This window comes from Streptomyces parvus (assembly GCF_014648875.1).
In the GTDB taxonomy this organism is placed as follows: Bacteria; Actinomycetota; Actinomycetes; order Streptomycetales; family Streptomycetaceae; genus Streptomyces; species Streptomyces parvus.
In genome coordinates, this window is sequence record NZ_BMRY01000005.1 from 456,727 (window position 1) to 512,958 (window position 56,232).

The 56,232-nt window shown below is 71.1% G+C and carries 55 protein-coding genes and 2 pseudogenes (2 of these 57 cut by a window edge); 23 read left to right on the forward strand and 34 right to left on the reverse strand.

From position 1 onward, the window contains the following. From IE140_RS18865 to IE140_RS18890, 6 genes and pseudogenes are all read right to left on the reverse strand, one after another. Nucleotides 1–1,083 (reverse strand): annotated as a pseudogene (locus IE140_RS18865) (amino acid adenylation domain-containing protein) (its annotated part extends 2,205 nt beyond the left edge of the window); the annotation flags it as partial. A gap of 425 nt (nt 1,084–1,508) precedes the next feature. Further along, nucleotides 1,509–2,897: a dicarboxylate/amino acid:cation symporter gene (locus IE140_RS18870; protein WP_093439183.1), complete on the reverse strand. Its 1,389-nt coding sequence runs from the start codon at nt 2,895–2,897 to the stop codon at nt 1,509–1,511. Nucleotides 2,898–3,302: 405 nt separating this feature from the next. Next, nucleotides 3,303–3,596, reverse strand: a complete 294-nt coding sequence (locus tag IE140_RS18875) for a DUF4229 domain-containing protein (RefSeq protein WP_010071144.1) — start codon at nt 3,594–3,596, stop codon at nt 3,303–3,305. Between the two features lie 93 nt (nt 3,597–3,689). Next, nucleotides 3,690–4,211, reverse strand: coding sequence for a GNAT family N-acetyltransferase (locus IE140_RS18880; protein ID WP_150193787.1), 522 nt, complete (start codon nt 4,209–4,211; stop codon nt 3,690–3,692). Nucleotides 4,212–4,314: 103 nt separating this feature from the next. Further along, the gene (gene mqnE, locus IE140_RS18885; protein WP_032766906.1) at nt 4,315–5,478 is read right to left on the reverse strand and encodes an aminofutalosine synthase MqnE; all 1,164 of its coding nucleotides are present in this window, start codon (nt 5,476–5,478) and stop codon (nt 4,315–4,317) included. A 92-nt stretch (nt 5,479–5,570) separates the two neighbouring features. Then, a complete protein-coding gene (locus IE140_RS18890; protein WP_030803885.1) occupies nt 5,571–6,026 on the reverse strand; it encodes an Lrp/AsnC family transcriptional regulator in 456 nt (151 codons plus the stop codon). 121 nt (nt 6,027–6,147) lie between these two features. Here IE140_RS18890 and IE140_RS18895 point away from each other — a divergent pair, with 121 nt between their 5' ends. Beyond that, the gene (locus IE140_RS18895; RefSeq protein ID WP_010063936.1) at nt 6,148–6,294 is read left to right on the forward strand and encodes a hypothetical protein; all 147 of its coding nucleotides are present in this window, start codon (nt 6,148–6,150) and stop codon (nt 6,292–6,294) included. A 10-nt stretch (nt 6,295–6,304) separates the two neighbouring features. Here IE140_RS18895 and IE140_RS18900 read toward each other — a convergent pair whose 3' ends face one another. Continuing rightward, nucleotides 6,305–6,988 (reverse strand): UbiX family flavin prenyltransferase, encoded by a 684-nt coding sequence (locus tag IE140_RS18900; RefSeq protein ID WP_032782927.1) that lies wholly within the window; start codon nt 6,986–6,988, stop codon nt 6,305–6,307. Between the two features lie 121 nt (nt 6,989–7,109). On the opposite strand from IE140_RS18900, the gene IE140_RS18905 reads away from it, so the two are divergent. Further along, entirely contained in the window at nt 7,110–7,742 is a 633-nt protein-coding gene (locus IE140_RS18905; protein ID WP_093809426.1) for a rhomboid family intramembrane serine protease, read from the forward strand. Nucleotides 7,743–7,776: 34 nt separating this feature from the next. Here IE140_RS18905 and mqnP read toward each other — a convergent pair whose 3' ends face one another. After that, entirely contained in the window at nt 7,777–8,697 is a 921-nt protein-coding gene (gene mqnP, locus IE140_RS18910) for a menaquinone biosynthesis prenyltransferase MqnP (protein ID WP_150193786.1), read from the reverse strand. Next, nucleotides 8,694–10,151 carry a menaquinone biosynthesis decarboxylase gene (locus tag IE140_RS18915; RefSeq protein WP_093439263.1) on the reverse strand — a complete coding sequence of 486 codons (1,458 nt, stop codon included), beginning with the start codon at nt 10,149–10,151 and terminating at the stop codon, nt 8,694–8,696. The genes mqnP and IE140_RS18915 overlap by 4 nt, the downstream gene beginning before the upstream one ends. 155 nt (nt 10,152–10,306) lie before the next feature. Between IE140_RS18915 and IE140_RS18920 the strand changes: the two genes are divergently transcribed. Then, nucleotides 10,307–10,672, forward strand: coding sequence for a PLD nuclease N-terminal domain-containing protein (locus IE140_RS18920; protein ID WP_093439193.1), 366 nt, complete (start codon nt 10,307–10,309; stop codon nt 10,670–10,672). Nucleotides 10,673–10,754: 82 nt separating this feature from the next. Here the strand turns inward: IE140_RS18920 and ccsB are convergent, their stop codons facing one another. The 8 genes from ccsB to hemL form a co-directional block, all read right to left on the reverse strand. After that, nucleotides 10,755–11,834 carry a c-type cytochrome biogenesis protein CcsB gene (gene ccsB / locus IE140_RS18925; RefSeq protein ID WP_150193785.1) on the reverse strand — a complete coding sequence of 360 codons (1,080 nt, stop codon included), beginning with the start codon at nt 11,832–11,834 and terminating at the stop codon, nt 10,755–10,757. Continuing rightward, on the reverse strand, nt 11,831–13,630 hold the full coding sequence (gene resB, locus IE140_RS18930; protein WP_150193784.1) for a cytochrome c biogenesis protein ResB: 1,800 nt from the start codon (nt 13,628–13,630) through the stop codon (nt 11,831–11,833). The genes ccsB and resB overlap by 4 nt, the downstream gene beginning before the upstream one ends. 5 nt (nt 13,631–13,635) lie before the next feature. Further along, nucleotides 13,636–14,418: a cytochrome c biogenesis CcdA family protein gene (locus IE140_RS18935; protein WP_030710851.1), complete on the reverse strand. Its 783-nt coding sequence runs from the start codon at nt 14,416–14,418 to the stop codon at nt 13,636–13,638. 4 nt (nt 14,419–14,422) lie between these two features. After that, complete coding sequence (locus IE140_RS18940) at nt 14,423–15,025, reverse strand: TlpA family protein disulfide reductase (RefSeq protein WP_032782961.1); 603 nt, start codon at nt 15,023–15,025, stop codon at nt 14,423–14,425. Between the two features lie 67 nt (nt 15,026–15,092). Then, nucleotides 15,093–16,349, reverse strand: coding sequence for a polysaccharide deacetylase family protein (locus IE140_RS18945; protein ID WP_098898272.1), 1,257 nt, complete (start codon nt 16,347–16,349; stop codon nt 15,093–15,095). A gap of 263 nt (nt 16,350–16,612) precedes the next feature. After that, nucleotides 16,613–17,911: an enterochelin esterase domain-containing protein gene (locus IE140_RS18950; RefSeq protein ID WP_150193783.1), complete on the reverse strand. Its 1,299-nt coding sequence runs from the start codon at nt 17,909–17,911 to the stop codon at nt 16,613–16,615. Between the two features lie 237 nt (nt 17,912–18,148). Further along, complete coding sequence (locus IE140_RS18955; protein ID WP_093439208.1) at nt 18,149–18,886, reverse strand: histidine phosphatase family protein; 738 nt, start codon at nt 18,884–18,886, stop codon at nt 18,149–18,151. Beyond that, nucleotides 18,883–20,190, reverse strand: a complete 1,308-nt coding sequence (gene hemL, locus IE140_RS18960; RefSeq protein WP_175468758.1) for a glutamate-1-semialdehyde 2,1-aminomutase — start codon at nt 20,188–20,190, stop codon at nt 18,883–18,885. The genes IE140_RS18955 and hemL overlap by 4 nt, the downstream gene beginning before the upstream one ends. Before the next feature lie 296 nt (nt 20,191–20,486). On the opposite strand from hemL, the gene IE140_RS18965 reads away from it, so the two are divergent. Beyond that, nucleotides 20,487–21,071, forward strand: a complete 585-nt coding sequence (locus IE140_RS18965) for a hypothetical protein (protein ID WP_078489316.1) — start codon at nt 20,487–20,489, stop codon at nt 21,069–21,071. 52 nt (nt 21,072–21,123) lie between these two features. On the opposite strand, the pseudogene IE140_RS18970 reads toward IE140_RS18965, so the two are convergent. Continuing rightward, nucleotides 21,124–21,939, reverse strand: a pseudogene (locus IE140_RS18970) (carboxylesterase family protein); the annotation flags it as partial. A gap of 233 nt (nt 21,940–22,172) precedes the next feature. On the opposite strand from IE140_RS18970, the gene IE140_RS18975 reads away from it, so the two are divergent. Together IE140_RS18975 and IE140_RS18980 are read left to right on the forward strand one after the other, a co-directional pair. Beyond that, a complete protein-coding gene (locus IE140_RS18975; protein WP_150193782.1) occupies nt 22,173–22,733 on the forward strand; it encodes a TetR/AcrR family transcriptional regulator in 561 nt (186 codons plus the stop codon). A 164-nt stretch (nt 22,734–22,897) separates the two neighbouring features. Continuing rightward, nucleotides 22,898–23,224, forward strand: coding sequence for a hypothetical protein (locus tag IE140_RS18980; RefSeq protein WP_150193781.1), 327 nt, complete (start codon nt 22,898–22,900; stop codon nt 23,222–23,224). Here the strand turns inward: IE140_RS18980 and IE140_RS18985 are convergent. Continuing rightward, a complete protein-coding gene (locus IE140_RS18985; protein WP_150193780.1) occupies nt 23,148–23,735 on the reverse strand; it encodes a TIGR03086 family metal-binding protein in 588 nt (195 codons plus the stop codon). The two genes, IE140_RS18980 and IE140_RS18985, sit on opposite strands and share 77 nt — an antisense overlap. Before the next feature lie 96 nt (nt 23,736–23,831). On the opposite strand from IE140_RS18985, the gene IE140_RS18990 reads away from it, so the two are divergent. Beyond that, nucleotides 23,832–24,653 (forward strand): AraC family transcriptional regulator, encoded by an 822-nt coding sequence (locus IE140_RS18990; RefSeq protein ID WP_150193779.1) that lies wholly within the window; start codon nt 23,832–23,834, stop codon nt 24,651–24,653. 76 nt (nt 24,654–24,729) lie between these two features. Continuing rightward, nucleotides 24,730–25,464, forward strand: a complete 735-nt coding sequence (locus IE140_RS18995) for a Mut7-C RNAse domain-containing protein (RefSeq protein WP_093439220.1) — start codon at nt 24,730–24,732, stop codon at nt 25,462–25,464. 19 nt (nt 25,465–25,483) lie between these two features. Here IE140_RS18995 and IE140_RS19000 read toward each other — a convergent pair whose 3' ends face one another. After that, complete coding sequence (locus IE140_RS19000; protein WP_109179042.1) at nt 25,484–26,191, reverse strand: AAA family ATPase; 708 nt, start codon at nt 26,189–26,191, stop codon at nt 25,484–25,486. 91 nt (nt 26,192–26,282) lie between these two features. Between IE140_RS19000 and IE140_RS19005 the strand changes: the two genes are divergently transcribed. Continuing rightward, nucleotides 26,283–27,041, forward strand: a complete 759-nt coding sequence (locus IE140_RS19005) for an SDR family NAD(P)-dependent oxidoreductase (protein ID WP_150193778.1) — start codon at nt 26,283–26,285, stop codon at nt 27,039–27,041. Nucleotides 27,042–27,123: 82 nt separating this feature from the next. Here the strand turns inward: IE140_RS19005 and IE140_RS19010 are convergent, their stop codons facing one another. Genes IE140_RS19010 through IE140_RS19030 form a run of 5 tightly spaced genes read right to left on the reverse strand, consistent with a single transcriptional unit; the run spans nt 27,124 to nt 32,194 of the window. Next, nucleotides 27,124–28,122 (reverse strand): endonuclease/exonuclease/phosphatase family protein, encoded by a 999-nt coding sequence (locus tag IE140_RS19010; protein ID WP_150193777.1) that lies wholly within the window; start codon nt 28,120–28,122, stop codon nt 27,124–27,126. A 19-nt stretch (nt 28,123–28,141) separates the two neighbouring features. Beyond that, on the reverse strand, nt 28,142–29,215 hold the full coding sequence (locus tag IE140_RS19015) for an ABC transporter ATP-binding protein (protein WP_150193776.1): 1,074 nt from the start codon (nt 29,213–29,215) through the stop codon (nt 28,142–28,144). Beyond that, nucleotides 29,212–30,084, reverse strand: coding sequence for an ABC transporter permease (locus IE140_RS19020; RefSeq protein WP_176741709.1), 873 nt, complete (start codon nt 30,082–30,084; stop codon nt 29,212–29,214). The genes IE140_RS19015 and IE140_RS19020 overlap by 4 nt, the downstream gene beginning before the upstream one ends. Next, the gene (locus tag IE140_RS19025) at nt 30,081–31,043 is read right to left on the reverse strand and encodes an ABC transporter permease (protein ID WP_189460552.1); all 963 of its coding nucleotides are present in this window, start codon (nt 31,041–31,043) and stop codon (nt 30,081–30,083) included. Before IE140_RS19025 ends, IE140_RS19020 begins: the two co-directional genes overlap by 4 nt. A 2-nt stretch (nt 31,044–31,045) precedes the next feature. Then, nucleotides 31,046–32,194, reverse strand: a complete 1,149-nt coding sequence (locus tag IE140_RS19030; RefSeq protein ID WP_150193775.1) for an extracellular solute-binding protein — start codon at nt 32,192–32,194, stop codon at nt 31,046–31,048. A gap of 301 nt (nt 32,195–32,495) precedes the next feature. On the opposite strand from IE140_RS19030, the gene IE140_RS19035 reads away from it, so the two are divergent. Both IE140_RS19035 and IE140_RS19040 read left to right on the forward strand, forming a co-directional pair. After that, nucleotides 32,496–33,236, forward strand: coding sequence for a GntR family transcriptional regulator (locus IE140_RS19035; protein WP_150193774.1), 741 nt, complete (start codon nt 32,496–32,498; stop codon nt 33,234–33,236). Nucleotides 33,237–33,324: 88 nt separating this feature from the next. Beyond that, nucleotides 33,325–34,011, forward strand: coding sequence for an HAD family hydrolase (locus tag IE140_RS19040; protein ID WP_189460554.1), 687 nt, complete (start codon nt 33,325–33,327; stop codon nt 34,009–34,011). A gap of 17 nt (nt 34,012–34,028) precedes the next feature. Here IE140_RS19040 and IE140_RS19045 read toward each other — a convergent pair whose 3' ends face one another. Then, the gene (locus IE140_RS19045) at nt 34,029–35,222 is read right to left on the reverse strand and encodes an RtcB family protein (RefSeq protein ID WP_100562027.1); all 1,194 of its coding nucleotides are present in this window, start codon (nt 35,220–35,222) and stop codon (nt 34,029–34,031) included. A gap of 172 nt (nt 35,223–35,394) precedes the next feature. Here IE140_RS19045 and IE140_RS19050 point away from each other — a divergent pair, with 172 nt between their 5' ends. The 7 genes from IE140_RS19050 (at nt 35,395) to IE140_RS19080 (ending at nt 42,701) form a co-directional block, all read left to right on the forward strand. After that, nucleotides 35,395–36,261: a DUF3558 domain-containing protein gene (locus IE140_RS19050; RefSeq protein ID WP_189460556.1), complete on the forward strand. Its 867-nt coding sequence runs from the start codon at nt 35,395–35,397 to the stop codon at nt 36,259–36,261. A gap of 194 nt (nt 36,262–36,455) precedes the next feature. Then, nucleotides 36,456–37,259 (forward strand): DUF3558 domain-containing protein, encoded by an 804-nt coding sequence (locus IE140_RS19055; RefSeq protein ID WP_150198126.1) that lies wholly within the window; start codon nt 36,456–36,458, stop codon nt 37,257–37,259. Nucleotides 37,260–37,441: 182 nt separating this feature from the next. Beyond that, nucleotides 37,442–38,128 (forward strand): hypothetical protein, encoded by a 687-nt coding sequence (locus IE140_RS19060; RefSeq protein ID WP_150198124.1) that lies wholly within the window; start codon nt 37,442–37,444, stop codon nt 38,126–38,128. 294 nt (nt 38,129–38,422) lie between these two features. Further along, nucleotides 38,423–40,231 carry an asparagine synthase-related protein gene (locus IE140_RS19065; RefSeq protein WP_150198121.1) on the forward strand — a complete coding sequence of 603 codons (1,809 nt, stop codon included), beginning with the start codon at nt 38,423–38,425 and terminating at the stop codon, nt 40,229–40,231. Between the two features lie 60 nt (nt 40,232–40,291). Continuing rightward, nucleotides 40,292–40,549 (forward strand): lasso peptide biosynthesis PqqD family chaperone, encoded by a 258-nt coding sequence (locus IE140_RS19070; protein ID WP_065486978.1) that lies wholly within the window; start codon nt 40,292–40,294, stop codon nt 40,547–40,549. Beyond that, nucleotides 40,546–41,028, forward strand: coding sequence for a lasso peptide biosynthesis B2 protein (locus tag IE140_RS19075; protein ID WP_150198119.1), 483 nt, complete (start codon nt 40,546–40,548; stop codon nt 41,026–41,028). The genes IE140_RS19070 and IE140_RS19075 overlap by 4 nt, the downstream gene beginning before the upstream one ends. 275 nt (nt 41,029–41,303) lie before the next feature. Next, the gene (locus IE140_RS19080) at nt 41,304–42,701 is read left to right on the forward strand and encodes a DUF2637 domain-containing protein (RefSeq protein ID WP_189460558.1); all 1,398 of its coding nucleotides are present in this window, start codon (nt 41,304–41,306) and stop codon (nt 42,699–42,701) included. 80 nt (nt 42,702–42,781) lie between these two features. Here the strand turns inward: IE140_RS19080 and lysS are convergent, their stop codons facing one another. Next, nucleotides 42,782–44,548 carry a lysine--tRNA ligase gene (lysS, locus tag IE140_RS19085; protein WP_150193657.1) on the reverse strand — a complete coding sequence of 589 codons (1,767 nt, stop codon included), beginning with the start codon at nt 44,546–44,548 and terminating at the stop codon, nt 42,782–42,784. 135 nt (nt 44,549–44,683) lie between these two features. On the opposite strand from lysS, the gene argS reads away from it, so the two are divergent. After that, nucleotides 44,684–46,456 (forward strand): arginine--tRNA ligase, encoded by a 1,773-nt coding sequence (argS, locus tag IE140_RS19090; protein ID WP_150193658.1) that lies wholly within the window; start codon nt 44,684–44,686, stop codon nt 46,454–46,456. 78 nt (nt 46,457–46,534) lie between these two features. Here the strand turns inward: argS and IE140_RS19095 are convergent, their stop codons facing one another. From IE140_RS19095 to IE140_RS19110, 4 genes are all read right to left on the reverse strand, one after another. Next, nucleotides 46,535–46,882 carry an antibiotic biosynthesis monooxygenase family protein gene (locus IE140_RS19095; protein WP_088576849.1) on the reverse strand — a complete coding sequence of 116 codons (348 nt, stop codon included), beginning with the start codon at nt 46,880–46,882 and terminating at the stop codon, nt 46,535–46,537. Between the two features lie 28 nt (nt 46,883–46,910). Next, nucleotides 46,911–47,351, reverse strand: a complete 441-nt coding sequence (locus tag IE140_RS19100; protein WP_032766635.1) for a GvpU-like protein — start codon at nt 47,349–47,351, stop codon at nt 46,911–46,913. Nucleotides 47,352–47,446: 95 nt separating this feature from the next. After that, on the reverse strand, nt 47,447–48,658 hold the full coding sequence (locus IE140_RS19105) for a phospholipase D-like domain-containing protein (RefSeq protein WP_093438984.1): 1,212 nt from the start codon (nt 48,656–48,658) through the stop codon (nt 47,447–47,449). 179 nt (nt 48,659–48,837) lie between these two features. Then, nucleotides 48,838–49,692 (reverse strand): GntR family transcriptional regulator, encoded by an 855-nt coding sequence (locus IE140_RS19110; RefSeq protein ID WP_093438981.1) that lies wholly within the window; start codon nt 49,690–49,692, stop codon nt 48,838–48,840. A 109-nt stretch (nt 49,693–49,801) separates the two neighbouring features. On the opposite strand from IE140_RS19110, the gene IE140_RS19115 reads away from it, so the two are divergent. Then, the gene (locus tag IE140_RS19115; protein WP_150196744.1) at nt 49,802–50,962 is read left to right on the forward strand and encodes an acyl-CoA dehydrogenase family protein; all 1,161 of its coding nucleotides are present in this window, start codon (nt 49,802–49,804) and stop codon (nt 50,960–50,962) included. Then, nucleotides 50,959–51,465: a flavin reductase family protein gene (locus IE140_RS19120; protein ID WP_150196745.1), complete on the forward strand. Its 507-nt coding sequence runs from the start codon at nt 50,959–50,961 to the stop codon at nt 51,463–51,465. The genes IE140_RS19115 and IE140_RS19120 overlap by 4 nt, the downstream gene beginning before the upstream one ends. Before the next feature lie 28 nt (nt 51,466–51,493). Here IE140_RS19120 and IE140_RS19125 read toward each other — a convergent pair whose 3' ends face one another. Next, complete coding sequence (locus IE140_RS19125; RefSeq protein ID WP_150196746.1) at nt 51,494–52,948, reverse strand: helix-turn-helix domain-containing protein; 1,455 nt, start codon at nt 52,946–52,948, stop codon at nt 51,494–51,496. Between the two features lie 228 nt (nt 52,949–53,176). Here IE140_RS19125 and IE140_RS19130 point away from each other — a divergent pair, with 228 nt between their 5' ends. Next, nucleotides 53,177–53,884 carry a DUF4232 domain-containing protein gene (locus IE140_RS19130; RefSeq protein WP_150196747.1) on the forward strand — a complete coding sequence of 236 codons (708 nt, stop codon included), beginning with the start codon at nt 53,177–53,179 and terminating at the stop codon, nt 53,882–53,884. A 28-nt stretch (nt 53,885–53,912) separates the two neighbouring features. Here the strand turns inward: IE140_RS19130 and IE140_RS19135 are convergent, their stop codons facing one another. Then, a complete protein-coding gene (locus IE140_RS19135) occupies nt 53,913–54,479 on the reverse strand; it encodes a dihydrofolate reductase family protein (protein ID WP_150196748.1) in 567 nt (188 codons plus the stop codon). A gap of 84 nt (nt 54,480–54,563) precedes the next feature. Then, nucleotides 54,564–55,424 (reverse strand): NAD(P)H-binding protein, encoded by an 861-nt coding sequence (locus tag IE140_RS19140; RefSeq protein WP_189460560.1) that lies wholly within the window; start codon nt 55,422–55,424, stop codon nt 54,564–54,566. Nucleotides 55,425–55,597: 173 nt separating this feature from the next. Between IE140_RS19140 and IE140_RS19145 the strand changes: the two genes are divergently transcribed. Beyond that, a protein-coding gene (locus tag IE140_RS19145; protein WP_150196749.1) for a DUF4253 domain-containing protein crosses the window boundary here: on the forward strand, nt 55,598–56,232 show its 5' portion. Its footprint extends 199 nt past the window's final position; 635 of the gene's 834 nt are visible here — the first part of the coding sequence; the start codon lies at nt 55,598–55,600; the stop codon falls past the right edge of the window.

Below are 56,232 nucleotides of genomic sequence, written 5' to 3' on the forward strand. Positions count from 1 at the left end.
GCCACCGAGCCGGCGCTCGACGCCCAGTTCGTCGATGAGCCGCTCGAAGGGGACCCGGTCATGGGCGAATCCGGCCAGCACGGAGCGGCGCAACCGGCGCAGCAGCTCCGCGAAGGACGGGGCTCCCGCGAGTTCGGCGCGCAGGACGAGGGTGGAGGAGAAGTAGCCGATCACCGGCTCCAGTTCCGGCTCGCTCCGGCCGGCCGCGGGGACTCCGACACAGAAGTCGTCCTGGCGCGTCCAGCGGTGCAGCAGCACCTGGTAGGCGGCGAGCAGCACCATGAACGGGGTGCACCGCTTCTGGCGGGCCAAGGCGTCCACCGCCTGGCCCGCACCGGTGAGCCGCCGGGTGTGGAAGGCCCCGCCGGGACCTTCGCCCGACGGCGTGACGGTGGGGCGCAGGTCGAGCACGGGCGCGCCCGCCAGCCGCTCCCGCCAGTGGGCCACCGCCGCGTCCGCCTCGGGGCCTGCCGCGAACTCCCTCTCCCTGCAAGCGTATTCGGTGTACGGGAGCAGTTCGGGCAGCTCGACCGTGCGGCCGTCCAGATGGGCGGCATACCGGGTGGCCAGCTCGGCGCGCAGCAGGTTCAGCGACCAGCCGTCGGCGACGATGTGGTGCAGGACGAGGCACAGCAGGTGCTCGTCGTCGTCGGTGCGCAGCAGGGTCACCCGCAGCAGCGGACCGCGGGCGAGGTCGAAGGCGGCATTGGTCCGCTCGGCGAGCAGCCGGGTCGCGCCCCCGGGGCGTCGGCGCAGGTCGACGCTCTCGACCGGGACAGGAGCGGGGGGTTCCACGAGGGCGACCGGACGGCCGTCCCGGTCGGGGAAGCGGGTGCGCAGGGCCTCGTGCCGGGCGGCGGTGGCGTCGAACGCGGAGCGCAGGGCCGGTTCGTGGAGCGCACCGGTCAGGCGGAGGACGAGCGGGATGTTGTAGGAAGCGTCGTCGGGGTCCAACTGGTGCAGGAACCAGAGGCGTTCCTGCGCCGGGCTCAGGGGGAGGCCGACGCCTTCCCCTCCTGGCGCCATCGCCGGTTCGAGGGCGTCGTCCGTGCCCGCCGTGGCCCCACCTGACGTACCGATCATGTGCGGTGCTCCCCTGTGTGCCGAACGTCGGCGACCGCATCACCGAGGACGGCGGGCAGCACCGGACGCTTGTGCCGACGGGTCGTCAGAAAGCAGCGCAGGGGGCCGCAGTAGCGTGTTCCGGCCTCCCCGCGATCTCGGCCCCGGGCAACGGTCACGCTAGGAGGAGAACCCAGGTCAAGTCAATGGTCTGGACCAAAAGGAGATGGCTGGTACCGACCACACAGGAAGGGACATTAGTGAGGGAAAGGTATGCCAACCCCTCTCCAGCTGGCTGAAATCGCCGTTCCGTCGGGCTCCCGAGGTGCTTTTCCGGCGGCCCTGACCGCAGGAGGTCGTACGGGGAAACAGGACAGCGCCCCCGTGCCGTCCACGTACGGATACGTGGGGCAGGGGGCGCTGTCGGGTCTTGCCGGTCGCCGTCGCTACGCGGTTGCGGGCACCGCGGTCTTCGGCTCCGCGTCGCGGATCTCGTCGCGGTCGGCGTCGTCGCCGAAGGAGTCGATCGGGGAGGGCGAGGCGGAGTTGTACGCGTCGTGGTCGAGGATCTTCTCGCGGGCCGCGACGATCACCGGGACCAGCGCCTGGCCGGCCACGTTGGTGGCGGTGCGCATCATGTCCAGGATCGGGTCGATGGCCATGAGCAGGCCGACGCCCTCCAGCGGGAGGCCCAGCGTGGACAGGGTGAGAGTCAGCATGACCGTCGCGCCGGTGAGACCGGCGGTGGCCGCCGAGCCGATCACCGAGACGAAGGCGATCAGGAGGTAGTCACCGATGCCGAGCTGCACGTCGAAGATCTGCGCGATGAAGATCGCCGCCAGCGCCGGGTAGATCGCGGCGCAGCCGTCCATCTTCGTGGTCGCGCCGAACGGCACGGCGAAGGAGGCGTACTCCTTCGGGACGCCGAGGCGCTCGGTGACCCGCTGGGTGACCGGCATGGTGCCGACCGAGGAGCGGGAGACGAACGCCAGCTGGATCGCGGGCCAGGCACCCTTGAAGAACTGGAGCGGGCTGACCTTGGCGACGGTGGCCAGGAGCAGCGGGTAGACGCCGAACATCACCAGGGCGCAGCCGATGTAGACGTCGGCGGTGAAGGTCGCGTACTTGCCGATGAGGTCCCAGCCGTAGTCGGCGATGGCGTAGCCGATGAGGCCGACGGTGCCGATCGGGGCGAGGCGGATGACCCACCACAGGGCCTTCTGGAGCAGCTCCAGGATCGACTGGCTGAGGGTGAGGATCGGCTTCGCCTTCTCGCCGAGCTTGAGGGCGGCGATACCGGCGACGGCGGCCATGAAGACGATCTGGAGCACGTTCAGCTCGGTGAACGGCGTGATCACGTCACCGGGGACGATGCCGGTCAGGAAGTCGATCCAGCTGCCCTTGGTCTCGGAGAGCGCGCCGTCCTTCGGCGTGAGGCCGGTGCCGGAGCCCGGGTTGGTGACCAGGCCGATCGCGAGGCCGATGGCGACCGCGATCAGCGAGGTGACCATGAACCAGAGCAGGGTGCGGGTGGCCAGCCGGGCGGCGTTGTTGACCTGGCGCAGGTTGGTGATCGACACGAGGATCGCGAAGAAGACCAGCGGGGCGACGGCCAGCTTCAGCAGCTGGACGAAGAGCGAGCCGATCTCGTCGAGGGTGGTGACGAGCCAGCCGAGGTCCTGGCTGCGGGCCAGCCAGCCGAGCAGCACACCGAGGACCAGACCGGCGACGATCTGGGCCCAGAACGGGACCTTGGGTATACGGGGACGGGACCCGGAGCCGGAGCCTGTGGGCTGCTCGGCCTCGGGGGCGGTGGACGCGGGGTTCGCGGACACGGACACACTCCAGTGAGGACGCATCGGGACACACGGAAGCCATCCGTGCGGTCGTGCGGTGGAACGGGGACGGGGTCGCGGCGCCCGCGTCGAGGGGCGGCGCCGCTGCATGATGCCGTATTCAGACTTCGCGGCAACAGACCGCGGACATACAGCGGCAGAGATCGACATGCAGGCGCGCCACGAGCGGGATGCTCGCGGCATGGCGGAGGCGCACAGCTGTCTTCACGTCGAATACGTTAACACTTGAACTTTGAGAAGCTCAAAGTCTTTCTTTGGCTCAGGTGCGGTGCTCCCGCCTCGCATCTGTCCGGAAAACGCCCCGGACCCCGCATCGGAGCGGGTTGCTCCGGTAAGGGGTCCGGCGGAAGGGAGGGGTCGCGCGCGGCGCGCGTGTGAGGAACCTTACTGAACGGCGTCCTCACGGGTGCGGTTCGCGTCCAGGCGCGCCTTGGTGCGGTCGACGCCGGCGACGATCTGCTGGGACATCTCGTCGCGCTGCTTGCGCAGCAGCACATAGCTGAGCGGGGCGGAGAGCACGAGGCCGAGGAGGATCACCCAGATCATGTTGGAGCCGCCGAGCCCCGAGGGGATCAGTCCGAAGTGGACGGCGACACCGGCGACGAAGAAGCAGCCGACGAAGATCAGCAGGCGCAACGCCGTGTAACGGATCATCGCGCTCGGCTTGGCAGCGGACACGGCTGGCCCTCTCTTCCCATGGACTGTCGGCACACTTCTGCCCGTCCAGTGAAGCATGGCCCGAATTCTCTCGGTTCAGGGGGTTGCCGGGCGTCAGAGCGGCAGCAGCATGATGATGTCGTCGCGGTCGTCGCCCGGGGCGACGCGGATGGCGTCCGGGACCCGGCCGACCTCCTTGTAGCCGCAGGCGGCGTAGAAGCGGTCGTTGCCGGTGCCGCCCCGGCAGGTGAGCCGGATGGCCTCGATGCCCTCGATGGAGCGCGCGGCGTCGGCGGCGGCCGCCATGAGGTCGCGGCCGCACCCCTGGCCCTGGAGCCGGGGGTGGACCATGACCGTGTAGAGCCACAGCCAGTGCTTCATCAGCCGGTGGTCGTTGAGCGTGAGGAAGGCCGTGGCGGCGACCGCGCCGTCCTCGTCCCGGCCGACCAGCAGCCTGACCGTCCCCTTCTCCATGGCGGTGAGGTGCTTGAGCAGATCGGGCCGGATCTCCTCGGGGGTGACGGGCGGGACGAAGCCGACGGCCCCGCCCGCGTTGGTGACGTCGGCCCACAGGGCGGTGATGCCGTCCCGGAGGTCCGGGGTGAACGAGGGGTCCAGCTCAAAAGTAAGGGCCATACAGCAAGAGTAACTATTACCGCCAGAGAGGTCCAACCCCGTCCGGGACATACGAAAGCCCCGGCCGGGGACGGCGGCCGGGGCTTTCATCACGGGATACGTGTCAGACGCGCATCGGCTGCGGCGACTCGCGCAGACCGGCGTCCGGGCCCGGGTACTCGCGCAGGATCTCGTACCGGGTGTTCCGCTCGACCGGCCGGAAACCGGCGTCACGGATCAGGTCGAGCAGGTCGTCGCGGCCGAGCTTGTTCGGCGTGCCGAAGTCATCGGCGTCATGCGTGATCTTGTACTCGACGACCGAGCCGTCCATGTCGTCCGCGCCGTGCTGGAGCGCGAGCTGGGCGGTCTGCACACCGTGCATCACCCAGAACACCTTGACGTGCGGCACGTTGTCGAAGAGCAGACGGGAGACCGCGAAGGTCTTCAGCGCCTCCGCGCCGGTCGCCATCGTCGTGCGCGCCTGGAGCTTGTTGCGGACCTTGCCGTCCTTCATGTCCACGAAGTCGTGCTGGTAGCGCAGCGGGATGAAGACCTGGAAGCCGCCGGTCTCGTCCTGCATCTCCCGCAGCCGCAGCACGTGGTCGACGCGGTGACGGTGCTCCTCGATGTGCCCGTACAGCATCGTCGCGGGGGTCTTGAGCCCCTTCTCGTGCGCCAGGCGGTGGATGCGCGACCAGTCCTCCCAGTGGGTGCGGTGGTCGACGATGTGCTGGCGGACCTCCCAGTCGAAGATCTCCGCGCCGCCGCCGGTCAGCGATTCGAGACCGGCCTCGATCAGCTCGTCGAGGATCTCGGAGGCCGAGAGCCCGGAGATCGTCTCGAAGTGGTGGATCTCCGTCGCCGTGAACGCCTTCAGCGCCACGTTCGGCAGGGCTTCCTTCAGCGCGCTGAGCGAACGCGGGTAGTAGCGCCACGGGAGGGTCGGGTGGAGGCCGTTGACGATGTGGAGCTCGGTCAGGTTCTCGTTCTCCATCGCCTTGGCGAGGCGGACGGCCTCCTCGATGCGCATCGTGTACGCGTCCTTCTCGCCCGGCTTGCGCTGGAACGAGCAGTACGCGCACGAGGCGGTGCACACGTTCGTCATGTTGAGGTGACGGTTTACGTTGAAGTGCACCACGTCGCCGTTCTTGCGCGTACGCACCTCGTGCGCCAGCCCGCCGAGCCACGCCAGGTCGTCGGACGCGTAGAGGGCGATCCCGTCCTCGCGGGTCAGCCGCTCGCCGGCCCGGACCTTCTCCTCCAGCTCGCGCTTGAGTCCCGCGTCCACCCGTCGCCTCCCAAATCTCCGTGTATCAGGCTCCGACCACGGTACTCCCCCACCCTTCGGGCGGGAGGAGCCCCCTGTGCGGCGCTCCGCGCCTACGACTCCTCGGGGAGTTCCCCGACCCGGTTCTCCCACTTGGTGGAGAGCACGATCGTCGTACGCGTCCGCGAGACGCCCTTCGTTCCGCTGAGGCGGCGGATCGTCTTCTCCAGGCCGTCCACGTCGCCGACCCGGACCTTGAGCATGTACGAGTCGTCGCCCGCGATGAACCAGCAGTCCTCGATCTCCGCCAGGTCCTTCAGACGGTGCGCCACGTCCTCGTGGTCGGCCGCGTCCGAGAGCGAGATCCCGATCAGCGCGGTGACGCCGAGGCCGAGCGACGCGGAGTCGACGGTGGCGCGGTAGCCGGTGATGACACCGGCGGTTTCCAGCCGGTTGATGCGGTCGGTGACGCTGGGCCCGGAGAGCCCGACGAGCCGTCCCAGCTCGGCGTACGAGGCCCTGCCGTTCTCCCTGAGGGCCTGGATGAGCTGCCTGTCCACCGCGTCCATATGACTGAAACCTTCCATTGTTCAGCAGTACCGCGAGTCTACGTGTAGAATCTAAGGCGTGTAGGGCCGACACCCTGCAAATCTTCTAGAACATCCAAGAAACGCTTTCGAATCTTCAGGAGTGAACTTCACCGTGTACACGATCGAGATGGCCTACGCCCGGATGCGCGAGCTGCAGGACCTGGCCAACCGCTCGCGTGCCCACCAGCCCGCCGCCGCGCACCGCGTCGACAAGACCCGCTCCCCGCGCTCGCCCAAGAAGCGCTGACCCGGGCCTCTCAGCCCTCCGGGCTGCGGGAGCCGCCACCGAGCTCTCCCTCCCAGCGGCGGTACAGCCGGTGTTCCACCCCGGCCGCGTCCAGCACCCGCCCCGCGACGAAATCCACCAGGTCCTGGATGTGCGTCGCGCCCGCGTAGAACGCCGGAGAGGCGGGCAGCACGACCGCGCCCGCCTCGTCCAGGGCCACCATCTGCTTCAGCGTCTGGCCGCTCAGCGGGGTCTCGCGCACCGCGACGACGAGCGGGCGGCGCTCCTTGAGCGTCACGCTCGCGGCCCGCTGGAGCAGGTCCTTCGACAGACCGAGCGCCACTCCGGCCACACAGGCCGTCGAGGCCGGCACGATGAGCATCCCCTTCGCCGGGTACGACCCGGAGGACGGCCCGGCGGCCAGATCACCGGCCGGCCAGTGGCGTACGCGCTCCAGCTCCGCGTCCCCCACCGCGAAGGCGTCCGGCTTCCCGTCGGCGCCGCGATCCAGCCAGACCCGCAGGTCCTCGCGCCAGTGCCCGTCCCGGAACGCGATGCCGGTCTCGTCCAGCAGCGTGAGGCGCGAGGCCCGGCTCACCACCAGGTCGACGCTCTCACCGGCCGCCAGGAGCCCGCGCAGGACGGCGGCCGCGAACGGGGTACCCGAAGCACCGGACACCCCGACAATCCAAGGCCGCCGCTGCTGCTGAGTCACTGAAGTCCTGGATTCCACACCCGCGAGCCTATCCGGCGCGCCTTCGCGGGCGGCACCCGGAACCGGGCGGAGGCCACAGACGTTCTCCGGGTGACGGGCAACCCGGGGGCAGGGGCAGACCATGGGTGATTACTGGACGACCGACCGCACCACGGACCACGGCACCACCGGCAGCGCGCGAGCCCTGACCGCCGGGCTCCTGATGGCGGGCTGGGTGGCCCTGCTGTGGGTCCTCGAAGGGATCGACGTGGCCACGGGCCACGCTCTCGACACGTACGGCATCAGCCCGCGCGAGATGTCCGAACTGCGGGACGTGGTGCCCGCCGCGTTCCTGCACAGCGGCTGGGAGCACGTGGCCTCCAACAGCGTCCCGCTGCTGGTCCTCGGCTTCATAGCCGCCCTCGCGGGGCTCCGCCGGTTCGCCGCCGTCGTCCTCACGATCATCGTGGCCAGCGGCCTCGGCGTCTGGCTGACCGCCCCGGAGAACACGATCACGCTCGGCGCGTCCGGCGTGGTCTTCGGGCTGTTGGGCTATCTGCTGGTCCGCGGCTTCGTGGACCGCCGCCCCTGGGACATCCTCATAGGCGTCGGCGTCGCCGTGGTCTACGGCTCGCTGCTCTGGGGCGTCCTGCCGACCCAGTCGGGCGTCAGCTGGCAGGGGCACCTGTTCGGGCTGATCGGCGGCGTGGCGGCGGCGTTCCTCTTCCGCCGCCCGTCCTCGCGTCGCGGCCCGGACAACCTGGTCACGGTCTGAGCCACGGTTATTACGGCGCAATAGCCGCCAGGCCTTACGGGGTCAGGCCCCGCGCCAGCAGGTCCAGCAGCGCGCAGGCGAACAGCGCGATGCCGATGAAGCCGTTCACCGAGAAGAACGCCCGGTTCAGCCGGGACAGGTCGTGCGGCCGCACGACCCGGTGCTCGTAGACGAACGCCACGGCGACGACCGCCATGCCGATCCAGTAGAAGACCTCCGCGTCCGTGGCCAGCCCGAACCACACCAGCAGCCCGGTCGTGATCACGTGGCAGACCCGCGCGCCCCACAGCGCGGCCGGGATCCCGAAGCGCGCCGGGAAGGAGAGCACCCCGTGGGCCCGGTCCGCCTGGACATCCTGGCAGGCGAAGATCAGGTCGAAGCCGCCGATCCAGATCCCCACCGCGAGCCCGAGGATCACCGCGTCCCACGACCAGCTGCCGGTCACCGCGAGCCAGGCGCCGACCGGGCCGATGGCCTGCGCGAGCCCCAGGATGGCGTGCGGGAAGTTCGTGAACCGCTTGCCGTACGGGTAGACCACCATCGGGACGACGGCCACCGGCGCGAGCACCAGGCAGAGCGGGTTGAGCAGGGCGGCGGCGCCCAGGAAGACGGCCAGCGCGACGATCGCGCCGGTCCACGCCGACTTCACCGACACCGCGCCCGTCACCAGCTCCCGGCCCGCGGTGCGCGGGTTCCGGGCGTCGATCTCCCGGTCGATGATCCGGTTGGCGGCCATCGCGAACGTCCGCAGCCCCACCATCGCCAGGGTGACCAGCAGCAGGACACCCCAGTGGATCGTGCCGTCCAGCCGGAACATCGCGGTCAGCGCGGCGATGTAGGCGAAGGGCAGCGCGAAGACGGAGTGCTCGATCATCACGAGCCGCAGGAACGCCTTCACCTTGCCGCTGGAGGGTGCGGGGCCCTGGACGGACGCCGCTTCTGCCGCACTGCTCACAGCCCGTATTCCTTCCAGCGGCGGTCGACCTTCGCCGCCGTCTCCGGGTCGGAGACGACCATCTCCGGCCAGCCGCCGTCCCGGGTGTAGCCCTCGGTGGGCAGCTTCTTCGTGGCGTCGATGCCCGCCTTGCCGCCCCAGAACTGCTGGTACGAGGCGTGGTCGAGGTGGTCGACCGGCCCTTCGGCGACCGTGAGGTCGCGGGCGTAGTCGGTGTTGCCGAGCGCCCGCCAGGCCACCTCGTGCAGATCGTGGACGTCGCAGTCGGAGTCGACGACCACGATCAGCTTGGTCAGCGACATCATGTGCGCGCCCCAGATCGCGCTCATCACCTTCTGGGCGTGCTTCGGGTACTTCTTGTCGATCGAGACGATCGCGCAGTTGTGGAAGCCGCCCGCCTCGGGCAGGTGGTAGTCCACGATGTCCGGCACGATGATCTTCAGCAGCGGCAGGAAGAACCGCTCCGTGGCCCGGCCCAGCGGCCCGTCCTCGGTCGGCGGCCGGCCCACCACGATGGACTGGAGCAGCGGCCGCCTGCGCATGGTGACGCAGTCGATGGTCAGTGCGGGGAACGGTTCCTGCGGGGTGTAGAAGCCGGTGTGGTCCCCGAACGGGCCCTCGGGCAGCATCTCGCCCGGCTCCAGCCAGCCCTCGATGACGACCTCCGCCTGCGCGGGCACCTGGAGCGGCACGGTCTTGCAGTCGACCATCTCGATCCGCTTGCCCTGGACGAACCCGGCGAAGAGGTACTCGTCGATGTCCCCGGGCAGCGGCGCGGTGGACGCGTACGTGACGGCGGGCGGGCAGCCGAAGGCGATGGCGACGGGCAGCCGCTCACCGCGCCGCGCCGCGACCTGGTAGTGGTTGGCGCTGTCCTTGTGGATCTGCCAGTGCATCCCGATGGTGCGCTTGTCGTGACGCTGGAGCCGGTAGAGGCCCAGGTTGCGGACACCGTTCTCGGGGTGCTTGGTGTGGGTAAGGCCCAGGTTGAAGAACGAGCCGCCGTCCTCGGGCCACGTGAACAGTGCGGGCAGCTTGTCCAGGTCGACGTCGTCGCCGGTCAGCACCACTTCCTGGACGGGCGCGTCGCCGGACTTCACCTTCTTCGGCGGCACGTGCACCATCGAGCCGAGCTTCCCGAAGGCCTCCCGGACGCCGACGAAGCCCTGCGGCAGCTCCGGCTTGAGGAGCCCGCCGATCTTGTCGCTGATGTCGCTGTACGACTTCAGCCCGAGGGCCTTCAGCAGGCGCCGGTCGGTGCCGAAGACGTTCATGGCCAGGGGCATCGAGGACCCCTTGACGTTCTCGAACAGCAGGGCCGGGCCGCCCGCCTTGTTGACCCGGTCGACGATCTCGCCGACCTCCAGGTGGGGGTCGACCTCGACCTTGACGCGCTTGAGATCACCATCGCGCTCAAGAGCCCGGAGCAGGGAGCGAAGATCGTCGTAAGCCATGCGGTCCAGTTTGTCATCCCCGCCCCCGAGGGCCCGCCGGGGCTCCCCCGTCCCGCGCCCCGGATCCTTCATGACGAGCCGGTACCCTGGCCGCGATACGGGGCAATCGTCCCGCCCGCCGCCACTTCCTGGGGGACGCACCCATGAGAGCCCTGATGTTCATCGTCCCGCTGGCTCTGACGATCTACGCGTTCATCGACTGCCTGAACACCTCGGAGGAGGACACCAAGCATCTGCCGAAGATCGCCTGGGTCTTCATCATCCTGCTGTTCTGGATCGTCGGCCCGGTCGTCTGGCTCGCCGCCGGCAAGAACCGCCACAACCGGGCCGCCGGCGCCGGGCCCGCCTCGTGGCAGCCGGGCAGGCGGCGGCAGTGGGTGGCCCCGGACGACAACCCGGACTTCCTGAAGTCCCTCAAGGACGACCGCAAGCAGCCCGAGGCGGAGGCCGAGGCCGAGGAGGAGCCGGGCCGTCGCGACGGCGGCACGAGCCCCGACGACAAGACGCCGCCCACGTCCTGACGGCGCACCACCGGCTGACGACGAAACGGCTCCCCGGACGAGAATCCGTCCGGGGAGCCGTTTCGTGTCCGGTCGGGCTTGCTCAGACCCCCGCGTAGGAGTGCAGGCCGGAGACGAAGATGTTCACGCCGTAGTAGTTGAACAGCCAGCAGGCGAAGGCGAGGAGCGCCAGATAGGCGGCCTTGCGGCCCTTCCACCCCGCGGTGGCGCGGGCGTGCAGATAGGCGGCGTAGGCGACCCAGGTGATGAAGGACCAGACCTCCTTGGGGTCCCAGCCCCAGTACCGGCCCCAGGCGTCGCCCGCCCAGATCGCCCCGGCGATGATCGTGAACGTCCACAGCGGGAAGACGGCCGCGTTGATCCGGTACGAGAACTTGTCCAGCGAGGCCGCCGCGGGCAGCCGCTCCATGACCGAGGACGCGAACTTCCCGGGCGTGCCGCCGGAGGCGAGCTTGTTCTCGTAGCTGTCGCGGAAGAGGTAGAGGATCGTGCCGACCGCGCCGAGGTAGAACACGGCGCCGCAGATGATCGCGGTCGAGACGTGGATCCACAGCCAGTACGAGTGCAGGGCGGGCACCAGCTGGTCGCTGTCGGTGTAGAGCGTGGTGACCGCGATACCGAGGTCCAGCAGGACGGTGGTGACCAGCGGGAGGCCGATCCAGCGAACGTTCTTCTTGAGCGCGAGGAGCACCAGGTAGGAGCCGACCGCCACCGTGGAGAAGGTGATGGAGAACTCGTACATGTTGGCCCAGGGGGCCCGCTGCACGGACAGGGCGCGGGTGATGACCCCGCCCGCCTCGACGAGGAAGGCCACCACGGTCAGCGAGACCGCGATCCGGCCGTACAGGTCGCCCTTGAACGTGCCGCCCGCCGCACCGGGGCCGTCGGGCACGTCACGCGTACCGGCGGCGGAGCGGGTGACGACCTCGGGCCGCTCCAGCACGGCCGTGCCGCCGGCCTGCGCCTTCACCGCGGGGGCGGCGGAGACCTTGGCCGAGGAGGCGGACAGCGCGGCGGCCGTGCGGCCGACCTTGCTGCGGCTGCCGAAGACCCACTCCGCGATGTGCGCGAAGAACGCCAGGGTGTAGACGGCCATCGACGAATAGATCAGCACGTTGCTGGCTTCGGCCAGGCTCTCGTTGGTTGCGGCGGCGAGATTCACTTCTCAGCCCCTTCGGCAGGTGCTTCGGCAGGTTGTACGGGCCGGCTCCCGGCCTCGTTGGTGGCATCGGTCGCGGCGGACCCGTCCGGCGTGTCCGCCGCGTCCGGTTTCTCCGGTGCGGCGGGGGCGACGGGCGCCGTCGTGACGAGGGCGGCCGACAGGTCGCCCAGTTCCTCGGGGAGCTTCGCGGACTCGCTGCGGCCGAGGCCCGCCATCTCCACGACCGTGACGCCGTCGGCACCGCGGACCGCCCGCACCCACACCCGGCGGCGCTGGATGAACAGCGATCCGGCGAGTCCGGCGATGGCGGCGATCGCTCCGCCGAGCGCCCAGCCGTTGCCCGGCTGCTGCGAGATCTGGAAGCTGGCCCACTCCTCGGTGCCCTCGTAGGTGATGGACCCGGCGCCGTCGGGCAGGTCGAGCTTCTCGCCGGGCATCAGCATCTTCTTGAGCAGCTCGCCGTCCTCGTCCTTGAACTCCTTCATCTTGGACGTGTCGAGCTGGTAGACGTTCTGTGCGAGCCCGGAGTCGACGCCGAGCGAACCCTGGTAGGCGCTGAGCGCCAGCACGGGGAAGTCCAGCGCCGGGAACTGCGAAAACATCTGGCCCTTGCCGTGACCGGCGAAGGTCGGCACGAAGAACGCCTTGAAGCCCAGCTGGGTCTTCTTGCCGTTCTTGTCCTTGTAGCCGTCCATCACCTTGATCGCGCCGGACGAGGTGATGTTGTTGTCGATCGGCAGGAGCGGCACGGCGGACTTCGAGACGACCTTGCCCTTGCCGTCCCGGACGGTGACGACGGGTGCGTACCCGTGGGCGATCAGATAGACCTTGGTGCCGTCCACGACGAGTGGTTCGTTGACCTTGATGACGCCCTTGCGCTCCGCGCCGTCGGCCCCCTCGGCGTACGTCACCCGGGCCTCGAAGGTCCGCGGGGTGCCGCGCTGCGGGCCGCTCTTCTCGTACGTACCGACGAACTCGTCGAGGACGAAGCTGAACGGGGCCAGCGAGTCGGCGTCGTAGAGCGAACCCGACTTGAAGTCGTCGTACTGGGTGAGCGTGTTGGAGAAGCCGTCGCCCTCGACGACCAGCTTGCCGCCCTCGGACTTGAAGAGCTGCCCGGAGGCGAAGGCGATGAGCATCACGATCAGGGCGATGTGGAAGACCAGGTTCCCGGCCTCGCGGAGGTAGCCCTTCTCGGCGGCGACCGCGTCGCCCACCTCGTGGCCGCGGAAGCGCCGCCCGCGCAGCATCGCGAGGGCCGCCGCGCGGACCTCCTCGGGCTCGGCCTCCGTGCGCCAGGTGGTGTACGCGGGCAGCCGGGTCAGCCGCTTCGGCGCGCCCGGCGGGCGGCTGCGGAGCTGGCCGACGAACTGGCCGGTGCGCGGCACGATGCAGCCGATGAGCGAGACGAACAGCAGGATGTAGATCGCGGAGAACCACACCGAGCTGTAGACGTCGAAGAGCTGGAGCGCCTCGTAGACCGGGGTGAGCGTGGTGTGCTGCTCCTTGAAGGCCTGCACCTTCATGTCGTCGACGCTGGTCTGCGGGATCAGCGACCCGGGGATCGCCCCGAGGGAGAGCAGGAAGAGCAGGATCAGCGCCACCCGCATCGAGGTGAGCTGGCGCCAGAACCAGCGCACCCAGCCGATCACGCTCATCGCGGGCACGCCGGCCCCGGTGTCGGGGCGCTCCTCGCGGGGCGCGGTGGAGAGCTGTTCCCCGGCCGCGCCGTGGGCGGAGCCCTGCTCGTCCTCCTCCTCGCGCTGCCGCGTCTCTGTGCTGTTCGCCTTGCTCATTGGACTCAGATCCCTACAACGAAGCCGCTGGACCAGCTCTGCATCTGCTGCATGAGCGTGGCCCACACGCCGGTCAGCAGCAGGATTCCGGTCACGATCATCATGCCGCCGCCGATCCGCATCACCCATGCGTAGTGGCGCTTGACCCAGCCGAACGCGCCGAGCGCCTTGCGGAAGGCGACCGCGGCCAGGACGAACGGGACACCGAGTCCGAGACAGTACGCGACGGTCAGTATCGCGCCGCGTCCGGCGGTGGCGCTCTCGGCGGAGAGGAACAGCACCGAGGAGAGCGTCGGGCCGATGCACGGCGTCCAGCCGATCCCGAAGAGGGCGCCGAGCAGGGGTGCGCCGGCCAGTCCGGCCACCGGGCGTTTGTGGAAGCGGAACTCGCGCTGCGTCACGCCCGGCAGGAGCCCCATGAAGAAGACGCCCATGAGGATCATCAGGCCGCCGAGGACCTTGTTGAGCACCTCGGCGTGCATCTGGAGTTCGTTGCCGAAGTAGCCGAAGAGCGCGCCGGTGGAGGCGAACACCACGGTGAAGCCGAGGACGAACAGCGAGGCGCCGGCCACCACCCGGCCCCGGCGTGCGTCGGCGAGGTCGGTGCCGCTGACCCCGGTGACGTAACTCAGATAGCCGGGGACCAGCGGGAGGACGCACGGTGAGAAGAAGGAGACGAGACCGGCCAGCAGGGCGAGCGGCAGAGCGAGCAGCAGAGCCCCGGACACGACGGTGTCGTTGTACGCGGCCAGCGTGACGGTCTCGTGGTGGGCGGCGAGCGGGATCACCGGATCACTTCTCCGCGATGATCGGGTCGATCATCTCGCGCAGCTCGTCCGCGTTCAGCGCCTGGAGTGTGCGGGCCGCGATCTTCCCGTCCCGGTCGATGACCACGGTGGACGGGATGGCCTGCGGGTTCAGGGTGCCCTTGGGGAAGCGGAGGATGAGCTTGCCGATCGGGTCGTAGAAGCTGGGGTACTTCACCCCGTAGTCCTTCTCGAAGTTGACCGCCTTGTCCCGCTCGGGGTCCCGGGTGTTTATCCCGACGAACTGGACGCCCTGGTCCTTCGTCTCCTCGGAGACCTGAGCGAAGTACTTCGCCTCCAGCCGGCAGGGGCCGCACCAGGAGCCCCAGGCGTTGAGCACCACGACCTTGCCCTTGTAGTCCGCGACGTCGAGCGGCTTGCCGTCCAGCCCTTCGCCGTCGAGCTTCGGCGCGGCCACCCGGTCCGCCTTCGCGACGGTGGAGATGCCGCCGCTGCCGGTGATGAAGTTGGTGTTGCCGCCACCCCCGGCCTTGTTGCCGTCGCCGCACGCGGACAGCGTCAGGGCACCGGCCACAGCGGTGGCGGCGAGCAGGGTGAAGCGGCGTCGGGACGCGCGGCCAAAGCTCATGTGAAAAGTTTCGCATGGCAGTTTCCGGGGATCTGCGCGCCCCCCTCGGTGCCCGTAAAGCCCCTTGTCAAGCCTGTTTAAAGAAGGAGTTCCAGCCGCCTGCGGGCGCCTGTCCGACGTCCAGCGTCCGGAGCTTGGCGAGCACGGCGGGATCCTGGGCGTCGAGCCAGTCGACGTACTGCCGGAACGAGACGAGACGTACGTCGTCCTTGTCCGCGACCTTCTTGATCACTTCTTCCACGGCGTCCATATAGATGCCGCCGTTCCACTCCTCGAAGTGGTTGCCGATGTAGAACGGCGCGCGATTCGACTCGTAGGCGCGCTGGAATCCGGCGAGATACGCGTCGGTCGCCTGCTGCCGCCAGCCGGGATAACGCGAGGGCATGCCCTTGGTCGAATTCTTCGACTGGTTGGCGAGGATGTTGTAGTCCATCGAGAGGACCTCGAAGGAGTGGCCGGGGAACGGCATCGCCTGGAGCGGCAGATCCCAGACGCCGCCGCGCTTCACGGGCCAGGTCTGGCGGCCCCCGGGCGAGCTGGCGTCGTAGCGCCAGCCCAGCTTGCGCGCGGTCGGCAGGAGATTGTCCTGGCCGAGCAGGCAGGGGGTGCGGCCGCCGACCAGTTCCTTGCGGTAGTCGAACGGAAGCGGGTCCTCGTTCTCCCAGCCGGTATTGGTCCGCCATTCCGTGACGAACGACACAGCCTGATTGATCTCGCTGTGCCATTGGGCCGGAGTCCAGCGCTCCACGGATCCGGAACCGCCGCAGAAATGCCCGTTGAAGTGGGTGCCGATCTCATGGCCGTCCAGCCAGGCCTGACGTACGTACTTCAGCGTGTCCTTGACGTGGTCGTCGGTGAGATAGCCGATGTCGGAGGCGCCGCGGGGGTTGTTCGGCGGACGGTAGAGGGACTTCTTCGACTCGGGCAGCAGATAGATCCCGGAGAGGAAGAACGTCATCGCCGCGTCGTGTTCCTTGGCGAGTTCGAGAAAGCGCGGGAAGAGCCCGTTGCCGACCTCGCCCGCACCGTCCCAGGAAAAGATCACGAACTGCGGCGGCTTCTGGCCGGGTTCGAGCGGGACGGGGGTCTCGGGCTGATGGGGCTGCTTGCCGGTGTCGGCCGTCGAGCCGTCACCGATCAGCCGGACCTTGTTCTTCGGCGCACCGTTTCCGCTGCCGTTGCCTCCGGTGCCGGAGTCGCCCCTGCCACCCCGGCCGGACCCTCCGTCGCCGGAGGAGCCCGAGGTGCCACAGCCGGCGAGCCCGATCGCGGCTGCGGCCCCGAGCCCTGCGCCGAGCAGGCCCCTTCGATTGATGTCGCGCATACCGTCCCCATCTGCGGTCGTTTTATCTCAAGCCCATACAAACTGCTGAAGGGTTAGATGAGGCGCGTAACACGTCGGTTCCGTGCATTTGTGGACTTTCTTTACGCTTTACCTTTCGATCGCGACGAGACGTCTGTGCGGTTCCCGTACGTCCTCACGAGCCACCCTGGAGAGGGACGCGGGAACGGCCCTCCACAGTTCTGCCGCCGACCGGCGGATCGCGGGCAGCGGATCGACGGGTCGGCTTCCCCACCCTGTCGAACTCATGCGCGGGCGCGGAGACCGTTCGCCGGCCGCTCCTCCCGGAAGGCCTCCACCAGGGCATCGGCGAGCAGCCCCTGCCAGCAGGCGTGGTCGCGGCCGCCGTTGTGGACCCGCTGGTGGACCTGGTGCCCCCGGGCACGCAACGCCGGGACGAGGGCCTCGCCGTGCTCGGTCGCGGCGGCTCCGTCGTGCAGGCCGAGGCCGAGGTGGACGACGGGGGCGCTTCCGTCGCCGGCCTGCCCGTACGTGGTCCCGCCCTCGGGACGCCAGCCGGGCGAGGGCGACTGGGCGAGGACCCGGCCGAAACGGTGGGCCCGGGTGAGGCCGGCGTACAGCGCGGCCGTCCCGCCGGATCCCTGGCCGGAGACGACGGTCCGGTCCGCTTCGGCGGTCAGCGGCCACCGGGCGCGCGCCCAGGGCAGCAGCTCCTCGGCGAGGAAGGCGGCGAACGCCTCCCGCCCGCCCAGGTCCCGCCGCCGGGTCACTGCGTCGACGGCGTCCGGGGAGAGGACGACGAGCGGCGGGAGGACCCCGTCGTCGATCAGGGCGTCCAGGGTGTCCTGGAAGCCGAGCCGCCCGAACCACATGTCGCCGTCGCAGAGCACGAGCACCGGCAGCGGACCGCCGCCGCCGTTGGCATCGTTGTCCGCATCCTCCGGCGGGAGGTACGTCCAGATCTCGCGCTCCCCGCCGAGGGCGTGGCCGGTGACGGTGTGCCGCTCGACGGTCCCCCGCCGTATGCCGTCCCGGCGGCCCGCCCAGGGCTGGGGCGCGGCCTCCGGCAGGGCGAACACCGAACTCTCCACCGCCCTCCAGCGCACCGGCAGGCGGCGGAGGTTGAGCGGGTCGGCCACCCCGTGCGCCATCAGCGCGGTCAGCCGCCGCTGGAGCCGTACGGGATCGGCGGGCGCGGGGCCCGGGGAGATGTCGGCCACCAGCCGGTAGGACCCGCGGTGGTCGGCGCGCAGCCGGTAGCCGAGGTACCAGACGTCGGTGCCCGGGAGGTGGTGGAGGAGCGTGTCGGCCGGCCGGTCGCGGTCGCCGATGCCGGGCGCCATCAGCAGGACCTGGCGGGTCGCGCGGTGGCCGCGCCAGAGGAAGGTGACGGCGCGATGGCCGGGGGCGTCGTCGAGCGTTTCGACGAGCGGCGTGCCGGTGCGGGCGGCCTCGTCCCAGAACGCCTCGGTCAGGGCGGTACGGGTGGCGGCGTCCCGGGCTGCTTCGAGCTGCCGGGCGAGGCGGGCTGTCCGGGGGCCCGTGACCGGCCGGGGGGCGGCGTCCGCCGCATTACGGATCATCGTTCCACCGTTTCGTCGCAGGCGTCCGTGACCACGACGAGCCCCACGGGAACCAGCAGGGCCCGGCGGGTCGTGAACCCGCCCGCCTGGGGATTTAGTTAGCTTAGCCTAAGCTAACTTGCCGTTAGGTGGTACGGGAAAAAGGGACGGGACCGCCCGCCGCGGTGCGCGGCAGCCGGTCCCGTATGTCCGTACCGTCTCGTCCGGACGTCGTCCCGTGGCGTTCCGTGTGCCGGACTACGCCCCGAACGCCTTCGACTGCCCCTTGGCGGCCTTCCCCTTCACCGGCTTGGCCCCGGCCAGCAGATGCACGGGCACCAGGTCCCGGGCCGGCTCCGAGTAGCCCACCGAGACGATCTTGTCGCCCCGGTAGGTGAAGCTGGTCAGCGAGGCCAGCGTGCACTGCCGCTTGCGCGGGTCGTGCCACAGGCGGCGGCGCTCCACGAAGGACCGCAGGATCCAGATCGGCAGCTGGTGGCTGACGCAGACCGCCTCGTGCCCGCGCGCCGCGTCCCGCGCCGTATCGATCGCGCCCATCATCCGCACGACCTGCTCGATGTACGGCTCGCCCCAGGACGGCTTGAACGGGTTGGTGAGGTGCTTCCAGTTGTCCGGCTTGCGCAGCGCCCCGTCGCCGACGCCGAAGGTCTTGCCCTCGAAGACGTTGGCGGCCTCGATCAGCCGGGCGTCGGTGGCCAGTTCCAGGCCGTGCGCCGTGGCGATGGGGTCGGCGGTCTCCTGGGCGCGCTCCAGCGGGGAGGCGACGACATGGGTGATGTCGCGCTTCTCCAGGTGCTCGGCGACCCGGTCGGCCATCTTCCGGCCCAGGTCGGAGAGGTGGTAGCCGGGGCGGCGGCCGTAGAGCACACCGTCCGGGTTGTGCACCTCGCCGTGCCGGACCACGTGCACCACGGTCAACTGCTCGTCGCGGTCGACGCCTTCGACCCTTGCGGGGCCGGTGCTCTTCTCGCTCATGCGGTGGCCTCCGATGCGGCGCGGGCGGCGGCGGGCAGGGCGGCGGCGATGCGCTCGATCGCCCGCTCGTCGTGGGCCGTGGAGACGAACCAGGACTCGAACGCCGACGGCGGCAGGTAGACGCCCTGCTCCAGCATGGAGTGGAAGAACGCGGTGAAGCGGAAGACGTCCTGCTTCTTGGCGTCGTCGTAGTTCCGCACCGGCCGGTCGGTGAAGAAGACGGAGAACATGTTGCTCGCGGCCGACACCGTGTGCGCGACGCCCTCCTTGGTGAGCGCGTCGCCCACCAGGGAGCGCAGCTCGGCGGAGACCGCGTCGATCTTCGCGTACGCGGCGTCGTCCAGCAGCCGCAGCTGGGCGAGCCCGGCGGCGGTGGCGACCGGGTTCCCGGAGAGGGTGCCCGCCTGGTAGACCGGTCCGGCCGGGGCCAGGTGCGCCATCACGTCGCCGCGGCCGCCGAAGGCCGCGGCGGGGAAGCCGCCGCCCATCACCTTCCCGAAGGTCATCAGGTCGGGGCGGACGCCGTCGACGCCGTACCAGCCGGCCTTCGACGTACGGAAGCCCGTCATGACCTCGTCGGAGATGTACAGCGCGCCGTTGGCCGCGCACAGCTCCTTGAGCCCGGCGTTGAAGCCGTCCGCCGGCGGGACGACGCCCATGTTGCCGGGCGAGGCCTCGGTGATCACACAGGCGATCTCGCCCGGGTGCGCGGCGAAGGCGGCGCGCACCGCGTCCAGGTCGTTGTACGGCAGCACGACGGTGTCCCCGGCCGTGGCGCCCGTGACACCGGGCGTGTCGGGCAGCCCGAAGGTGGCCACGCCCGACCCGGCGGCGGCCAGCAGCGCGTCCACATGGCCGTGGTAGCAGCCGGCGAACTTCACGACCTTGGCCCGGCCCGTGAAGCCACGGGCCAGCCGGATCGCCGACATCGTCGCCTCGGTGCCGGAGGAGACCAGGCGCACCTGCTCGACGGGCTCGATCCGCGCCACGATCTCCTCGGCGAGCGCGACCTCGCCCTCACCCGGCGTACCGAAGGAGGTACCCCGGGAGACCGCCTCCTGGACGGCGGCGATGACCTCGGGGTGAGAGTGGCCGAGAATCATCGGCCCCCACGAGCAGACGAGGTCGACGTACTCACGGCCGTCGGCGTCGGTGAGGTACGGGCCGGTGCCGGACACCATGAACCGGGGCGTACCGCCCACGGCCCGGAAGGCACGCACGGGAGAGTTCACGCCGCCGGGCGTCACGGCGGACGCCCGGTCGAACAGCGACTGCGAAACTGGGGCTTCGTATGAATACGCCACTTTGGTCCTGATCTGCGATTCGGGTGTCGGGGGGCCGGGCCGGGAAATCCCGAACAATCTCGGCCATCGGTGAGCAGGGAGGGCGCTTCCCTCGTATCACGAAAGAGCGTCAGCGCTCTCACGTCTGCGAAACTGGGGCGTCACAGGGAAAGCTCACCCCTGCCATGGTGTCAGAGGCACGGACGGCCTTTGCGGACAGGTGTTTCACCGCACGCCCGCGGGGGAGGTCACTGACACGATGATCGGGTTGCGCGGCGGGGGCTGTGTCTCCTAAGAAGTAGTCGGGTGGATGAGATATGCATCGCGGTGGCGGAGTGGGCGAAGGGACCGACGACCTGGGGCCCGAGCCTGCCCGACGAGGGCGGCACCGGCGCAGGGCCGAGCGCGCCCAGAGCAGGGGCGCGGAGAGCACGCCGCCCCCCGGAACCAGGAGCGGGGGCGGGATGGGCGTGACGTACAAGTACTTCGGCGCCCCGGACGGCGCCACCGCCGCCCGTGTGCCCATCTCGATGCGCCCGGAGGAGCTCGGCGGTGACGAGCTGGGCATGGGCGGCATGTTCACCAAGATCAAGCCGGAGACCGTGGCCGCCATGGTCCTCACCGGCATCCAGGGCATACCCCTGCACAAGGTCCCCCCGCTGGAACTGGTCGTCCTCCACCCCGACTACGCCGTGGTCAAGCTCCCGATGACCGTCGTCGACCCGCTGCGCGGCATCGGCGAGGAGTCGGTCGGCGCGGCGGCCTTCATCTGGTCCACGGTCCCCGACCGCGGCGGCCCGCGCGACGCGTTCAACGTCTACCAGCTGCTCCACGAGTGGCAGGACTTCTCCCACCGCCTGCACGACGCGGGACATCAGGCGTACTGCCTGGTGTGGCCCTGATCCGGAAAGCCCCGCCGAGTTCCCTCCGGACTCCTTCCGGATGACCGCGCGGTCAGTACGAGGGAGCGAGCGCCTTCCAGAAGGCGTAGTGGTGATCGGCCGCGAAGTCGGTCCGCCCGATGTCACCGGACGCGAGCCGCTGCACATACGGGCCGCGTTCCGTGAACGGCTTCCACGCGGGCAAGCCCGCCCCGCCCGCCCGGCCCGTGGCGGCGAATCGGCTCCAGTAAGCGGTCACCGTCCGCGAGAGTCCGCTCTGCGCCTCGTCGAGCGGTTCGAAGAGGTCGTTCTCGAACAGGTAGGCCAGGTCGACCATGTGACCGGTGCCGAGCGGGAAGCTCGCCGGTCGCGGCACGTTCACGAAGTACGGAGCCCGGGCGTCGGCGAAGTCGTAGGCGTACACGCGGGTGTGGCGGGCCAGCGCCCGCTGGGTGTCGAGCGCCGCGGCCGACCACTCCGAGTCGGTCAGCACCGCCGACAGCGCCGCCCCGGGGGCCGGGTAGTCCGAGACCGCGTATTCCGCCAGGACCGCGGGAGCGTCCTTGCCGAACCGCCCGGTGATCTTCTCGGCGTACGTCTGCGCGGTCAGCGGCGTCCCCGTCAGGATCTCGTCGCGCCCGGCCAGTCCGCTCATCTCGTCATGGGTGGAGCCGTGCAGCACCGGCACCCGGGCGAACCGGCCGGCGGCGATCGCCCGTGACGGGGCCTCCGGAAGCACCACGCCGTCCACCACGGGCCGATAGCCGTCATGGCCGGAGGCCGACGCCTCGACGAGGTCGGCGGTCGTCCTGCGTCGCAGACAGGAGTCGACGGTGCGCGGATCGTCGCAGTCCGTGGCTTCGGCGACGGCACGCCCCTTCTCCTCCGCCTGCGCCCGCGTGAAGGAAGCGGGGCGTGTCGATGCTCATGCGGGCTCCCGGGATCGGTGCGGTCTTCGACGCTCGGAACGCTATTCAGGATTTGGGCATCTGCGCAAGACGTTTGCCTGAATCGAATGCCTCATGCGACCGCCTGAGGCTTCCGCCCGATTCGATCGTCTGACGCATCCGCCTGATGCATTCGTCTGGTGCGAACGCGCAGGTCGTTGCTAGGGTCCGCGCCATGGGAAACCGGGAGAAGCTGCTGGAGGCCGCGAGGGAGTGCCTCTTCACCAAGGGCTACGAGCGCACGACCGTCCGCGACCTGGCCTCGGCGGCGGGCGTCAGCATGGCGGCGATCGGCTACCACTTCGGCTCGAAGGAGGCGCTGCTCAACCAGGCGCTCTTCGAGGCGCTCGACTCGGGGGACCAGGCCTTCGGGCCGTCGTCCGACGGCACCGGCCCCGATGCCCTGTGGCACCGCCTGATCGAGGCCTTCTCCACCAACAAGACCTTCTGGATCGCCAATCTGGAGACCGTCCTGCGGGCTCAACGCGACCCGGAACTGCGGGAACAGGTGGCCGCCGGACTGCGGCAGGGGCGCAGCGGGATGGCGCGCGAGATCACCGGGACCGCCGAGGCGGAGCTCTCCGAGGAGACGATCCGCACCCTCGGATCGGTGCAACTCGCCCTCGTCAGCGGCCTGATGATGCAGCACCTCACGGACCCGGAGTCCGCGCCCACCGCCGAAGAGGTGCTGGCCGGCCTGCGGGCGCTGGCCGCCGCCCTGCCCGAGGAGGAGTGAGGCCCGGCCGCACAGCCGGTCGAACCGTTCAAACAGGCGCACCCACGCGCACACATCCGGTCAAATTCCAGCCAGCCCTTGGGGATATTTGGCCGACGACAGGTCTTCAGCCGAACCGCCCGGCGCGCCGATGGACAGGACACCGACCATCGAGGAGGTCCGCCGTGGGCGACGTTCTACTGGCCCTGTCCATCCCCGTGCTCGTCTTCGGCGGCGGCATCTACGCCGCCTGCGACTGCTGGTGGCGCCGCAGGCATCCGGCGCCACCGTCCCCGTACACCCACCGGGCGGCGCGGCTGGCGGAGCAGGACATGCTGCTGCTCGCCGAGGAGATCGTCGACGACGCGTACGCCGCGCTCGGCCCCCTCTACGACGCCCCGCCCGCTCCGGGCCCCTACGGCTCGCCGACCGTGCTCAGCTCCCTCCCGTCCCGCCCCGCGTCCACCCCGGATCGCGCCCCGTCACGGCCAGCAGCCGTTCAAAAGCCGTAGCGCTCTCCGGCACCGGGAACGGCTCGCCGAACATCTTCATCTCGCGGGCCTGCGGAGCCATCGCCGCCAGCCCCGGGCCCACCTCGTCCAGCACGCTCCGCTCCGGCACGAAGTCCCCGCCGGTCGCCCGCGCCAGGTCCCAGGCGTGCACGGTCAGGTCGCCGAGCACCATGAGCCCCACCGTCCGGGCCGGCAGCCCCATCTGCCCCGTCGTGCCCTCCTCGACACCCGGCACGCTCCACGCCTTCACCAGCCGGGCCGTCTCGTCCCCGAACCTGGCCCGCCAGTCGCCGTCCGCCACGAAGTCCGGCTCCTGGGTGAAGTCCACGTCCTTGCGGGCCGCGAGCGCCTGGAAGTTCACCACCACCAGGAACAGATGGTTCAGCAACGCCCGTACGTCGTACTCGGCGCAGGGCGTGGGGCCGCCCAGCTGCCCGTCGTCGATCCCCCGCACCACGGGCAGGGCCCGGTCCGCGGCGGCTTCCAGCAGTTCACCGATCGTCTGAGTCATGTCCCCACCCTGCACCGGCCGCCCGCCCGCGTCTTGAAGAAACACGACAGGCGTCCGGAGCCCCCACCGGATCCGGAGCCCACTAGAATCGTGGTCATGGCCGCCGGACCCCGCCGCGACACCCGGGGCATCGTCGACGCCCCGGACCTCTTCGCCCACGTCCGCTTCCGCCGCCGCGAGCCCGCCGCCGCGCTCCGCCCGTATCTGGAGCACTACTGGCTGATCGACTGGGACCTCGCCGAGCCGTACGCCGCCCATGTCGTCCCGCACCCGTCGGTGAACCTGGTCTGCCAGCGGTACGAGGCCGGGGACAGCCCCCGGGAGCGGTCCGGGTACGCCGAGGTGGCGGGCGTCGACCCCGGGCTCTTCACCCGGAAGCTGGCCGGGCGCGGCCGGGTCTGCGGGGTGCAGTTCCGGCCCGGCGGCTTCCGCCCGTTCGCCCCGGGGCGCCCGGTCTCCGACTGGACCGGGCTGCGCGCCGAAGCCGCCGAGGTGCTGCGGCTGCCGCCACCCGTCGACGCGGTCCTCGGCCCGGACGACGAGGACGCGCGGGTCGCGGCGCTGGACGCCTTCCTGCTCGCCCTGGAGCCGCGCCCCGATGCCCGGGCGGCTCTCGCGATGGCCGCCGTCGACCGGGTCCGCACGGACCGCACGGTCCGCCGGGTCGACGGGCTCGCCCGGGACACCGGACTCTCCGCCCGCTCCCTGCAACGGCTGTTCTCGGCGTACGTCGGCGTCGGCCCCAAGTGGGTCATCCTCCGCTACCGCATCCACGAGGCACTGGAGGCCGCCGAAGCCGGCCCGGCGCTCGACTGGGCACGGCTCGCCGCCGACCTCGGCTACAGCGACCAGGCCCATCTGGTGCGGGACTTCACGGCGACGGTGGGCGTTCCCCCGACGGCGTTCGCACCGCACTGAACCGGCCAGGACGCACTCCCGCGCGCCCCCGCCAAATGCCTGGCAGGCCGTCCCGTCCCGGTGGCATCCTGACCGGGTGAACGGACCCGAGATCACCCTCGAAGTAGCCCCTGAGCTGCGGCTCTTCGTCCCGCATGACCGACGCGGCGGGCCGACGCCCCTCGTCACGGACGGCTCATCGACCCTCGGCCATGTCATCGAGTCCCTCGGCGTCCCGCTCACCGAGGCCGGAACACTGCTGGTGAACGGCGCCCCGGTGGCCCGCTCGCACGTGCCCGGCCCCGGCGAACACGTCGACGTACGCGCCGTGGAACGCCCCCAGCGGGTCCCCGGGGCACCCCTGCGCTTCCTCCTCGACGTCCACCTCGGCACGCTGGCCCGCCGGCTGCGGCTCCTGGGCGTCGACGCCGCCTACGAGAGCGAGGACATCGGCGACCCCGCCCTGGCCGCCCTCTCCGCGCGCGAGCGGCGCGTCCTGCTCTCCCGGGACCGCGGGCTGCTGCGCCGCCGCGAGATCTGGGCGGGGGCGTACGTCTACAGCGACCGCCCGAAGGAGCAGCTCCGCGACGTCCTCGGCCGCTTCGCTCCGGCCCTGGCCCCGTGGTCCCGCTGCACCGCGTGCAACGGGACCCTGACCGGGGCCGCCAAGGACTCCGTGAGCGGGCTCCTGGAGCACGGCACGCAGGAGGCGTACGACGTGTTCGCCCAGTGCACGGAGTGCTCCCGGGTGTACTGGCGCGGCGCCCACCACGGCCACCTGGAGACCATCGTGTCCGAGGCGGTCCGCGAGTTCGGGGGCACGCCGGCGTAGGTGGGGCGGAGCCGGGCGCTCAGCCGAGGATGTGCCGCAGGTAGGCCTGCGGGTCGGCGAGATAGCGCCGCCAGTGGTCGACGAGCTCCAGGTCCGCCCAGCGCACCCGCTCCATGCCGCCCTCCCCCAGCTGCACGATGTCGGCGCCCGGCAGCGCGGTGAGCAGCGGTGAGTGGGTGGCGCACACCACCTGGCCGCCCGCCTTGACCAACTGGTCCAGGTGGCCCAGCAGTTCGAGGCAGGAGGCGAAGGAGAGCGCGGCCTCGGGCTCGTCCAGCACATAGAGCCCCGGCACCGTGAACTTCTCCCGGAACGCGGCGAGGAACCCCTCCCCGTGGCTGCGGGAGTCCGGGTCCAGGCTCTCCCGCTCCAGCGCGTCGAGGGCGGTCTCCGCGCGCAGGAAGAACCCCTTGCGCGCGGCCCGGCTGCCGACCATCCGCCGCCCCCGGGGCGCGGCGTCGAAGCGGACGCGCTCCCCGAGCACGGACTTGCCCCGCGAGGTGGCGTACTTCCAGTCGGCGGAGCCGCCGTACGAGTCCAGCCCGAACCCCTCGGCCATGGCCTCGACCAGCGTCGACTTCCCCGAGCCGTTCTCGCCGACGAGGAAGGTCACCGGGGCCCGGAACCGCAGCCCCTCGGCGAGGAACTGCCGCACACCGGGCACGGTCCACGGCCAGGCGTCCGGGTCGGGGTCGTGCACATGGGCGTAGGCGCGTTCGACGATCACCCGCCCATGATGACGGGCCCGGCGGCTCTCCCTCAGGCGCCTGCCTATCCTTGGCCCGTACCCGATCAGCAGCCGCCCGAGGAGATCCGCCATGGCCGCCACCCCCATCGCCGTCGTCACCGGCGCGAGCAGCGGCATCGGCGCCGCGACCGCCCGTACGCTGGCTGCCGACGGCTTCCGGGTCGTGCTGACCGCCCGCCGCAAGGACCGCATCGAAGCGCTGGCCGCCGAGCTCAACGAGGCGGGCCACCAGGCGACGGCGTACGCCCTGGACGTCACCGACCGGGCGGCGGTCGACGAGTTCGCCACCGCGTTCCGCTCCCTCGCCGTCCTCGTCAACAACGCGGGCGGGGCGCTGGGGGCCGACCCGGTGGCGACCGGCGACCCGGCCGACTGGCGGCAGATGTACGAGACGAACGTGATCGGCACGCTCAACGTCACCCAGGCCCTGCTGCCTGCCCTCACCGCGAGCGGCGACGGCACGATCGTGATCCTCTCCTCGACCGCGGCGCTCTCCTCGTACGAGGGCGGCGGCGGTTACGTCGCGGCCAAGCACGGCGAGCACGTCCTCGCCGAGACCCTGCGCCTGGAGATCGTCGGCACCCCGGTCCGCGTCATCGAGGTGGCCCCCGGCATGGTCAGGACCGAGGAGTTCGCCACCACGCGCTTCCGCGGCGACACGGAGAAGGCCGCCAAGGTCTACGCGGGCGTGGACGCCCCGCTGACCGCCGAGGACGTGGCCGACACGATCGGCTGGGCCGTCACCCGCCCCAGCCACGTCAACATCGACCTGCTGGTGGTCCGCCCGCGCGCCCAGGCCTCCAACACGAAGGTCCACCGCACACTGTGAGCCGGTGAGCAGAGGGGCCGGTGAGCAGAGGGGCCCGGGACCGGCGTACCGGTCCCGGGCCCCCGTCGGCCGCGCCTCGGCCTCAGCCCACCGTGAACGTCGTCAGCACCGCCGCGTGGTCCGTCGGCCACACGTTGCCCGCCTGGTCCGGCACCGGCTTCGGATCGCCCTCGACGAAGGACACCGAGTCCTTCACCGTGAGCTTGTCGCCCGCGTAGTCGATGAAGTCGATCCGGTCCTGCGGCTCGTCGACGCCCGTGGAGCCCTCGTGCTTCGGGTAGACGGGCGACCAGGTGTTGCCGGGCACCGCCGCCGGGTCCGGGTTGGCCTCCCGGAAGGAGTCCTTCAGACCGGCCTTCTCGAAGATCTTGGTGACCGGCCAGTCGACCTGCCCGTAGCCGCAGTGGCTGTCCTTCGTCGCCTCGGTCCAGTCCAGGTGCGAGGGCGTGTTGAAGTCGCCGACCAGCAGCACCGGCGTCTCGTCGGCGGCGGCGATCTTCGGCGCGAGGTCCTTGGCGATGGCCTCGGCCTGCGGGGTACGGCCGGACTGGGCCTCCCGCTGGAAGATGTCCTCCACGGCCATCCCGTCGAAGCAGGCGTCGTACGGGCCGTACGGGTCGTAGCCGAGGTGCGCCGTCCAGAGCTCGACCTCCTGGCCGGTGGTCTCGTCGATCCGGATGCGGACGCCCGCCGCGGCCCGGCTGGTCTCGACCTCGGAGGTGAACGGGAAACGGCTGATGATGCCCAGGTCGGCATCCGACTGCCAGTGGTCCCAGCCGAGCTCCTCCGCGAGCTCCCGCGCGGAGTGCCCGGAGGTCTCCTGGAGGCCGACCACGTCGGGCCGGTGCTTCTCGATGACGGCGAGCTGCTTGGCCAGGCCGTCGTCGACCTTGGCACCGCCGTGCCAGAGGTTCAGGGTCATCACGCGCAGCTCGCTCGCGGCGGCCGGCTTTCCGGGCCTCGCGGACGCGGACGGCCCCTCGGGATTCGCCACGGGACCGGCGACCGCGACGGCCGCGGTCGCGGCCAGGGCGACGGCCGCTCCGGTGGCGGACAGGAACACTCGACGCTTGGCGCTCACTGGTTGCTCACTCCTTCACCTACACCTTGAGGGACGGGGCACCGGCTCGCTCGGCGACGAGCACGGGGTTCTCGTGCGGGGTGATCGTGCAGCGGGCCCCCGGGGCCAGGGCGGTCGCCTCCCAGCTGGGCAGGTCCGCCTTGCACTCGGCTCCGGAATCGGTGGTCAGGTGCAGCCGGGTGGTGGGCCCGAGGAAGGTCGCCACCCGTACGGTCGCGGGAGTGCCCGCACCGTCGTCGGCGGCCCCCACCGCCAGCCCCTCGGGACGCAGCAGTACGTCGACCTCGGCGCCGACGGCGGGCCGCTCGCCGTGGATGGGCAGCCGCCGCCCGAACAGCTCGACGACCCCGCCGTCCCGGACGGTGCCCGGCAGCCGGTTCATGGTGCCGACGAACTCGGCGACGAACGGGGTGGCCGGCCGGTCGTACAACTCGCCGGGCGCGGCGCACTGTTCGAGCCGCCCGTCCTTCATCACGGCGACGCGGTCCGCCATGGACAGCGCCTCCTCCTGGTCGTGGGTGACGAAGACGGTGGTGATGCCGAGGTCCAGCTGGATGCGCCGGATCTCCTCGCGGAGGCTGAGCCGCACCTTGGCGTCCAGGGCGGACAGCGGCTCGTCCAGGAGGAGCACCCTGGGGCGGATCGCCAGGGCGCGGGCGAGGGCGACGCGCTGCTGCTGGCCGCCGGACAGCTGGTGCGGGTAGTGGCCGTCGCGGCCGGGCAGCCCGACCAGCTCCAGCAACTCTCCCGCCCGCTCCTTGCGTTCCGCGGCGCCCCGGCCCCGTACCCGCAGGCCGTACGCGATGTTCTCGGCGGCCGTCATGTTCGGGAACAGGCTGTACGACTGGAACACCATGCCGATGTCCCGGCGGTTGGCCGGTACGGAGGTGACGTCCTCGCCGCCCATCAGCAGCTCGCCGCCGTCGGCGGTCTCGAAGCCCGCGACGATGCGCAGGGCGGTGGTCTTCCCGCAGCCGGACGGGCCGAGCAGGGCGACCATCTCGCCCGCGGCGATCTCCAGGTCGAGGCCGTCGAGCGCGACCGTGGAGCCGAACTTCCGGCGCAGTTGCTTGAGATGCACGGGGACGGTCATGACACGGTCTTCTTTCGGTTGTCGCGGCTCTCGCGGTCCTGGCCGTCCTCGCCGCCGGAGTCCAGGGGCGTACGGGGCGTACGGCGACGGCGGCCACCGGCCAGAGTGGTGAGCAGGAGCAGCAGCCCCCACGTGATCAGCAGGCTCAGCATCGCGGCCGCCACCGAGAGCTGCGCCTCGGAGTCCTTGATCTCCACCATCCAGACGGAGAACGGCCGGTAGGAGAGCACGGAGGCGACGGTGTACTCACCGAGCACCATGGCCAGGCTGAGGACCGCGCCGCCCACCACGGCGGTCCGCAGGTTCGGCACGATCACCTGCCACAGGGTCTGCAGGCGGGACGCGCCGAGCGAACGGGCGGCCTCGACGAGCGTGCGCAGGTCGACGGAGCGCAGCCCGGCGTCCAGCGAGCGGTACAGGAACGGCAGGGACATGACCGTGTAGACGAGGACGAGCACCAGCGGGAAGCTCTCGTCCCGCAGCATCCGGAAGGTCATGTAGAAGGGCGTGTCGGCCAGGTCCTGTTCCCAGGACAGCACCGTGGTCACCCCCGCCACCAGCGCGATCGGCGGGACGACCAGCGGCATCATGCACAGGATCTCGACGGTCCGGCGCAGCCCCGGCAGATAGAGCGCGACCGCGACCAGGGTCGGCACCATCAGCAGCAGCCCGCAGACGATGGTGGCCAGGCCCAGGCGCACCGAGAGCATCAGGCTGGTGGTCAGCCCCTCGGTGCCGAGCCCCTGGGTGTACGCGTCGAAGCTGATGCCCTCGACCTCGTTGACGCTGAACCAGATCGAGGCGCCGACGGGCACCAGGAAATACAGCGCGGCGAGCGGCAGGACGACGGCCCGCGAGGTGAACTTCATCCGAGCCATCGGGCACTCCTGCGCTGCAACGGTATCTGTACGGCCATCACGAGCAGCGCGATCACGACCATGTTGAGGCTCATGGCGAGGGCCAGGTTCTCCTGCCCCACCAGGACGTTGCCGTTGAGCGCGTTGGCGATCTGGATGGTGATCAGCGGCTGCGAGGAGCCGACCATCACGGCGGCGGTGGCGTGCGAGGCGAACGCCGTACCGAACATCAGCACCGCGCCGCCGAGCAGCGACGGCGTCAGCACCGGGATCCCGACGTGGCGCCAGTACTGCCCGCGGGTCGCCCCGCAGGACGCGGCGGCCTCCTGCCACTGCGAGCGCAGCCCGTCGAGCGCGGGCTGCACGGTCACCACCATCAGCGGGACCATGAAGTAGAGGTAGGCCAGCACCAGACCGGTGAAGCTGTAGAGGCTGAAGCCGGTCCGGTCCAGGTGGAAGAGCTGGGTGACCGTGCCGGTCGTACCGAGCGTCGCGATGAACGCGAAGGCGAGCGGCGCACCGGAGAAGTTGGCGAGCACCCCGCTCGCCGAGACGACGATCCCGCGCAGCGCCGGGCGCGGCGACGTGACGACGGCCTGGGCGATCAGGGTGCCGATCACGGTCGCCAACAGGGCGGTCACGAACGAGAGTTCGACGCTGCCGGTCAGCCCGGTGGCGTACGCCCCGGACAGCGAACCGCTGACGTTCTCCGTGGAGAGGCGGCTCGCACCGCTCTCCGGGTCCAGGACGGTGAACGCCCCGTACACCATGGTCCCGGCGGGCAGCCCGAAGCACACCGCGAGGAACGCGAAGAACGGGACGACGACGGGCCACCGGTGCCGCCGCCCGCCACGGCGGCGAGGGGCGGTGCCGCCGTCCCGGACATCCGGGGCGGGCGGCACGGGGGCGGCCGCGCCCGCCACGGGCACGGAGCCCGTGGCGGGGGCGGGAAGTGCGGTCTGGTCGGGCATGGTCAGCTGACCGCCTTGCCCCAGCCCTGGACGACGGTCTCCTTGGCCTTCGCCTCCTGCTCCGCGGTCGGCTCCTGCGGAGTGCCGTGGACCTCGGGGATCCGGGCGACGGCGGACTTGTCGGCGCTGCCGTCCTTCTTCATCGCCTCCAGGAGCGCCGGGCGGGAGAAGCCCTTGAGCCAGATGTTCTGGCCCTCCGGGCTGTAGATGAACTCCAGCCACAGCCGGGCGGCCGCCGGGTGCGGGGCGTACTTGTTGACGCCCTGGTTGTAGTAGCGCGAGTACAGGCCGTCGGCGGGCACCACGACCTGCCAGTCGACGCCCTTGGGTTCGAGCTTCTGGCCGTACCCCAGGTTGAGGTAGTCCCAGTCGATCGAGATCGGCGTCTCGCCCTGCTGGATGGTGGCCAGCGTGGACTTCGCGGGGACGAAGTTGCCCTTCTTCCTCAGCTCCTGGAAGAAGTCGAGCCCCGGCTGCGCGTCGTCCAGGGACCCGCCGTTCGCGAGCGAGGCCGCGATGACCGCGGCCAGCGCCGAACTGGACTCGGTCGGGTCGCCGTTGAGCGCGACCTTGTTCCGGTACTCGGGCTTCAGCAGATCCTTGAACGTCTCCGGGCAGTTCTTCACGGCCTTGGCGTCGCAGCCGATGGAGATGTAGCCGCCGTAGTTGTTCATGAAGGAGGCGTCCGGCTGCTTCTGCGCGTCCGGGATGTCGCCCCAGCCCTTGACCTTGTACGGCGCGAGCAGGCCCTTCTTCTCGGCCTCCTGCATGTACGAGGTCCCCAGGTCCAGCGCGTCCACGGCCCGGTCCTGGCCCTTGCGCTTGGCCGCCGCGTTCAGCGCGCCCTGGCTGCTGCCGCCCGGGTCCTCGTTGTTGACCTCGACGGCGTACTTCTTCTCGAACGCCGCGATCATCTCGCCGTAGTTGGCCCAGTCCGGCGCGAGGGCGTAGACGTTGAGCTTGCCCTCCTTCTCCGCCGCCGCGACGAGCTTCTCCATACCGCCGAGGTCCGCCGCCGACTCCGCCTTCGCCGCCTTGCTGTTCTGCCCGCCGGCGCTGTCGGGGGCGGAGCCGCACCCGGTGGCCACCAGGGCGGTGAGGCCGACGAGGGCCGCGGCGGTCAGAACGCGGCGGGGATGGTGTGCCTTCACGATGCGTACTCCTGGGTCTGCGGCGAGCCACCTGTATGGACAAGCCATCGTCAGTAAGCGAGCTGAAGCTAGCAGCACGACGATGGGCAGGTAAAGGCTTCCGGACGGAAAAAGTGCAGGTCAGAAGCGTTATCAAGACGTAGGTTTACGTTCCTCGAAACTGGTAAGACGCAGGGTTCGCACTTCGGCGGGAAACATTGACTGCGCGCAGATTCAAGGATGCGGAACACCCGGCACGGATGACATGATCGCCCTGGCCGTCCACCTCCCGTGACGCCCCCCGACGCCCCCTAGGAGAGACGTGACCCGACGGCACCAGCAGATCGCCGAGGAGCTGCGCCTCGCCATCGCCGACGGCACCTACCCCGTGGGCTCCGAGCTGCCGTCCGAGTCCGAACTCGCCCCGGCCCACGGCGTTTCGCGGGGCACCCTCCGGCAGGCCTTCGGCACGCTCCAGTCGGAGGGCCTGATCGGCTCCCGGCAGGGCGCCCGCCGCACGGTCCTGTCCACCACCCCCAGCCAGAGCTTCGCCGAACTGCGCAGCTTCGCCCAGTGGGCCAGGGCGGGCGGCCGCACCCCCGGCGGCCTGGTCCTCGGCTCCCGCCGCGCGAAGGCCACCGAGGCGGAGGCCGCCCAGCTCCACCTCACCCCCGGCGACGCGGTCCTGCACGTCCTGCGGGTCCGCACCCTGGACGGCGAACCGGCCCTCCTGGAACGCACGGTGTACGCCGGGTGGGTCGCGGCGGCCGTCGAACGCCTCCCGGACGACTGCGAGTCGGTCACCCAGAGCCTCCACGACGAGGCGGGCGTGGCCATGAGCCACGGCGAACACCACCTGGACGCGGTCGCCGCGGGCACCACGGACGCCCGGGAGCTGGCCGTACGACGCGGCGCGCCGCTGCTGCGGGTGCGCCGCACCACGACCACCCCGGACGGCCGCCCGGTGGAGACGTCGGACGACCGCTACAAGCCGGACTCGGTGGTGTTCACCGTACGCAACTCGGTCCAGGCGAACCCGCTGGTGCGCACGGCACCGGACTGAGGCCCAGGCCCGCCGCAGCCGCCGGACACCGGCCGCGCGGCCGCACACCTCGACTCCCGACTCCCGCCCCAGGAACAGCGAGCCCGTCATGCCCCCGCTCCCCCAGCACGCTCAGCTCCCCCAAGTCCCCCCGCTCCCCCGCCCGGCGGCCCTGCTGTGCGACATGGACGGCACCCTCGTCGACACCGAGCACGCCTGGCTGGACACCGTCGCCGGCTTCCTGCGGACGCAGGGCTCCCCGGCCGACGCGGGCACCCTCGCCCCGTTCGCGGGCGCCGCACTGGCCGACGCGGCGGACCGCCTCGTACGCGACGGCCTCACCGCACTGTCCCCGGCACAGGCACTGGCCCGGCTGGACCGGGAGTTCACGGCACGGGTGGCGGCGGGGGTGGCCGTCCAGCCGGGCGCCCTCCGGCTGCTGGACCGGGCACGCGCCCTGGGCGTACCGACGGCCCTGGTGACCGCGTCCGAGCGGCACGTGGCGGACCTGGTGCTGGACACCCTGGGCCGGCACCGCTTCGACACGTCGGTCGCCTCGGGCGAGACGGAGCGCGGGAAGCCGCACCCCGACCCGTACCTTGCCGCGGCGGCCGCACTCGGTGTGGCAGCACCCGACTGCCTGGCCGTCGAGGACACCCCCACCGGCGCGGCCGCCGCCCTGGCCGCGGGCTGCCGCCTGCTCGCGGTCCCGTCGGTACCGGGCATCGAACCGGGCCCACGCACGGTCCTGGTGACCTCGCTGACGGAGGCGGACCTGGCGGACACGGCGGTGTAGGCCCCGCGCTCCGAGCCTCAGCCCTTCACGCACACCACCTGCTTGAGCTTCGCGACGACCTCGACCAGGTCCCGCTGCTGGTCGATGACCTGCTCGATCGGCTTGTACGCGCCCGGGATCTCGTCCACGACACCGGAGTCCTTACGGCACTCCACGCCCTGCGTCTGCTCCTCCAGGTCCTTGGTCGAGAACCGCTTCTTCGCCGCGTTCCGGCTCATCCGCCGGCCCGCGCCGTGCGACGCCGAGTTGAACGACTTCTCGTTGCCGAGGCCCTTCACGATGTACGAACCGGTGCCCATGGACCCCGGGATGATCCCGTAGTCGCCGGACCCCGCCCGGATCGCGCCCTTGCGGGTGACCAGCAGGTCCATGCCCTCATACCGCTCCTCCGCCACGTAGTTGTGGTGACAGGAGATGACCGGCTCGAAGGTCACCCGCGCCTTCTTGAACTCCTTGCGGACCACGTCCTGGAAGAGCCCCATCATGATCGCCCGGTTGAACTTCGCGTACTCCTGCGCCCAGAAAAGGTCGTTGCGGTACGCGGCCATCTGCGGGGTGTCCGCGACGAACACGGCCAGGTCACGGTCGATCAGCCCCTGGTTGTGCGGCAGCTTCTGCGCCTGGCCGATGTGGAAGTCGGCCAGTTCCTTGCCGATGTTCCGCGAACCGGAGTGGAGCATCAGCCAGACAGAACCGGTCTCATCGAGACAGAACTCGATGAAGTGATTTCCGGATCCGAGCGTTCCCATCTGCTTCGTGGCACGCTCCTGACGGAACTTGACCGCTTCCGCGATCCCCCCGAACCGCCCCCAGAAGTCGTCCCACCCCGCCGTCGGGAACCCGTGCAGCCTCCCCGGGTCCACCGCGTCGCCGTGCATCCCCCGGCCGACCGGAATCGCCTGCTCGATCTTGGAGCGCAGCCGTGACAGGTCGCCGGGGAGATCGTTCGCGGTGAGGGACGTCTTGACGGCGGACATCCCGCAGCCGATGTCCACCCCGACCGCCGCCGGGCACACCGCGCCCTGCATCGCGATCACCGATCCGACCGTCGCCCCCTTGCCGAAGTGGACGTCCGGCATGACGGCCAGACCCTTGATCCACGGCAGCGTCGACACGTTGCGCAGCTGCTGCATCGCGACGTCCTCGACCGACGCGGGGTCCGTCCACATCCGGATGGGAACCTTCGCCCCCGGTACCTCTACGTACGACATAACTCCTCGATTCCCCCGAAAAGACTGAAAGCGCAAAACCGGTGCCAAGATCGGCAAATCCGTCGGCCGACCGGCATTCACAGCAGCGCGTGCGATACACATTGTGTCCATCGGCCGCCTTCGAGCGGCAACTCGTTTTCCGTACCGAAGGGAGCCTGGGACGGTGCGACACATGGCGTACGTACCCGGCGTCGCGCTTCTCGCAGCGCTCGCCGTCGGCTGCAGCGCCGGCGCCGACAGCGACGCGAACGGCACCGACAGCAAGGCGGGCACCCCGGCGGTCACCCCCGCGCCCCCCGGCAAGTACCTCACCCTGCCCGCCCCCTGCCGGGCCGTGCCGCGCTCCACGCTGAAGGACCTGCTCCCCGGCGCCGCGGAACTGCCCGGGGACCAGCAGGACAAGGTGTTCCGGGGCTCGGCGGCCGTCACGTACGACACGGACCGCAAGGTCGGGTGCAGCTGGAAGGCCGACGGGCCGAACGCCACGCGGAGCCTGTCCATCGACCTCGAACGCGTCGTCTCGTACGACCCCGCCGTCAGCGACGACGACCGCGCCGACACCGTGTACGCGAAGAAGGAGAAGGCCGCCGGCCTGTCCGCCTCGGCGCCCCCCGGGCCGCCCGACGAGAAGGACAAGAAGGGCGAGGCGAGCGAGGGGAGCGGGAAGGCGAAGGATCCGGCTGACGCCGACGCCGACGCCACGGATTCCGCCGACCCCTCGCCCTCCGGAGGCGACGACGCAAACAGCGGTGAAAGCACCGGCGGGACCCCCGGAAGCAGCAGCAGCCCGGAGGAAGCCCTCCCCTCCCGCATCCTCGACGACCTCGGAGATGCCGCATTCCTCCAGGATCTGCCCAAAAAGGCAGGTTCTACCGCACAGCACCACACGGTGAGCGTGGTGTTCCGCACATCGAACGTGGTCGTGACCGTCCGGTACGCCGAGCAGCCGGCCCTCGTCACCCAGGTGCCCGACGGCAAGGAACTTCAGGAGAAGGCCCAGGCACTGGCCCGGAAGCTGGCCGAGACGCTCAGCGAATAGCCCCCCTCCGACGAGCCCCCACCGGCCGGTTCTCCGGTCCTCGGGGGCCTTCGGCGGCGGCGCGGCACGTCGGCCGCCCGTCGTACGGTGGCTGTCCGGAAGACGCACCGACCCGCTACCGAGCCCGCCCGTACACCGCACGGACCGAGACCTCCAGCACCGAGAGCTCCCTGTGCCATCCGAGTGAAGGAACCATGCACCGATCCGCCCCGCGCCTGTCCCGCATCCTCGCCTGCGCCGCCGTTCCGGTGATGCTCGTAGCCGTCGGCTGCTCGTCGGACTCCGGCTCCGACGGCAAGAAGAACGCGGGCTCCTCGTCGTCCGGCACGGCCGGCTCCAAGTCCCCGGAGCCCACCGTCGAACCGGCGAAGTTCGCCGATCTGCCCGACCCGTGCACCTCGATCGGGAAGAAGACGATCGAGGACCTGGTGCCCGACGCCAAGAAGAAGGGCGGCACGGCGGGCGGGTCCACCGACCTGTCGGTCCGCAGCAGCTGCTCCTGGAACGGCCTGGACGACCAGGGCGTCAAGGGCTCGCAGTACCGCTGGATGGACGTCGGCTTCACCCGGTTCGACTCGGACCAGTCGCTGGGCAGCGGCGCCAAGCGCGCCACCGCGGACTACACGAAGCAGGTCACCAAGGCGAAGGGGTCCGAGGGCGCCAAGAAGGTCGCCGCGGAGCCCGCGGCCGGCATCGGCGACGAGGCGACCCTGGTCACGTACGGCCTCAGCAAGACGGACGAGGACTTCGTGTACGCCACCGTCGTGGCGCGTACGGGCAACGTCGTCGTCACCCTGACGTACAACGGCGCGGGCTACGCCGGGGCGAAGACCCCGTCCTCCTCGGACATCGTGAAGGGCGCGCAGAAGGCGGCCGGGGAAGCGGTCGCCGCGGTCGGGAAGACCGCCGGCTCCGGGGGCGCCGACGAGGACTCGGGCAAGGGCGCGGACAAGAGCTCGGACAAGGGCGAGTCCTCCGCGAAGCCGAAGTCGAGCTGACCCCGGCACCCCCAGCACGGCTTTCCCGCGACCCGGCCCTCCCCGAGGGCCGGGTTTCGCACGTTCGGGCAAACCCCGGTGGCATACGCCTGTCACCTTCATGCCAACCCTCCCCCGGTTCCGTTTCGAGCGGGCCGGACGCCGTTACGCTCCACGGCGGACCCCGAGGAAAGGCAAGGGAATTGCGCAATCGAATCGCATTCGCCGCAGCGCTCACGACCGGTCTGGTCGCGCTCACCGCCACCGCCGCCACCGCGGCTCCGGCCGAGCCCGGGACGGCGGCATCCGGCGATACCCGTGCGTGCGGGGACGTGAAGCTGTCCGGCGCCCTGCCCGTTCCGCCCGAAGGCATGGCCGTACGGCAGGACGTCTCCATCGGCCCCGACTGCGAGCCGGTGCTCGGCCCCGCACGGCTGGTGGCGAAGGCCGGCCCGGCGGCGACCGCACGGACGGCCCGGGCCGCCACCCAGGGCGACCGGCAGGTCCGCAGCTGGTCCGAGATGTACGACTGCTGCAACATCCGGATGACGGGGCTCTACACGACGTCCGACTGGAGCTCCGACGGCACGGTGGTCACCGCCTCGTCCACCGAAGCGACCCAGCAGTGGAACCGTGAACCATGGAACGCGGGCTGGTCGCTGAAGTCCTCGGGCACATCCGCCGACTGCGTCGCGAACTGCGCGGTCTCCACCAACGTGGCCGACGCCTCGTTCACCTACAAGGGAATCTTCGACCTGACGGGCAACGTGTACGCCAACACGCACCGCTCCACCGTGGCCCTCAAGGCCGACGGGACCGCGTCCTGCGAGTTCGAGGTCGACCTGAAGAACACGTTCATCGGCTGGAACTGGCAGCGCGGCTGCGAGTGACAGAAACAAAAGCCTTCACTACCCCGGGAGAAATGACCGGGGACGCACATTCCGCTGTGGCACTCACCTGCCACTCCTCTTGATCGGCGCATGGCGGGTCAGCACGATAAGTCTCGCCATGCTCCATCCGCAGAGAGAAAAGGAGTGTCATCCATGAAGAAGGCTGTCTACGAGACCCCTGAGTTCAATGCCGCGGGCTCCTTCCGCAGCGAGACCGGCCTGGTCGTCATCGTCCAGGCCGACTGGAACGCCCCCGGCTGGTTCTAGTACCTCGTTCCTCAGGAGTTGACTGTGATGGATCACGGCACGCCGCATTTCCTGGCCTTTCCCGATCGGGACGATGCGGCGGCCGTGGTCCGTCGCCTGCGTTCCGCGCATCCCGGTCTCAAGTCGGTCGACCACCCTTCCGGCCGCCCCTGGATCCTGGGCAGCTGGGACGACGAGGACCTGGCCGTCGCCCGGGCCGGGCACGATTCCGTGGCGCTGATCGGCACCCTTCCCCGGCTCGGGGGCGCGCTCCAGGACCTGGCCGCCCGCATGAACGGCTCCGCCGCCGCGCTCGACACCCTGCCGTCGGTGCTGCCCGGCGACTTCCACGTACTCGGCAGCGTCGCCGGCGCTCTGCACGTCCAGGGCACCGCCTACGGCACCCGGCGCGTCTACCACGGCCGTGTCGACGGCACGGTGGTCGCCTCGGACCGGGCGCTGCGCCTGGCCGAACTCGTCGGGGCCTCCATCGATATGTCGGCGCTGGCCTGGAAGCTGCTGCTGCCGGTGCCGCGGCACCTGGACGGCCGCACCATGTGGCTCGGCATCGACGCCGTGGAGCCCGGTCTGCGTCTGGTGGTCGGCGCGGGCGACGAGCGGGTCCGCACCGTACGCCGGCACCGGCCGCCCGAGTCCCGGCTGCGGATGGCCGAGGGAGCCGCGGCCGTACGGGAGGCCCTGGTCTCCTCGGTGCGGGCACGCACCCACCGCGGCGGGCTGATGAGCTCCGACCTCTCCGGCGGCCTCGATTCCACCTCGCTCAGCTCGATCGCCGCGGGCCAGCTCGGCGAGGGAGAATTCATCGTCTGCACCAACGGCGGTGACGAATCGATCAACGAGGACGGCCACTGGGCGCGGGTCGCGGCATCCGCCTGGCCGCACGTGGAGCATTACCAGCTCCCTCCCGAGGAACAGCCGCTCTTCTATTCGGGCGCACTCGACACCGCCTGCCGGTCCGATTTCCCCGGAATGATCGCAGTCAGCCGGAAACGCGCGACGATCCTTATGTCTCGCATGGCGGAACGGGGCTCCCGGCTGCACATGGGCGGCCAGGGCGGTGACCATCTGTTCTTCAGTTCCGGATCGCACTATTACAGCCTGCTGACCCGTCGCCCCGTTCTCTCTCTTCAGCGTATTCGCGCATATGGAATTCTTTATGGATGGTCCTGGACCACCGTGCTGCGCCAGCTGTCCAACCGGGGTTCGTACCGCAGCTCGCTGGCCGCCATCGACCTGGACGGGTCGGGCGACCTCGGCTTCAGCGCCCCCGGGCTGAACTGGGTACGCCAGCCCGTGGTGCCGTCCTGGCTCACGGCCGACTGCCGGGAGCTGCTGGCGAAGGAGCTCGCCCGGGTGGTCGCGGAGGCGGAGCCCCGCAGTCCGGTCGTCAGCCGGCATCTGGAGCTGGACAACCTGCTCACCACCACGCTGGACATGGCGTCCACCTGTGACGCCTCCCGGCTCGCCGGAGTGCCGTTGTCCATGCCGTACTTCGACGAGGCCGTGGTGGACGCCGCGCTCTCCGTGCGCGTCGAGGACCGGGCGACCCCCTACGCGTACAAACCGCTGCTGATGGAGGCGATGCGCGGGATCCTTCCGGACGCGTGCCGGGCCCGCACCTCCAAGGCCGAGGGCAGCTTCGACGCGGTCGGCGGCCTCTACCGGCACCGCGCGGAACTCATCGAGCTCTGGCAGGAGAGCGCGCTGGGCAAGGCGGGGCTGATCGACGCCGCCCGTCTCGCGGATCTGTGCAGCCGGCCGGGCACCCCGGACCTGAAGGACGGATCCATCAACTCCACGCTCAGCTGCGAGGTCTGGCTGCGTTCCGTCGCCTGACGAGCGGCAACACGACGAAGCAACGACGGCACCCACCCCACAGACAAGGATGAGCCAGGCATGAAACTGCGTAACCGCAAGCATCTGGTCGTCACCGACACCGACTACGGCGCCGTGCTGCTGGACACCAAGAGCGGGCAGTACTGGCAGCTCAACCCGCCCGGCGCGGTGATCGTCCGGACGTTGCTGGACGGCGAGGGTCCCGACGAGGCGATACGGCGGGTCACCGATCGCTTCGACGTGGAGACCGAGCGGGCCACCACCGATGTGCACGCGCTGATCGAAGCCATGCGCTCGGCCGGGGTGGTGGAGAAGTGAGCGTCACCGTCGCGCTCAACCGTGACCACCGGCCGCGCTCCTGGAAGCTCCGCCTCCAGACCAGGCTCGCCATCTGCCTCGCCCGGATCCTGGCGCTCTTCAAGCCGTACGTGGTGCGCCGCGTGCTGGTCCGGCTGAGCAAGGGGGCGAAGGCCGCCGATGCCGCCGAGATCACGACCGCGCGGGACTCCGTACTCGCCTCCAGCCTCGGGCTGCACGGGCTGCGCGCCTGTCTGCCCCGTTCTCTGGCGACGGCGCTGCTGTGCCGGTTCCGGGGGGCCTGGCCGACCTGGTGCGTGGGGGTGCGCACGGCACCGCCGTTCGCCGCCCACGCCTGGGTCGAGGCCGGGCGGGAGATGATCGGCGAGACGGGCGGCTACGACAGCTACTCGCGGCTGTTCACCGTGCCGCCGACCACGCCGCTTCCCCTCGCGGAGAGCGAACCGGCCACGGAGGACGAGCCGGCCCCGGACCAGTAGGCCCGGCCCACCGGAAGCCCGGCCGTCAGAAGGCCCGTCCCCGGGGGCCGGGACCGTCGGCGGCCGGCCTGAACCCCGGGCGGAAATCCCGTCAGAAACCCCGGCAAGTCGCCGCCATGGCGATCGCCCGGAGCCTCCCGCGCTCCTCCCCGCGCAACGAAACTCGTACACATGTGCCAGGCTGTGCCATCGCCGGGCGTCTGCAGCCTGGCCGAAGAACAGAGCCGGGCGCACACGTCGGGTTCGGGTAACAGAGGTCGGGGAGGGGATCGCTGGTGGCCGCGATGCAGCTGACACGCACGCACCGCATACTCATCGGGGTCGTCGTCGCGGGTGCGGTGGTCATCGCCGCGATCGGGTTCGCGGGCTCCTACGCCGCCGTGCGCGAGCTCGCGGAGGAGAAGGGCTTCGGGACGTTCTCCCTGGTCTTCCCGATCGGCATCGACGCGGGCATCTGCGTCCTGCTCGCCCTGGACCTCCTGCTGACCTGGATGCGGATCCCGTTCCCGATGCTGCGCCAGACGGCGTGGCTGCTGACGGCGGCGACGATCGCGTTCAACGGCGCCGCCTCCTGGCCCGATCCGCTGGGCACCGCGATGCACGCGGTGATCCCGGTGCTGTTCGTCGTCTCCGTCGAGGCCGCCCGGCACGCGGTGGGCCGGATCGCGGACATCACGGCCGACAAGCACATGGAGGGCGTCCGCCTCACCCGCTGGCTGCTCTCGCCGGTCCCCACGTTCAAGCTGTGGCGGCGGATGAAGCTGTGGGAGCTGCGCAGCTACGAGCAGGTGATCAAGCTCGAACAGGACCGGCTGATCTACCAGGCCCGCCTCCAGGCGCGCTTCGGCCGCAACTGGCGGCGCAAGGCTCCGGTCGAGTCGATGATGCCGCTGCGCCTGGCGAAGTACGGTGTCCCGCTCGCCGAGACCGCCCCGGCCGGCCTGGCCGCCGCCGGCATCGAACCGGCCCTGCTGCCTCCGGTGCCCGTCGAGGCCGACCGCCCGAAGGCCGAGCTGAGCCCCGCCGGTCCGGACCGGGCCGCCGAGCCGGTCCACGCCGAGCTGCCGTACGGACCGCAGCCCAGCGCCGAGCACGGGCAGCAGGAGGCCCGGCCGGAACATGCCCATCCCCACCCCCAGCAACAGCAGCCCCAACCCCACCAGCAACAACAGCCCCTGTCGCTCCAGAGGCAGGACCCGCCCGTCCCGCCCACCCACGACAGCCCCTGGTTCGCCGCCCAGAAGCTGCCGGACAACGGCCACGAGAGCGCGTACGACCCGCAGTACGTCGACGGCCCGGAGCCCGGCCCGGTCCAGATCCCCGCGGGCCCCGGCCGCACCCGGCCGCTCGGTGACGTCGGCACGATCGGCGCGGTCCCGCACCCCCGCCAGGAGGAGCAGGCCCCCGAGCCGCCCGAGGTCCCCGACCCCGAGGAGGCCCCGCAGGTGGAGCAGTGGCCCATGGAGGACACCGACTTCGCCCGGGAGGCGTACGAGGTGTTCAGCGAGTACACGGACGCGCAGGGGCAGTACCCGTCCGTGGAGGTCCTGGACATCCACCTCGCCGACACGCGCAACGTCCGTCACCCGCGCTCGACGGAGCTGCTCCAGCAGCTGATGTCGCAGTTCAGGGAGGCCTACGCGCAGCGGCCGACCGCCGAGCAGCCTGCCTGACCCGGCCCCGTACACACGACGAAAGGGCCGCCGCCCGGGAATCCTTCCCGGGCGGCGGCCCTTCGCCGTGTGTACGGGTGTTACGCGCCCAGCAGCCTGCGCACCCGGTCCGCCCCCACCGCGAGCAGCAGCGTGGGCAGGCGCGGGCCCGTGTCGCGGCTGACGAGGAGGCGGTAGAGCAGCGCGAAGAAGGACCGCTGCGCGGCCTTCAGCTCGGGCGTCGGCTTGGCGTCCGGCTCCAGGCCCGCCAGCACCTTCGGCACGCCGTAGACGAGCGTGGTGAGCCCGTCCAGCGACCAGTGGGTGTCCAGGCCCTCCAGGAGGAGGCGCAGGGACTCGCGGCCCCGGTCGTCGAGCGAGCCGAGGAGCTCCTTGTCGGGCTCGTCCCGGACGATGGTGCGGGCCTCGGCCGGGACCTGGGTGGTGATCCAGTTCTCGGCGCGGTCGAGGCGCGGGCGCGCCTCGTCCAGCGAGGTCAGCGGGTTCTCCGGGTCCAGCTCGCTGAGGATGCGCAGCGTCTGGTCCTCGGCGCCGGCGGTGATGTCGGCGACCGAGGCGAGCGTCCGGTACGGCAGGGGGCGCGGGGTGCTCGGAAGCTCCCCGGCGGCCGTGCGGACGGCCCGGGAGTACGCGGCGGCGTCGGCGGGCAGCACGGTGCCGTCGGCGACCTTGCGGCCCAGCGAGTCCCACTCGTCGTACAGCCGCTGGATCTCCTGGTCGAAGGCGATCTTGAACGACTGGTTGGGCTTGCGGCGGGCGTAGAGCCAGCGCAGCAGCGGCGCCTCCATGATCTTCAGCGCGTCGGCCGGGGTGGGCACCCCGCCCTTGCTGCTGGACATCTTGGCCATGCCGGAGATGCCGACGAAGGCGTACATGGGCCCGATGGGCTGCACGCCGTCGAAGACCTCGCGGACGATCTGCCCGCCGACGACGAAGGAGGAGCCGGGCGAGGAGTGGTCGACGCCGCTGGGCTCGAAGATCACGCCCTCGTAGGCCCAGCGCATCGGCCAGTCGACCTTCCAGACCAGCTTGCCGCGGTTGAACTCGCTGAGGCGAACCGTCTCGGCGAAGCCGCAGGCCGAGCAGGTGTAGTTCAGCTCGGTGGTGTCGTCGTCGTAGGAGGTGACGACGGTGAGGTCCTTCTCGCAGTTGCCGCAGTAGGGCTTGTACGGGAAGTAGCCGGCGCTGTTGCCGCTGCCGTCGTCCTCGTCGGCGGCGCCGGAGCCCTCGGCGGCCTCCAGCTCGGCCTCGTCGACCTTCTTCTGCTGCTGCGGCTTCCTGCCGCCCTTGCCCTGGGCCGCGGCCGGGTCCTTCTTGGTCCGGTAGCGGTCGAGGACGGCGTCGATGTCGGCGCGGTGCTTCATCGCGTGCAGGATCTGCTCGCGGTAGGTCCCGGCGGTGTACTGCTCCGTCTGGCTGATTCCGTCGTACTCGACGCCGAGCTCGTCCAGGGCCGCCGTCATGGCGGCCTTGAAGTGCTCGGCCCAGTTCGGGTACGCCGAGCCGGCCGGGGCGGGCACCGAGGTCAGCGGCTTGCCGATGTGCTCGGCCCAGGACGCGTCGACGCCCGGGACGCCGTTCGGGACCTTGCGGTAGCGGTCGTAGTCGTCCCAGGAGATCAGGTGGCGCACGGTGTACCCGCGGCGGCGGATCTCGTCGGCGACCAGGTGCGGGGTCATGACCTCGCGGAGGTTGCCGAGGTGGATCGGGCCCGACGGGGACAGACCGGAGGCGACGACGACCGGTTTGCCAGGCGCACGACGCTCCGATTCGGCGATGACATCGTCCGCGAAGCGGGAGACCCAGTCGGTCTCGGTGCTGGTCTGACTCTCGGCCACGGTCGGCACGTCCTTCTCTCGTTCTGTCGGTCCCAGTGGGTTACCGACCATTCTCCCAGCTACCCCCCGCAGCGCGAAAACGGCTTTACGCCCCGTGGGATACTGGACCGATCCCTTGTACCCCTACGGAAACGGCAGCCAGACATGGCCTCGGTCCCTTCCCTCGCTTCCACGCTCCAGCAGCAGCTGGCGGACGCCCTGACGGCAGCCCTGCCGGATGCCGGCACCGCGGACCCGCTGCTGCGCCGAAGCGACCGGGCCGACTTCCAGGCCAACGGCATCCTGGCGCTCGCCAAGAAGCTCAAGGGCAACCCCCGGGAGCTGGCCGGCCAGGTCACCGCCGCCCTTCCGGCGGGCGAGCTGATCAAGGACATCGAGGTCTCAGGACCCGGCTTCCTCAACATCACCCTCGCGGACCGGGCGATCGTCGAGACGCTGGCCGCCCGGGCCGCCGACACCGAGGGCCGCCTCGGCGTGCCGGTGGCCGCGGGCGCCGGGAAGACGGTCATCGACTACGCCCAGCCCAACGTGGCCAAGGAGATGCACGTCGGCCACCTGCGGTCGGCGGTCATCGGCGACGCGATGGTCCGGATCCTGGAGTTCACCGGCGAGGACGTCGTCCGGCGGCACCACATCGGCGACTGGGGCACCCAGTTCGGCATGCTCATCCAGTATCTGATCGAGCACCCGGGCGCCCTGAAGCACGAGGGCGGCGCGAGCGACGGCGAGGCGGCGATGTCGACGCTGAACCGGGTCTACAAGGCGTCCCGGGCCCTGTTCGACTCGGACGAGGAGTTCAAGGCCCGGTCCCGGGACCGGGTGGTGGCGCTCCAGGCCGGTGACGCGGAGACGCTGGAGCTGTGGCAGGGCTTCGTCGACGAGTCGAAGATCTACTTCCACTCGGTCTTCGACAAGCTCGACATGGAGGTCCGCGACCCCGACATCGTCGGCGAGTCCGGCTACAACGACATGCTGGAGGAGACCTGCCGGATCCTGGAGGAGACGGGTGTCGCCGTCCGCTCCGAGGGTGCGCTGTGCGTGTTCTTCGACGATGTGAAGGGCCCGGACGGCAACAAGGTCCCGCTCATCGTGAAGAAGACGAACGGCGGCTACGGCTACGCGGCGACGGACCTCTCCGCGATCCGGAACCGGGTCCAGGACCTCAAGGCCGACACCCTGCTGTACGTGGTGGACGCCCGGCAGTCGCTGCACTTCAAGATGGTCTTCGAGACGGCCCGGCGGGCCGGCTGGCTGGGCGACGGCGTCAAGGCCGTGCAGCTCGCCTTCGGCACGGTCCTCGGCAAGGACGGCAAGCCGTTCAAGACCCGTGAGGGTACGACGGTCCGGCTGGAGGACCTCCTCGACGAGGCGGTCGCCCGGGCCACCGCGGTCGTCCGGGAGAAGGCCGGGAAGGTGGGCCTGTCCGAGGAGGAGATCGTCGGGAACGGCCGGTACGTCGGCATCGGCGCCGTGAAGTACGCGGACCTGTCGACCTCCGCCGTGCGGGACTACAAGTTCGACCTGGACCAGATGGTGTCGCTGAACGGCGACACGTCGGTCTACCTCCAGTACGCGTACGCGCGGATCCAGTCGATCCTGCGCAAGGCCGGGGACGCGGTTCCGGCCGCCCACCCGGAGCTGGCGCTGGCCCCGGCGGAGCGGGCGCTCGGCCTGCACCTGGACCAGTTCGGCGAGGTGCTGGCCGAGGTGGCCGCGGGCTACGAGCCGCACAAGCTGGCCGCGTATCTGTACCAGCTGGCGTCGCACCTGACGACGTTCTACGACCAGTGCCAGGTGCTCAGCCCGGACAACGCCCCGGAGGTCGTCGAGAACCGGCTCTTCCTGGTCGAGCTGACCGCCCGGACCCTGCACCAGGGGATGGCGCTGCTGGGCATCCGGACGCCCGAGCGGCTCTGACCGCGTCCGCCGTACGTACGTGATCGGCCCCGGCACCTGTTCCGCGGGTACCGGGGCCGACGTGCGTGCAGGGAGGCCCTACGGGGCGGTGAGCTCCACGACGACGTCGTAGACCGCCGGGTTCGGGGTGACCGGCTGCTTCGTCTCCTCGCGCGCGGCGCGGGTCCGGGAGGCGAAGTCGGGGTCGGCGGTCGCGGCCTCCCACGCCTCCTGGCTCTCCCAGTGGGAGACGTTGACGAGCTGGAAGCGGGAGTCCGAGGAGCGGGCCCGGTGCATCCGGGAGTCGATGAAGCCGGGCTTGTCCCGCATGAGGCGGGCCCGCTGTTCCCACTTCCCGACGAACGCGTCGAGTTCGTCGGCGGCTATCTCGAAGACGTTGATGAAGGTGACGGACGAGTCGGGGGCTAAGGCGCTCTCTGTGGTCATGCCGCAACTCTAGGAGCCGGCCGGCCGGCTACTGCGGGCGGCCCAGCGCCCATCCCGACACGTCGGAGAGGCGTCCGCGCCACAGCGGCAGGGAGACCGGCGCCGCGGCCCCGGAGACGAGGGTGACGTCCCGCAGATGGATCCAGCGGGGCAGCCGGGCCGCCCCCGTCTCGTCCTCCTCCGCACGCAGTTCCCGTACGCCCTGGTCGACGGTCTCGGGGAACTCGGCGAGCAGGTTGGCCCCCTCGCCCTCGACCTGCCGCAGGCTCCTGGCCCACTCGGCCTTCCACTGCTCGTGCCCGATGACGTCACCGTGCAGGATGCCGCCGGGGTGCGTGAGGGTGAGGGGCAGGCTGGAGCGCGGTTCCTCGTCCAGGAGCTGGATGAGCAACTGGAGCTGGAGGTCGGGCAGAGGTTCGGTGATCACCGCGGCGGACGGTGCCGGCGAGGTCTCGGCGGTGGCGCTCATGGGCCTGCCCTTCACATGGCGATGGCGGACGACGGTCGTCCTCCCCGCCTGCCCGGCCAGGGCGCGCGCACGCCCCGTGGGCCGGGTCGTCGAGATCAGAGGAACCGGCGGATGGGCATGACGGCCGCTTCCTTGGCCCGCTGGAGGAGGTCGCGGCGCTTCCACCGGCCGCGCTCGATCAGCACGCTCTTGGCGCGGTCCTCCTCGAAGTGGCCGTCGAGGGTGGCGGTGAAGTCCTGGTCGAGGACGGCGAGCATGACCTCCTCGTCGTGGTCGAGGGAGCGCCGGTTGAAGTTGGTGGAGCCGATGAGCGAGGCGACCCGGTCGACGGTGAGGGTCTTGGTGTGCATCATCGTCGGCTGGTACTGGTGGATCTTCACACCGCAGGCGGTCAGGTCCTCGTAGTAGCGCTGCCCGGCGAGCTGGCAGACCCGCTTGTCGGTGTGCGGCCCCGGCAGCAGGATCTCGACCTCCACCCCGCGCGCGGCGGCGTCGCACAGCAGCCCGGTGAAGTAGGCGTCGGGGGCGAAGTAGGCGGTGGTGAGGCGGATGCGTTCCTCGGCGGACTCCAGGACGACCCGGATCAGGGTCTGCATGTCCTGCCAGCCGAAGGAGGCCGAGCCGCGGACGACCTGGACGACCGAGTCGCCGTGGTGCTCCTCGCTGATGAACCGGTCGCGCTCGTCGAACAGCTCGTCGTGGCACTCGGCCCAGTTCTGGGCGAACGCGGCGGCCAGTCCGTCGACGGCGGGCCCGGTGAGCTGGACGTGGGTGTCGCGCCACTCGTGCTCGTTGCGGGCGTCGCCGCACCACTCCTCGGCTATACCGACGCCACCGGTGAACGCGGTCTGCTCGTCGACGACGAGGACCTTGCGGTGGCAGCGGTGGTTCTGCTTGAGCGGTGAGAGGTAGAGGGGCTTGCGGAACCAGGTGACGGTGACCCCGGCCTCGTCCATCATGGCCAGCTGGTCCTTCTCGATGAGCCGCGATCCGAACCCGTCGAGCATGAGCCGCACCCGGACCCCGGCGCGGGCGCGGTCGGCCAGGGCCTCGGCGAACTGGAGGGCGATGTCACCCCGCCAGTAGACGAAGGTCATCAGATCGACGGTGTGCTCCGCCTCACGGATCGCCTTCAGCATCGCGCCGAAGATGGCGTCGCCGTTACGGAGCGGGACGAGGGAGTTCCCCTCGGTCGCGGCGATACCGATCAGCCGCTCCAGTCTGCGTCTGAGTCGCTCGGACCGTTCCTCGCAAGTGCGGTCCTCCGGGGCCGTGCGGTCGGAGGCATCGGCTGCAGTGGCGGACATGAATCACCTGTGGTCTCGCGGGCGGGGCGGCCGCACGCTGCCGTCGCGCGGCGGTGAGGCTGCCAGAACCTCGCAGACTGTACTCCCGAGTTCCGGACATGCGTACGACTGCCTATCGGCCGGCCACAACGATGAACCGATGCACGAACCTTGACTGACGTGTCATTGAATGTCTGGAATCAGCGCCGCTCCTCCTGCCCTCCGCCCACCGCGCCTTCCCCGCCCCCGGCTCCTTCCCCGCCCCCGGCTCCTTCTCCGCCCACCGCGCCTTCTCCGTCCCCCTCGTCCAGCCGGAGCGCCTTGAACCGGCGGCTCGCGGGGCGGCGGCCGCCCCTGCCCCCGGCGGCGGCCCGGCCGATGACGGAGGGCACCACGTTCCCCGGCACCCGCAGGGCGTCCAGCACCTCGGCCAGATGGCGGCTCAGCTCGGCCGACGCGGCGGCCCCGTCCCGGTCCGCCACGGCGTCGCGGACGATCCGGTGGGAGGCCCAGCCCTCGGGCTCGGCCGTCATCACGACGGAGACGAAGGCCAGCATGGTCCGGTACTGGAGCGGCTCCAGTACCTCGATCAGCGTCGCGTGGCCCGACATCAGGGTCAGGGTCCGCAGGAACTCCCGGTGCGCCCGGTTGATCTCCGGCCGGGCCCGCCGATCCAGCGCGTCGAAGCCCTGCTCCAGCGCCCGGTCCAGCGCCGCCAGTTGGTCCGCGTCATGCCGTTCGGCGGCCAGCTCGGCGGCCCAGGGCTCCAGTCGGGCCCGCGCCTCCACGGTCTCGACGATCCGGTCGAGGTCCTCCGGCCCGAGCCGGGGAATGAAGGCCCCCCGGTGCGCGTGCAGTTCGACGAGCCCCCGGCCGGCCAGGCTGCGCAGCGCCTCGCGCACGGGCAGCCGGGACACCCCGAGCGCCTCCGCCACCGCCTCGGTGACGATGTGCTCGCCGGGCCCCAGGCGCAGCCCGAGGATCTCCGCGTTGAGCAGGTCGAAGACGCGCTTCTCGACGGTGGCGGTCGCGGCGGGACGGCGGGGCGGCGGCATGGCCCCCAGTATCCGGTACGGGCGTGGATCGCCGTCGGGCACGGGCGTGGATCGCCGCTGGTCCTCTCGGCCTCTTGACCGGCTGACGTAAATCGGATCCAATCTAACTATGGCTACCCTTACTAACATCGAGCCTGTTGCCGCCGCCCGCGCACTCGCACCCCGCCTGAGGGAGCACGCGGCCGAGGCCGACCGGCTGCGCACCCTGCCCGACGCCACCGTCCGGCTGCTGGACGAAGCACGCCTCTTCGACGTCCTGACCCCCCGGGAGCTGGGCGGCACCGGGCTCGGCTTCGACACGGCGGTCCTGGTCGCCGAGGAGTTGTCGAGGGGGTGCGCGTCCGCCGGCTGGGTGTGCGCGGTGCTGGGCGGCACCGCCTGGGCAGTGGCGCAGATGGCCCCCCGGGCCCGCGAGGAGGTCTTCGCCGGGCCCTCCACCCGGATCGCCCTGCAACTGCGGCTCGGTGGCCCGCCCGCCGAACGCGTCGCGGACGGCTACCTGCTGCACGGCATGCGCGGCCGCTTCTGCTCGGGCATCGACCATGCCGACTGGATCCTCGCCGGGGTGAGCGCGCCGCGCACGGCGGGAGCCGACCCGGAACCGCACTTCGCGCTCCTCCCCCGGGAGCGGACCGAGGGCGTCGACGACTGGCACACCAGCGGCCTGCGCGGCACGGGCAGCCGCTCCTTCACCACGCCCGCCGCACCCGGACTCCTCGTCCCCGAACACCGTGTCCTGCCCCTGAGCGCCCTCGACCCGCTCAACACCTCCCCGTACGGCCGCCCGGACCGCATGGCGCACACCGCCGTCGGCACGGTGGCCCTCGCGGGCGTCCTCCTCGGCACGGCACGGGCCGCCCTGGACGCCCACACGGAGTCCGCCGGCCGCGGCTCGGGGCCCGACGCGCTGGACGTACCCGCGCTCACCGCCACGGTCGATGCGGCCCGTGCCCTGCTCCTCGCCGACCTGAAGGCACTCGCCGACTCCGCGACGCCGGGCGGGAGCCGGGAGGAACGGGCCCGGATGCGCCGGGACATCGCGCACGCCGGGACGCGCTGCCGCGCGGTCGTCAACGCGGTGTACGAGGCCTCGGGTTCGGGCGTGATCTACGACGACGCGCCCCTCCAACGGATCTGGCGCGACGCCAACGCGGCCGCCCAGCACCCCACGTTCGACCTCCGCCGCTGGGGCCCGCCGCACCTGGAAGCGCACACGGAAGCCCGGTCCACCACCGCAACCGCAACCGCACCCCGGGAGACCCCCGCATGAGCACCACCCCGACCACGCGCGCCTCCGACCTGCTGCGCCGCACCCTGCGCGGCCACGCGGCGGGCGTCACCGTGATCACCGTGCCCGGCCCGGCGGGGTTCACCGCGTCCTCGTTCACCTCGGTGTCCCTGGAACCGGCGCTGGTCTCGTTCTACCTGGACGCCGCGTCTTCCGCCGCCCCCGCCGTCCTGCGCGCCGAGCACTTCGCGGTACACCTCCTCAGCACCCGGCACACGGCCCTGGCCCGGACGTTCACCCGCTGGGCCCCCGACCGCTTCGACGCCCCGGGCTGGACCCGCCACCGCCTGGGCCCCCCACTCTTCACCCCGGCGGCGGGCTGGCTGGTGGCCCGGGTGGAGCTGCGGCAGCGCATCGGGGACCACTGGCTGATCGTCGGCGAACCGGCGGACGCGGCACCACCGGACTACACGGCCCTCGCACCCGCCACGCCCCTGACCCATCACAACGGTTCGTTCGCCGCGGCCACCTCCCTGCCGAAGTGACGACGCGGCTCCTCCGCCGGCCCGGGGCTCAGGGCTGACCGGCACGCTCCCAGCCGTGGCCGGGGCCGCCGTGCACGTACTCCGGACGCCCCTTCATCCCGCTCAGCCGGAACGGCTCGCCGCGGTCGTCGATCCGCAGCGTCCCCTCGTTCCCGCCGCTGCTCCACTCCAGCTCCAGGTACCAGCTGACGTCGTAACTCACGGCCTTCATCTCCAGGTTGAAGACCTCCACGTCCTCGGACGACACCTTGTACGGGAAGTCCACCGCCGGAACCTCGATGTCCCCCTGCGTCCCCGGCACCGCCCGGAGAGTGGGATGCCCGGCGTCGAGGTTGGAGGCGAAGGTCTGCGGCGTGATCCCGCTGCCGCAGCCGTTGCCCATCAGATACGCCGACCAGGGCAGCGGTGCTTTACGGGACACCACGCGGACGTTCATCCCCTTCAGGACGACCGCCTCGCGCGAGGTCCCCTGCACGGTGAGCTGGAGCCGCGTGTTCCCGCCCTCGACCCCGCCGTACGACTCCGCCCAGCCGCGCCGGTCCTGCGGCGCGGGCGGCGGGTCGAGCTCGTCGGGCCCCCGGTTCACCAGATAGTGCTGGCCGCAGGGTTCCTCCCAGTTGTACGAGGAGATGCTGACGGCCGGCGGAGCGCCGAGGCCTGTACCGCCTTCGCCGCCCCCGCTCCCGGACTGCCCGGCCCCGGAGCCCGTACCCGCCGAGGGCTTCCCGGGCGGCGCCCCCGACGGGGACCCGGGAGCGCTCGCCGAAGGGTGGGCCGAACTCGGGCTCACGGAGGGCCGGGGCGTGGCCGAGGCGGAGCCCTCCGGCGCGGCGGCAGGGCGCCCGCCCGCGTCCTCCACCCGGTCCGCCGCGCTCCCGCCGCCGTCCGTCCCCGACCCGACGAGATCCACGGCGACGACGGTCCCGGGCACGAGGAGCGCGGCGACTCCGGCGGCGGCGATGAGCACCCGCGTACGCCGGGAGAGCCGGGACCAGCGGGAGCCCGGGACCGCGCCACCACCGGACGTGACGGACAGTTCAGCCGCGTCGGACACCTCGGGCGGCTCCGACACCCCACCCCCCTCAACCGTCTCGACTGCCGCACCCGTCTCGACCGCCTCAGGGACCCCATCAGGCACCTCATCAGGAACAGCGGCAGGAACGGCGGCAGGCACCGCGGCAGGAACGGCGGCCACCGCACCAGCAGGTGCGGTGGCCGCCCCCGTCGAAGGCCGCCGCCGGGCCGCGTCGGCCACGATCCACCGCCGGTGCACCTCCACCAGCTCGTCGCCCGACGCCCCGCACACCCGCGCGAACCGCTCCACCGGAGCGAACTCGTTCGGCACGGCGTCCCCGTTGCAGTACCGGTGGAGGGTCGACGTACTGACGTGCAGCTTCCCCGCGAGCACTCCGTAGCTGCGCCCCGAACGGTCCTTCAGATCCTTGAGCAGAGCCGCGAACTCCACGGCCTCCGGCGTCGCCACGACGGCGTTCCCCTTCCTCGTGCGTCCCGGAACGGCGTTCCAGGGACGCGGAATCCCCGCAGGTCACCGTATGCGTAGACGTTCCAGCATCCCCAATGGTTCGGCAGGCGTTGCGGCCGGATTCCGCCACCCCACAAGCTCGGACCAGACCACAGCAGCACCGCGGCCCGGCCGTTCGACCGGGTCGGCACGTCAACAGATCAACCGAGTACGGGGAGTACCACCGCCATGCGCATCAACCGCATCCGCACCACCGCCATCGCCGCCACCGCCCTCGCGGCCGCCCTCTCGCTCACCGCCTGCGGCGGTGACGACAAGGCCATGGGCACCAAGCCGGCCGGCACCGCCGAGACGGCGACCCCCGCGGCGTCGGACACCGACGGCACGGCACAGCAGGACACGCCGGAGGCCGGCGCACCCGAGACGCAGACCGTCCCCACCCAGGGCAAGCACGCGGGCGGCAACGGCGACAACCGCGGCACGAAGCCGGAGGCCGCACCGAACGCGGAGGCGGCGGCCTCCATCCCGGCCTGCACGCCCGAGAACTCCCGGGTCAAGGTCTCCTCGGTGAGCCGCCCGATCAACCACCTGCTGCTCACGGTGACCAACACCGGCTCCAAGGACTGCGCCGCGTACTACGCGCCGTTCCTCCGCTTCGACGACGCGCAGGCGGTGTACCCGATCCTCGACGACAGCAAGCCGCAGGCCGTCGTCACGCTCTCCCCCGGCGAGGAGGCGTACGCGGGCATCGGACTCCTCGGTGAGCCCGGCGAGGACGAGCCGGTGAAGAGCGAGAACCTCGGCGTGATCATGGTCGACAAGAACAACAAGGCGAAGGGCGAAGCCACGCTGAAGCTCCCGGCGGAGACCTACACGGACAGCCTGGGCTTCGTCACCTACTGGCAGTCGGACGTCGAGACCGCTCTGATGTTCTGAGCACCGCCCTGCCGCCTCGCCACGCCGGTCAGGCCCGGACCGTCTCGTAACGGAGCATCACGACCCCGTTGCCGAAGGTCCGGGTCTCCAGCAGCCGGAGCCGCTGCCGCTCCTCCGTGTCCCGGAAGAAGGGGCGGCCCCGGCCGAGGATGAGCGGATGGACGTAGACCCGGTACTCGTCGATCAGATCGGCCCGCCGGAACGACTCCAGCAGATCCGCCCCGCCGACCGCCAGATCCCCCGGGGCGGCGTCCCGCAGACCGCGCACCTGCTCGGGGTCGACCTCGTGCAGCAGGGTCGCGCCCGGCCCCACGCTCTCCAGGGTCCGGGAGAAGACGTACTTCGGCATGTCCCGCCAGATCCCCGCGAACTCGGCCATCGGCCCCTCGTTGGCCGGGTCCTGATCGGCGGTCGGCCAGAACTCCTCCATCAGCTCGTAGGTGACGCGCCCCTCGACGAAGCCGCCCATGGTCCGGAAGTAGTCGTTGAAGTGCTGGTGCAGTTCCTCGTCAACGGTGTGCCAGTCGATGTCGTGGTCGGGCCCTTCGAAGAATCCGTCGAGGGAGAGCGAGATGGACGTGATGATCCTGTTCACGGCGGCTCCTGCCGGATCGGCCCGGTCGAGCGTGACCGGGGCGGCGCGCAACGAGCCTCGACGATACGTCCGGAAACCGGCGCTTCAGCGGAAGACGTCGACCCGGTCGGCGGCCCACCTCGCGAACGTACGCGCCGGAGCGCCGGTGATGTCCTCCACCGTGGTGGTGATCAGTTCGGAGGCCTGGCGGGCCTCCGCGCCGGCCAGAAGGGCGTCCACCAGGGCGGGCGGCCTGCCGTCGGCGAGCATGCGCTCCCGCGCGACGTCCGGCGGGACCGCCTCGAAGCGCAGGGGCCGGCCGACGGCGTCTCCGATGGCCCGGACCTGCTCCGTCCTGCTCAGCACATGAGGGCCGGTCAGTACGTACGTGGCACCGCCGTGCCCGTCCTCGGTCAGCGCGCGGACCGCGACCGCCGCGATGTCCCGCTCGTCGATCACCGCCGTGGCAGCCGAGTCCGGGCCGCGCACGACGTCGCCGGCCCGGATCTGGGCGGCCCAGCCACGGGCGTTGGAGGCGAACGTGTCCGCCCGCAGCACGGTCCACTCCACCTCGGACTTCTCGATCAGTTCCTCCATGTCGGCGTGCAACTGCCGGATCGGGTCGGTCTGCCGTCCAGCCGTCCTGTCCACGCCGGACGACGAGACGTAGACGACACGGCGGGCATGCCGGCCTATCGCGTCCAGTACGGCGGGGGCGTGCTCGGTCGTCAGGAAGGGCCATACGAGGAAGACGCTTCGGACGCCCGTCAGAGCCGCTTCCAGCATGGCCGGATCGCGCAGGTCGCCGACGACGCCCTCGACGCCTCCCGGCACCCGCTCCGCGCCCTCGTCCGGCACTCCCTGACGCCGCGACAGGGCACGCGGGGCCGCCCCGGCGGCCACGAGCCCGTCGACGACTTCCCTGCCGAGGTTGCCGGTCGATCCGATCACCAGTGTCTTGTCCATGGCCACTTCAACGGGACGAGGCACCGCCTATTCCACTTCCACGACGACGGGCGGGCGGTATGGCGGAAACCGATCCGCGCCCTTCCGCCCGGGACGAGCTCCCGCGGGCCGCCCCGGCTGCGGGGGCCCGCCAGCCCGGCTCGTTGTCAGTGCCCCCGCCTAGGCTCCCCACCATGGCGACGCTCCCGAATCCTCTGCCCGACCTGGCCTCCTCGGGCCTGGTCCTCCCACCCGGCTCCCTGGTGGACGCCACGCTGGACGGCCCCTGGCACGAGCCGCTGCTGTGGTACGCGGACGGCCCGGCGACCCCGCGTGACTGGCCGGACCTGCGGGAGTCCGGGCGGCGGCTGGGGCTGCTGCCGCTGCTGGTCACGGACGGCCGGCGCGACCAGTGGCCGGAGGACTGGGACCTCTGCCCGGACGGCACGTCGTATCCCGGCGACCACGACGCCGAGGAGGTCCTCGCGGGGTACTGGGCGGATGACGCGGACGACGAGCTGGGCGACGGCACGGCGGCCGACGGGAGCGACCAGGACACCCCGCGCTCGGGCTCGTCCTGGCCCGGCCTCGCGCCCGTCCCCGACCGGGAGGCCCCCGAGGACCCGGACACGGCGGCGGCAGGGCTCGCGGGCGTCATCGCCGCCGATGCAGACGAGTGGCTCGGCGGAGCCCGCATCGCCCTCGTCCCGGCCCGCCGCAGCGCCGACATACCGGCGGCGATCGGCTGGTCGGGCCCGATGAACCACGAGAACGACGTGGCCCGGCTCTGCGCGGTGCTCCGCTCCTGGGAGGACCGCTACGACGCCCG

Bases quoted from the DNA above. Each gene is read 5' to 3' on its own strand.
- IE140_RS19050 (WP_189460556.1), top strand. From the start codon at position 35,395: ATGGCGTACGTACCCGGCGTCGCGCTTCTCGCAGCGCTCGCCGTCGGC.
- IE140_RS18955 (WP_093439208.1), bottom strand. From the start codon at position 18,886: ATGAGCGAGAAGAGCACCGGCCCCGCAAGGGTCGAAGGCGTCGACCGC.
- IE140_RS19055 (WP_150198126.1), top strand. From the start codon at position 36,456: ATGCACCGATCCGCCCCGCGCCTGTCCCGCATCCTCGCCTGCGCCGCC.
- IE140_RS19020 (WP_176741709.1), bottom strand. From the start codon at position 30,084: ATGAAGTTCACCTCGCGGGCCGTCGTCCTGCCGCTCGCCGCGCTGTAT.
- IE140_RS18915 (WP_093439263.1), bottom strand. From the start codon at position 10,151: ATGGCTTACGACGATCTTCGCTCCCTGCTCCGGGCTCTTGAGCGCGAT.
- IE140_RS18985 (WP_150193780.1), bottom strand. From the start codon at position 23,735: ATGACTCAGACGATCGGTGAACTGCTGGAAGCCGCCGCGGACCGGGCC.
- IE140_RS19005 (WP_150193778.1), top strand. From the start codon at position 26,283: ATGGCCGCCACCCCCATCGCCGTCGTCACCGGCGCGAGCAGCGGCATC.
- IE140_RS18950 (WP_150193783.1), bottom strand. From the start codon at position 17,911: ATGATCCGTAATGCGGCGGACGCCGCCCCCCGGCCGGTCACGGGCCCC.
- IE140_RS19115 (WP_150196744.1), top strand. From the start codon at position 49,802: ATGGCTACCCTTACTAACATCGAGCCTGTTGCCGCCGCCCGCGCACTC.
- IE140_RS18905 (WP_093809426.1), top strand. From the start codon at position 7,110: ATGGGTGATTACTGGACGACCGACCGCACCACGGACCACGGCACCACC.
- IE140_RS18975 (WP_150193782.1), top strand. From the start codon at position 22,173: ATGGGAAACCGGGAGAAGCTGCTGGAGGCCGCGAGGGAGTGCCTCTTC.
- IE140_RS19130 (WP_150196747.1), top strand. From the start codon at position 53,177: ATGCGCATCAACCGCATCCGCACCACCGCCATCGCCGCCACCGCCCTC.
- IE140_RS18990 (WP_150193779.1), top strand. From the start codon at position 23,832: ATGGCCGCCGGACCCCGCCGCGACACCCGGGGCATCGTCGACGCCCCG.
- IE140_RS18965 (WP_078489316.1), top strand. From the start codon at position 20,487: ATGCATCGCGGTGGCGGAGTGGGCGAAGGGACCGACGACCTGGGGCCC.
- IE140_RS19065 (WP_150198121.1), top strand. From the start codon at position 38,423: ATGGATCACGGCACGCCGCATTTCCTGGCCTTTCCCGATCGGGACGAT.
- IE140_RS19105 (WP_093438984.1), bottom strand. From the start codon at position 48,658: ATGTCCGCCACTGCAGCCGATGCCTCCGACCGCACGGCCCCGGAGGAC.
- argS (WP_150193658.1), top strand. From the start codon at position 44,684: ATGGCCTCGGTCCCTTCCCTCGCTTCCACGCTCCAGCAGCAGCTGGCG.
- IE140_RS19100 (WP_032766635.1), bottom strand. From the start codon at position 47,351: ATGAGCGCCACCGCCGAGACCTCGCCGGCACCGTCCGCCGCGGTGATC.
- resB (WP_150193784.1), bottom strand. From the start codon at position 13,630: ATGAGCAAGGCGAACAGCACAGAGACGCGGCAGCGCGAGGAGGAGGAC.
- IE140_RS18940 (WP_032782961.1), bottom strand. From the start codon at position 15,025: ATGAGCTTTGGCCGCGCGTCCCGACGCCGCTTCACCCTGCTCGCCGCC.
- IE140_RS19070 (WP_065486978.1), top strand. From the start codon at position 40,292: ATGAAACTGCGTAACCGCAAGCATCTGGTCGTCACCGACACCGACTAC.
- IE140_RS19025 (WP_189460552.1), bottom strand. From the start codon at position 31,043: ATGCCCGACCAGACCGCACTTCCCGCCCCCGCCACGGGCTCCGTGCCC.
- IE140_RS19015 (WP_150193776.1), bottom strand. From the start codon at position 29,215: ATGACCGTCCCCGTGCATCTCAAGCAACTGCGCCGGAAGTTCGGCTCC.
- IE140_RS19045 (WP_100562027.1), bottom strand. From the start codon at position 35,222: ATGTCGTACGTAGAGGTACCGGGGGCGAAGGTTCCCATCCGGATGTGG.
- IE140_RS19095 (WP_088576849.1), bottom strand. From the start codon at position 46,882: ATGACCACAGAGAGCGCCTTAGCCCCCGACTCGTCCGTCACCTTCATC.
- IE140_RS19140 (WP_189460560.1), bottom strand. From the start codon at position 55,424: ATGGACAAGACACTGGTGATCGGATCGACCGGCAACCTCGGCAGGGAA.
- IE140_RS19110 (WP_093438981.1), bottom strand. From the start codon at position 49,692: ATGCCGCCGCCCCGCCGTCCCGCCGCGACCGCCACCGTCGAGAAGCGC.
- IE140_RS18880 (WP_150193787.1), bottom strand. From the start codon at position 4,211: ATGGCCCTTACTTTTGAGCTGGACCCCTCGTTCACCCCGGACCTCCGG.
- IE140_RS19120 (WP_150196745.1), top strand. From the start codon at position 50,959: ATGAGCACCACCCCGACCACGCGCGCCTCCGACCTGCTGCGCCGCACC.
- IE140_RS18945 (WP_098898272.1), bottom strand. From the start codon at position 16,349: ATGCGCGACATCAATCGAAGGGGCCTGCTCGGCGCAGGGCTCGGGGCC.
- IE140_RS19040 (WP_189460554.1), top strand. From the start codon at position 33,325: ATGCCCCCGCTCCCCCAGCACGCTCAGCTCCCCCAAGTCCCCCCGCTC.
- IE140_RS18920 (WP_093439193.1), top strand. From the start codon at position 10,307: ATGTTCATCGTCCCGCTGGCTCTGACGATCTACGCGTTCATCGACTGC.
- IE140_RS18890 (WP_030803885.1), bottom strand. From the start codon at position 6,026: ATGGACGCGGTGGACAGGCAGCTCATCCAGGCCCTCAGGGAGAACGGC.